At 66.2% G+C, this 57251-nt stretch carries 55 protein-coding genes (2 of these 55 running past the window's edge); 35 read left to right on the top strand and 20 right to left on the bottom strand.

The features are described from left to right. Both lnt and ACLQ3I_RS18920 read left to right on the top strand, forming a co-directional pair. A protein-coding gene (lnt, locus tag ACLQ3I_RS18925; RefSeq protein WP_425803940.1) for an apolipoprotein N-acyltransferase crosses the window boundary here: on the top strand, positions 1-61 show its end. The gene continues 1643 nt to the left of window position 1, outside the view; the window shows 61 of its 1704 coding nt (coding positions 1644-1704); its start codon lies beyond the left edge, outside the window; its stop codon occupies positions 59-61. 64 nt (positions 62-125) lie between these two features. Then, on the top strand, positions 126-890 hold the full coding sequence (locus ACLQ3I_RS18920; RefSeq protein ID WP_425804058.1) for a polyprenol monophosphomannose synthase: 765 nt from the start codon (positions 126-128) through the stop codon (positions 888-890). A gap of 88 nt (positions 891-978) precedes the next feature. On the opposite strand, the gene ACLQ3I_RS18915 is transcribed toward ACLQ3I_RS18920, so the two are convergent. Continuing rightward, complete coding sequence (locus tag ACLQ3I_RS18915) at positions 979-1323, bottom strand: RNA polymerase-binding protein RbpA (RefSeq protein WP_124707309.1); 345 nt, start codon at positions 1321-1323, stop codon at positions 979-981. A gap of 231 nt (positions 1324-1554) precedes the next feature. Between ACLQ3I_RS18915 and ACLQ3I_RS18910 the strand changes: the two genes are divergently transcribed. The 8 genes from ACLQ3I_RS18910 (at position 1555) to ACLQ3I_RS18875 (ending at position 8377) form a co-directional block, all read left to right on the top strand. Then, positions 1555-1836, top strand: a complete 282-nt coding sequence (locus ACLQ3I_RS18910; protein WP_425794403.1) for a hypothetical protein — start codon at positions 1555-1557, stop codon at positions 1834-1836. Beyond that, entirely contained in the window at positions 1833-2981 is a 1149-nt protein-coding gene (locus tag ACLQ3I_RS18905) for a DUF475 domain-containing protein (RefSeq protein WP_425794402.1), read from the top strand. The genes ACLQ3I_RS18910 and ACLQ3I_RS18905 overlap by 4 nt, the downstream gene beginning before the upstream one ends. Before the next feature lie 80 nt (positions 2982-3061). Then, complete coding sequence (locus ACLQ3I_RS18900) at positions 3062-3892, top strand: adenylate/guanylate cyclase domain-containing protein (RefSeq protein WP_425794400.1); 831 nt, start codon at positions 3062-3064, stop codon at positions 3890-3892. A 210-nt stretch (positions 3893-4102) separates the two neighbouring features. Then, entirely contained in the window at positions 4103-4324 is a 222-nt protein-coding gene (locus ACLQ3I_RS18895) for a DUF3263 domain-containing protein (protein WP_425794399.1), read from the top strand. A gap of 126 nt (positions 4325-4450) precedes the next feature. Beyond that, positions 4451-5452: an oxygenase MpaB family protein gene (locus ACLQ3I_RS18890; protein ID WP_425803938.1), complete on the top strand. Its 1002-nt coding sequence runs from the start codon at positions 4451-4453 to the stop codon at positions 5450-5452. Positions 5453-5461: 9 nt separating this feature from the next. Next, positions 5462-5731: a hypothetical protein gene (locus ACLQ3I_RS18885; RefSeq protein WP_425794396.1), complete on the top strand. Its 270-nt coding sequence runs from the start codon at positions 5462-5464 to the stop codon at positions 5729-5731. Then, positions 5701-6459: a VOC family protein gene (locus tag ACLQ3I_RS18880; protein WP_425803936.1), complete on the top strand. Its 759-nt coding sequence runs from the start codon at positions 5701-5703 to the stop codon at positions 6457-6459. The genes ACLQ3I_RS18885 and ACLQ3I_RS18880 overlap by 31 nt, the downstream gene beginning before the upstream one ends. A gap of 142 nt (positions 6460-6601) precedes the next feature. After that, entirely contained in the window at positions 6602-8377 is a 1776-nt protein-coding gene (locus tag ACLQ3I_RS18875; RefSeq protein ID WP_425803934.1) for an FAD-dependent oxidoreductase, read from the top strand. Between the two features lie 130 nt (positions 8378-8507). Here the strand turns inward: ACLQ3I_RS18875 and ACLQ3I_RS18870 are convergent, their stop codons facing one another. The 4 genes from ACLQ3I_RS18870 to ACLQ3I_RS18855 are packed head-to-tail and all read right to left on the bottom strand — an operon-like array spanning position 8508 to position 12737. Continuing rightward, positions 8508-9629 carry an FAD-dependent oxidoreductase gene (locus ACLQ3I_RS18870; protein ID WP_425803932.1) on the bottom strand — a complete coding sequence of 374 codons (1122 nt, stop codon included), beginning with the start codon at positions 9627-9629 and terminating at the stop codon, positions 8508-8510. Further along, on the bottom strand, positions 9622-10524 hold the full coding sequence (locus ACLQ3I_RS18865; protein ID WP_425794390.1) for a DUF1295 domain-containing protein: 903 nt from the start codon (positions 10522-10524) through the stop codon (positions 9622-9624). Before ACLQ3I_RS18865 ends, ACLQ3I_RS18870 begins: the two co-directional genes overlap by 8 nt. Before the next feature lie 17 nt (positions 10525-10541). Beyond that, positions 10542-11573 (bottom strand): LLM class F420-dependent oxidoreductase, encoded by a 1032-nt coding sequence (locus ACLQ3I_RS18860; protein WP_425803929.1) that lies wholly within the window; start codon positions 11571-11573, stop codon positions 10542-10544. Between the two features lie 45 nt (positions 11574-11618). Then, positions 11619-12737, bottom strand: coding sequence for an NAD(P)/FAD-dependent oxidoreductase (locus ACLQ3I_RS18855; protein ID WP_425794386.1), 1119 nt, complete (start codon positions 12735-12737; stop codon positions 11619-11621). 81 nt (positions 12738-12818) lie between these two features. Here ACLQ3I_RS18855 and ACLQ3I_RS18850 point away from each other — a divergent pair, with 81 nt between their 5' ends. Genes ACLQ3I_RS18850 through ACLQ3I_RS18840 form a run of 3 tightly spaced genes read left to right on the top strand, consistent with a single transcriptional unit; the run spans position 12819 to position 15627 of the window. Continuing rightward, a complete protein-coding gene (locus tag ACLQ3I_RS18850; protein ID WP_425794384.1) occupies positions 12819-13184 on the top strand; it encodes a nitroreductase/quinone reductase family protein in 366 nt (121 codons plus the stop codon). A gap of 28 nt (positions 13185-13212) precedes the next feature. Next, a complete protein-coding gene (locus ACLQ3I_RS18845; protein WP_425803927.1) occupies positions 13213-13983 on the top strand; it encodes a cyclase family protein in 771 nt (256 codons plus the stop codon). Between the two features lie 21 nt (positions 13984-14004). Further along, the gene (locus tag ACLQ3I_RS18840) at positions 14005-15627 is read left to right on the top strand and encodes a thiamine pyrophosphate-binding protein (RefSeq protein WP_425803924.1); all 1623 of its coding nucleotides are present in this window, start codon (positions 14005-14007) and stop codon (positions 15625-15627) included. Here ACLQ3I_RS18840 and ACLQ3I_RS18835 read toward each other — a convergent pair. From ACLQ3I_RS18835 to ACLQ3I_RS18820, 4 genes are all read right to left on the bottom strand, one after another. Further along, positions 15614-16891, bottom strand: coding sequence for an esterase/lipase family protein (locus ACLQ3I_RS18835; RefSeq protein WP_425803921.1), 1278 nt, complete (start codon positions 16889-16891; stop codon positions 15614-15616). The two genes, ACLQ3I_RS18840 and ACLQ3I_RS18835, sit on opposite strands and share 14 nt — an antisense overlap. Positions 16892-16945: 54 nt before the next feature. Continuing rightward, a complete protein-coding gene (locus tag ACLQ3I_RS18830) occupies positions 16946-19537 on the bottom strand; it encodes a LuxR C-terminal-related transcriptional regulator (protein ID WP_425804056.1) in 2592 nt (863 codons plus the stop codon). A gap of 86 nt (positions 19538-19623) precedes the next feature. Next, positions 19624-20733 (bottom strand): catalase family protein, encoded by a 1110-nt coding sequence (locus ACLQ3I_RS18825; RefSeq protein WP_425803919.1) that lies wholly within the window; start codon positions 20731-20733, stop codon positions 19624-19626. 20 nt (positions 20734-20753) lie between these two features. After that, positions 20754-22625 carry a peroxidase family protein gene (locus ACLQ3I_RS18820; protein WP_425803916.1) on the bottom strand — a complete coding sequence of 624 codons (1872 nt, stop codon included), beginning with the start codon at positions 22623-22625 and terminating at the stop codon, positions 20754-20756. Between the two features lie 247 nt (positions 22626-22872). Between ACLQ3I_RS18820 and ACLQ3I_RS18815 the strand changes: the two genes are divergently transcribed. Continuing rightward, positions 22873-23607, top strand: coding sequence for a hypothetical protein (locus ACLQ3I_RS18815; RefSeq protein ID WP_425794377.1), 735 nt, complete (start codon positions 22873-22875; stop codon positions 23605-23607). A 36-nt stretch (positions 23608-23643) separates the two neighbouring features. Here the strand turns inward: ACLQ3I_RS18815 and ACLQ3I_RS18810 are convergent, their stop codons facing one another. Together ACLQ3I_RS18810 and ACLQ3I_RS18805 are read right to left on the bottom strand one after the other, a co-directional pair. After that, complete coding sequence (locus tag ACLQ3I_RS18810; RefSeq protein ID WP_425803913.1) at positions 23644-25173, bottom strand: catalase; 1530 nt, start codon at positions 25171-25173, stop codon at positions 23644-23646. Positions 25174-25377: 204 nt separating this feature from the next. Beyond that, entirely contained in the window at positions 25378-26340 is a 963-nt protein-coding gene (locus ACLQ3I_RS18805; RefSeq protein ID WP_425804054.1) for a TIGR03557 family F420-dependent LLM class oxidoreductase, read from the bottom strand. Positions 26341-26471: 131 nt separating this feature from the next. Here ACLQ3I_RS18805 and ACLQ3I_RS18800 point away from each other — a divergent pair, with 131 nt between their 5' ends. From ACLQ3I_RS18800 to ACLQ3I_RS18775, 6 genes are all read left to right on the top strand, one after another. Continuing rightward, positions 26472-27158 (top strand): HAD family hydrolase, encoded by a 687-nt coding sequence (locus ACLQ3I_RS18800; RefSeq protein ID WP_425803911.1) that lies wholly within the window; start codon positions 26472-26474, stop codon positions 27156-27158. Positions 27159-27269: 111 nt separating this feature from the next. Continuing rightward, positions 27270-27719 carry a helix-turn-helix transcriptional regulator gene (locus ACLQ3I_RS18795; protein WP_425803908.1) on the top strand — a complete coding sequence of 150 codons (450 nt, stop codon included), beginning with the start codon at positions 27270-27272 and terminating at the stop codon, positions 27717-27719. A gap of 5 nt (positions 27720-27724) precedes the next feature. Beyond that, positions 27725-28135 carry a VOC family protein gene (locus ACLQ3I_RS18790; protein ID WP_425794373.1) on the top strand — a complete coding sequence of 137 codons (411 nt, stop codon included), beginning with the start codon at positions 27725-27727 and terminating at the stop codon, positions 28133-28135. A gap of 163 nt (positions 28136-28298) precedes the next feature. Beyond that, positions 28299-30695 (top strand): ATP-binding cassette domain-containing protein, encoded by a 2397-nt coding sequence (locus tag ACLQ3I_RS18785; protein ID WP_425803906.1) that lies wholly within the window; start codon positions 28299-28301, stop codon positions 30693-30695. A 147-nt stretch (positions 30696-30842) separates the two neighbouring features. Beyond that, the gene (locus ACLQ3I_RS18780) at positions 30843-32261 is read left to right on the top strand and encodes a cytochrome P450 (RefSeq protein WP_425804051.1); all 1419 of its coding nucleotides are present in this window, start codon (positions 30843-30845) and stop codon (positions 32259-32261) included. A 31-nt stretch (positions 32262-32292) separates the two neighbouring features. Then, on the top strand, positions 32293-33570 hold the full coding sequence (locus ACLQ3I_RS18775; protein ID WP_425794370.1) for an acyl-CoA dehydrogenase family protein: 1278 nt from the start codon (positions 32293-32295) through the stop codon (positions 33568-33570). 255 nt (positions 33571-33825) lie between these two features. On the opposite strand, the gene ACLQ3I_RS18770 is transcribed toward ACLQ3I_RS18775, so the two are convergent. Next, positions 33826-34410 carry a universal stress protein gene (locus tag ACLQ3I_RS18770; protein ID WP_425803903.1) on the bottom strand — a complete coding sequence of 195 codons (585 nt, stop codon included), beginning with the start codon at positions 34408-34410 and terminating at the stop codon, positions 33826-33828. A 172-nt stretch (positions 34411-34582) separates the two neighbouring features. Here ACLQ3I_RS18770 and ACLQ3I_RS18765 point away from each other — a divergent pair, with 172 nt between their 5' ends. From ACLQ3I_RS18765 to ACLQ3I_RS18750, 4 genes are all read left to right on the top strand, one after another. Then, the gene (locus tag ACLQ3I_RS18765; protein ID WP_425803900.1) at positions 34583-35740 is read left to right on the top strand and encodes a sensor histidine kinase; all 1158 of its coding nucleotides are present in this window, start codon (positions 34583-34585) and stop codon (positions 35738-35740) included. Further along, a complete protein-coding gene (locus tag ACLQ3I_RS18760; protein ID WP_425794366.1) occupies positions 35740-36432 on the top strand; it encodes a response regulator in 693 nt (230 codons plus the stop codon). The genes ACLQ3I_RS18765 and ACLQ3I_RS18760 overlap by 1 nt, the downstream gene beginning before the upstream one ends. Positions 36433-36823: 391 nt before the next feature. After that, positions 36824-37186, top strand: a complete 363-nt coding sequence (locus tag ACLQ3I_RS18755) for a hypothetical protein (RefSeq protein WP_425803897.1) — start codon at positions 36824-36826, stop codon at positions 37184-37186. Positions 37187-37199: 13 nt separating this feature from the next. Beyond that, entirely contained in the window at positions 37200-37670 is a 471-nt protein-coding gene (locus ACLQ3I_RS18750) for a MaoC family dehydratase (protein ID WP_425803894.1), read from the top strand. Here ACLQ3I_RS18750 and ACLQ3I_RS18745 read toward each other — a convergent pair. After that, the gene (locus tag ACLQ3I_RS18745; RefSeq protein ID WP_425794363.1) at positions 37655-38494 is read right to left on the bottom strand and encodes an alpha/beta fold hydrolase; all 840 of its coding nucleotides are present in this window, start codon (positions 38492-38494) and stop codon (positions 37655-37657) included. The genes ACLQ3I_RS18750 and ACLQ3I_RS18745 overlap by 16 nt on opposite strands. 69 nt (positions 38495-38563) lie before the next feature. On the opposite strand from ACLQ3I_RS18745, the gene ACLQ3I_RS18740 reads away from it, so the two are divergent. Then, complete coding sequence (locus tag ACLQ3I_RS18740) at positions 38564-39202, top strand: TetR/AcrR family transcriptional regulator (protein ID WP_425794362.1); 639 nt, start codon at positions 38564-38566, stop codon at positions 39200-39202. Here the strand turns inward: ACLQ3I_RS18740 and ACLQ3I_RS18735 are convergent. Beyond that, entirely contained in the window at positions 39196-39654 is a 459-nt protein-coding gene (locus ACLQ3I_RS18735; protein WP_425803891.1) for an SRPBCC family protein, read from the bottom strand. The genes ACLQ3I_RS18740 and ACLQ3I_RS18735 overlap by 7 nt on opposite strands. A 95-nt stretch (positions 39655-39749) precedes the next feature. Here ACLQ3I_RS18735 and ACLQ3I_RS18730 point away from each other — a divergent pair, with 95 nt between their 5' ends. The 4 genes from ACLQ3I_RS18730 (at position 39750) to ACLQ3I_RS18715 (ending at position 43721) form a co-directional block, all read left to right on the top strand. Further along, positions 39750-40511 (top strand): IclR family transcriptional regulator, encoded by a 762-nt coding sequence (locus ACLQ3I_RS18730; RefSeq protein WP_425794358.1) that lies wholly within the window; start codon positions 39750-39752, stop codon positions 40509-40511. Positions 40512-40610: 99 nt separating this feature from the next. Next, positions 40611-41564: a PDR/VanB family oxidoreductase gene (locus ACLQ3I_RS18725; protein WP_425794356.1), complete on the top strand. Its 954-nt coding sequence runs from the start codon at positions 40611-40613 to the stop codon at positions 41562-41564. A 20-nt stretch (positions 41565-41584) separates the two neighbouring features. Then, positions 41585-42799 carry a cytochrome P450 gene (locus ACLQ3I_RS18720; protein ID WP_425794355.1) on the top strand — a complete coding sequence of 405 codons (1215 nt, stop codon included), beginning with the start codon at positions 41585-41587 and terminating at the stop codon, positions 42797-42799. A gap of 67 nt (positions 42800-42866) precedes the next feature. Beyond that, positions 42867-43721 carry an SDR family oxidoreductase gene (locus ACLQ3I_RS18715; protein ID WP_425794521.1) on the top strand — a complete coding sequence of 285 codons (855 nt, stop codon included), beginning with the start codon at positions 42867-42869 and terminating at the stop codon, positions 43719-43721. A gap of 11 nt (positions 43722-43732) precedes the next feature. On the opposite strand, the gene ACLQ3I_RS18710 is transcribed toward ACLQ3I_RS18715, so the two are convergent. From ACLQ3I_RS18710 to ACLQ3I_RS18700, 3 genes are all read right to left on the bottom strand, one after another. Then, the gene (locus ACLQ3I_RS18710; protein WP_425804049.1) at positions 43733-44062 is read right to left on the bottom strand and encodes a rhodanese-like domain-containing protein; all 330 of its coding nucleotides are present in this window, start codon (positions 44060-44062) and stop codon (positions 43733-43735) included. Positions 44063-44164: 102 nt separating this feature from the next. Next, positions 44165-45589 carry an MFS transporter gene (locus tag ACLQ3I_RS18705; RefSeq protein ID WP_425803888.1) on the bottom strand — a complete coding sequence of 475 codons (1425 nt, stop codon included), beginning with the start codon at positions 45587-45589 and terminating at the stop codon, positions 44165-44167. 55 nt (positions 45590-45644) lie between these two features. After that, positions 45645-46760: an alpha/beta hydrolase gene (locus ACLQ3I_RS18700; protein WP_425794352.1), complete on the bottom strand. Its 1116-nt coding sequence runs from the start codon at positions 46758-46760 to the stop codon at positions 45645-45647. A 95-nt stretch (positions 46761-46855) separates the two neighbouring features. Here ACLQ3I_RS18700 and ACLQ3I_RS18695 point away from each other — a divergent pair, with 95 nt between their 5' ends. The 5 genes from ACLQ3I_RS18695 to ACLQ3I_RS18675 all read left to right on the top strand — a co-directional run bounded on the left by ACLQ3I_RS18695 (position 46856) and on the right by ACLQ3I_RS18675 (position 53335). After that, the gene (locus ACLQ3I_RS18695) at positions 46856-47140 is read left to right on the top strand and encodes an ArsR/SmtB family transcription factor (RefSeq protein ID WP_425794350.1); all 285 of its coding nucleotides are present in this window, start codon (positions 46856-46858) and stop codon (positions 47138-47140) included. Then, positions 47137-47544 (top strand): VOC family protein, encoded by a 408-nt coding sequence (locus ACLQ3I_RS18690; protein ID WP_425803886.1) that lies wholly within the window; start codon positions 47137-47139, stop codon positions 47542-47544. Before ACLQ3I_RS18695 ends, ACLQ3I_RS18690 begins: the two co-directional genes overlap by 4 nt. A gap of 204 nt (positions 47545-47748) precedes the next feature. After that, complete coding sequence (locus ACLQ3I_RS18685) at positions 47749-49209, top strand: DUF3375 domain-containing protein (RefSeq protein ID WP_425794347.1); 1461 nt, start codon at positions 47749-47751, stop codon at positions 49207-49209. Further along, positions 49206-49994, top strand: a complete 789-nt coding sequence (locus tag ACLQ3I_RS18680; RefSeq protein WP_425803884.1) for a DUF4194 domain-containing protein — start codon at positions 49206-49208, stop codon at positions 49992-49994. The genes ACLQ3I_RS18685 and ACLQ3I_RS18680 overlap by 4 nt, the downstream gene beginning before the upstream one ends. Further along, entirely contained in the window at positions 49991-53335 is a 3345-nt protein-coding gene (locus tag ACLQ3I_RS18675; RefSeq protein ID WP_425803882.1) for an ATP-binding protein, read from the top strand. Before ACLQ3I_RS18680 ends, ACLQ3I_RS18675 begins: the two co-directional genes overlap by 4 nt. A gap of 4 nt (positions 53336-53339) precedes the next feature. Here ACLQ3I_RS18675 and ACLQ3I_RS18670 read toward each other — a convergent pair whose 3' ends face one another. From ACLQ3I_RS18670 to ACLQ3I_RS18660, 3 genes are all read right to left on the bottom strand, one after another. After that, positions 53340-54050: a cutinase family protein gene (locus ACLQ3I_RS18670; RefSeq protein ID WP_425803879.1), complete on the bottom strand. Its 711-nt coding sequence runs from the start codon at positions 54048-54050 to the stop codon at positions 53340-53342. A gap of 11 nt (positions 54051-54061) precedes the next feature. Continuing rightward, a complete protein-coding gene (locus ACLQ3I_RS18665) occupies positions 54062-55357 on the bottom strand; it encodes a DUF2235 domain-containing protein (RefSeq protein ID WP_425803876.1) in 1296 nt (431 codons plus the stop codon). Between the two features lie 184 nt (positions 55358-55541). Then, positions 55542-56483, bottom strand: coding sequence for a LysR family transcriptional regulator (locus ACLQ3I_RS18660; protein ID WP_425803874.1), 942 nt, complete (start codon positions 56481-56483; stop codon positions 55542-55544). Positions 56484-56609: 126 nt separating this feature from the next. On the opposite strand from ACLQ3I_RS18660, the gene ACLQ3I_RS18655 reads away from it, so the two are divergent. Further along, on the top strand, positions 56610-57251 hold the 5' portion of the coding sequence (locus tag ACLQ3I_RS18655; protein WP_425803871.1) for an MFS transporter. 609 nt of this gene lie beyond the right edge of the window; the window shows 642 of its 1251 coding nt (coding positions 1-642); it begins with the start codon at positions 56610-56612; its stop codon lies off the right edge, out of view.

Here is a 57251-nt window from a genome sequence, read left to right as displayed (position 1 = left end):
AGTGGCAAAGGATCACGCGGGGCCCGACGATCAAGCGAAGGAGCTCGGTGGCATTGGGTAGTCCGACACCCGGGAATGAGCAACCGGGGAACAATCAGCCGGCGAGCACCGACCCGCACGACGAACTGCAGGCAGTCGTCGGAGCACAGGGGGAGCGCGCCCTGGTCGTGATCCCGACGTTCAACGAGCGCGAGAACCTGCCCACGATCGTCACCCGCCTGCAAGCGGCCCTTCCGGGTACGCATGTCCTCGTCGTCGACGACTCCAGCCCGGACGGCACCGGCGACGTGGCGGACAGTATCGCCGCGCAGGACCCGGCCCAGCGCGTCCACGTCCTGCACCGCACGGACAAGGACGGTCTGGGCAAGGCCTATCTGGCCGGATTCGCCTGGGGGCTCGCCCGCGAGTACGCGGTCATCATCGAGATGGATGCGGACGGCAGTCACGCGCCCGAGCAGCTCGGACGATTGCTCGAGGCGGTCAATGCCGGTGCCGACCTGGTGATCGGGTCACGCTACGTGTCCGGCGGGAAGCTGGTGAACTGGCCGAAACGTCGGGAGTTCCTGTCCCGTGGGGCCAACACGTATGCACGACTCGCGCTCGGCGCGAAGGTGCACGACATCACCGCCGGGTTCCGCGCGTATCGACGAACCGTCCTGGAGAAGATCGATCTCGGGTCGGTCGAATCGGCCGGCTACTGCTTCCAGATCGACTTGGCGTGGCGGGCAGTCCGGGCCGGGTTCGACGTCCGTGAGGTCCCGATCACCTTCACCGAACGCGAGGTCGGCGAATCCAAGATGAGCGGCGGCGTGATGACCGAGGCGTTCCTGATGGTGGCGCGATGGGGACTCGAGAGTCGGATGCAACGGTTCGGACTCCGTAAGAACTGACGTCGGGGCATCCCCCATACCGTGCAACCCTCGCAGACGCCAAACGGCCGGACGAGACGAGGTCTCATCCGGCCGTTGTCGACAGCAATCAGTTCGTGACGCCCTTGCGGCGCTGCTTGAGCAGGTCGAGACGCTCGTTCAGGAGCACCTCGAGCTCCTCCTCGGAGCGGCGTTCGAGCAGCATGTCCCAGTGGGTGCGCGGCGGCTTGGTCTTCTTCTCCTCGGGCTCGGCGCCCTCGAGCAGAGTGCCCTCCATGCCGTTCTTGCACGGCCACTTCGACGGCACCTCGGCGTCGTCGGCGAACGGAACGTCGAAGATCTCGCCGTTGTCGGTGCGGTACTGGACGATCCGTCGTGGTGCGAGGTCGTGATCGCGATCGGTCTCGTAGCTCACCGCACCGAGGCGGCTACCCCGAAGTACTCGATCTGCCATGGACAATTCCTCTCAAACATTTCGTCGGGCGCCGGCACGTTCAAGCGGGCCCATCGCTATCGGGCACCGGGAGTGCGTGCGGCACCTCGGCACTGAACAGATTCATTCTACGCGTCCATCGCGGCTCGCCGGGCGAGCCACGAGGGGCGACCTCCTGTGGCCCCAGGTACGGTCATAGCCGTGGACGACCCTCGCCGACGCCCGTACTCGTGCGCATGGTGTGGGCGGAGCATGGTCGACTCGGATCACGGCCGGCGACGCAAATACTGCAAGCAGTCCTGCCGCCAACGCGCCTACGAACAGAGAGCGCTCACGCAGGGCACTTCTATTCCCGTCGACGCGGTGATTCTGACGGCCGCGGAGGCCGACGCCTTCGGCGACCGGATGTTCGCGCTCCGATGCGCCGCCGAGGATCTGGTCACCGCGGTCTCCGAACGGGCGGACGTGGCCACTCTCCACTCACTCGGCGACGATCTGCTGTCACTGGCTCGTGAAGCCGAGCGACTACGGTGATCCTCCGGACCTTCGGACTGTCCGCTCTGGTCACCCTCGCGGCGCTGCTGGTCGCGTTCCTCTATCAGGGTTGGACCGGTCTGGCGCTGTGCGCGATCCTCGGCATCCTCGAGGTGTCGCTCTCCTTCGACAACGCGGTCATCAACGCGACCGTGCTCGAGCGGATGAGCCGGTTCTGGCAACAGATGTTCCTGACCGTCGGGGTGATCATCGCGGTCTTCGGGATGCGACTGTTGTTCCCGTTGGCGATCGTGTGGATCACCGGTGGCCTCAATCCCGTCGAGGCCCTTCGCCTGGCCATGAACCCGCCTGCAGATGACGCCGGGTATTTCCCCGACGGCAGCCCGAGTTACGAGACGATCCTGCTCGAGGCGCATCCCCAGATCGCGGCCTTCGGAGGCATGTTCCTCCTGCTGCTGTTCCTGAATTTCGTCCTGAGCAATCGCGACATCACCTGGTTGTCGTGGATCGAGAAGCCGTTGGGCCGGCTGGGCCGGCTCGATCAGCTGTCGATCGTTCTCGCCGCCATAACGCTCGTCGTCGTCGGGGAGTACCTGGTGCCCGACGACGGTCGGTCCACTGTGCTCATCTCCGGGTTGCTGGGCATGATCACCTACATTCTCGTCGACGGCCTGAGTTCGCTGTTCCAGAGTGAACAACCGGGCAGCGACGATCACCTGCCGTCCGCGGAGGCCACCATGGCCGAGGCGGGCTCGGTGCGACGACCGAGCCCGGTGACCGTGGCCGTCGGCAAGGCGGGTTTCTTCCTGTTCCTCTATCTCGAGGTGCTCGATGCGTCGTTCTCCTTCGACGGGGTGATCGGTGCCTTCGCGATCACGCCCGACCCGATCATCATCGCCCTCGGACTCGGTTTCATCGGTGCCATGTTCGTCAGGTCCATCACGATCTATCTGGTCCGTCAGGGCACGCTCGGTCAGTACCGCTACCTCGAGCACGGGGCACACTGGGCGATCGGCGCGCTCGCGGTGATCCTGCTGCTGAGCGTGCACATCCACATCAACGAGGTCATCACCGGCCTGGTGGGCGTCGCGTTCATCGGTGCGGCGCTGGCCAGCAGTATCGGGGCCAACCGCCGTGATCGACGCCGCAGGGAACACCGGGCGCAGACCCGGGTCGCGCATTGAATCGACCGTGATGGCGTCACGCGCCGGCCGGGACGTCCGCATCCGCGATGACCGTCGGGTACCCGGCTAGACTTGCCCTCGTGACCGGTACGGACGGAGACGCGGTGGCATCGGGGGAGCAGCAGGACGATCGACCCGCGGTCGCGCGCCCGACCCGGCGGGCCGCCGACGCTCTCGCGAGGTCCGATGCGAACGCCGGAGCGGTGCGTGCCGCTCGAGCCGCACGCAGCCTCATCCCGGACACCCGGTCCGCGCCACTTGGCGGCCGCGCGTCGGATCGTGTCGCCCGCCTGATCGGTGAATCCCGTCCGGACCGCCCCAGTGTGCTGCGGGAACTGGGCCTCGGCGCGGTCCAGGTGTGGCAGGCGCTCGTCTCGCGCCGCACTTTCCGCGACGACGACCCGGTGCCGGCCACGATCCTGTTCACCGACCTGGTCGGGTTCTCCACGTGGGCTCTCGATGCCGGCGACGACCAGGTCCTGCGACTGCTCGCCCAGGTGAACGACGTGACCGAATCCGTGATCACCGCTCGTGCCGGCAGCGTCGTCAAACAACTGGGCGACGGTTCGATGGCGGTCTTCCTCGACGGGACCGAGGCCATCGAGGCCGGTTACGAGGCCATCTGCGCGGTGAGCGCATTGACCATCGACGGTTATCGTCCACAGTTGCGGGCGGGCCTGCACACCGGGACACCGCGCGCCGTCGGCGACGACTTCCTCGGCGTGGACGTCAACATCGCGGCGCGGGTGGCCGACGCCGCCGGCCCCGGCGAACTCCTGGTCAGCGACGCCACCCTCGCATCCGCGGACGCCGAGAAGTACCACCGGCGCAGGCGCAGGTTCAAGGCGAAGGGCGTGCCTCGCGACCTGGAGGTCTTCGCCGTGGTACCCCGCTACGAGACCGAAGCCTGACGCCACGGCATCGCAGCGGGCAACGAGTTGGTCATCCCGAGGTCGGGGAGCATTCGATTTCAGGTCATGTCGACGTCTGCTCATGTGGTGACACTGGTCGGTGACCCGGCGCACAATGGGGTCATCTCTGTCGGGCGACCGCGTCGAGTCGGCGGCGCAGGTCGCCGCGGGTGGCAGTGTCCGGAAGACAAATCACGGGGTGTGATGAAGATGGACAACAAGCAGCAGCAGATGCTGGCGTTCGAAACGGATTGGTACCAACTCGGCGGTGGTTCGTCGCGTGTGATCACCGAGCGGTTCGGCCTGACCGATCGAGACTTCTTCAGCGAGGTCGATCGGATCGTCGCGTCAGATCCGCCTCCCTCGCTGACGCATTCGGAGTTGGGCAGGATGCGCAGCGTGATCCGCAGCCGACTGTGGATGGCCCGCTGAACCTGCCATTGGCCCCCGTGCCTGACGGAAGAGCTCGACAAGACGCTCGACTCCTGACCTCTCGGACGCTAATCTGACAACAGCAGTCCTCAGAATGCCTGTCGTCTGAATGCGTGGAGGTCCGACATGACGATCACACAGCCGTACCCGACCGAGTCCGCTGATGCGGTGATCTCGCACGCCGACGACGAGATCGAGCTCGTCCCGCCGGACTCGCTGACCGCCGAGCTCACCGGGCGGTTCACCTTCCTGCCGGTGAACGGCGCGGCCTTCGTGATGCAGGTGATGCACCCGACCATCGGTGACATCGTCGGGGAGTACTCGGTGTTCCGGACGGATCCGCTCGGCCGGGCCGTCCGCTCGATCGACTCCGTGCTGCGCTGGGTCTACGGTGGTACCGAGGCGATCGAAGAGGGCAAGCGACTGCGGCGGATGCACCAACCGCTCCAGATGCGGAATGCGCAGGGCGATCACATCAGTGCCCTGAATCCCGAGGCCTACCAGTGGGTCATCGCGACCGCCTTTCCCACCTCGTGCAGCGCCGCGCCACTGATCCTCGGGCGGGAGTTCACTGCGGCGGAGCGCGACGAGGTCTTCCGGGACAACCGGCGGATCGCGAAGATCGTGCAGGTACCGATGCGCGGCTATCCCGAATCGATCGAGGAGTTCGGGCCGTATTACGACGACATGGTCGAGAACACCTTGATCGCGCATCCGGTGGCCCTCGACCTGATCGCCCAGATGAAGGCGGCGCCGAGACTCGACGGTGCGGTCCCGCCAGCCGTGCTCCGGCTGGCCAACACGGTCGCGCGGGTCGCCGCCGTACCGGTCCAGAAGCTGAACTACCTGACCACCGTCGGCGTCATGGAGCCTCGCGTGCGCGAGATCCTCGGCTTGTCGTGGAGCGCCGACGAGCAGCGTGAATTGGAGCGGATCCACTCGGCCATCCGGTTGTCGTATCGGGTCCTTCCCGAGCGGCTCACCTACTTCCCGTTGGCCTACCACGCGCGCCGCCACCACGCCGCGCTGCAGGCGATGAAGCGCCGCGAGGGCGCCGGTGCCGCCTACCAAGTCGCAGACCGCGTAGGTGCCCCTGCCGCACCCCTGGGGCCGACCGCGAAGTTCTAAACTGAGCTGGTGCCGTTCTCCGACGATGACCTCGACGCTTTCTATCGGGACATCGAGGCGCGCACCGCCGCGTCACCTCCCCGGCGCCGCCGACGAATCGGTGTCGACCGGCGTGGTGTGCCCGCGTGCCCGACCCCGGAGAAAGACGCGTTCGCCGCGGAGATGCCCGCACGCGACAGCATTGCGCGGATTCGCCACCGGATCCCTCCCGACGTCACGCTGCGTTGTTATGAATGTGTCTGCGGCGCATGGCATATCACGAGCCGGTCACCGCGATGACCGGTCTCGTGCCGGCCGGCGCGATGATCGACCTGGCCACCGTCGACACGGTGGCCACTGCCGATGCATATGCGCGCCTGCTGGACAGCGTGGTGGCGACGTCGGTATCTGTGGGCAACGGGTCGGTGCGGTGGCATCCGGTGAACCCGAACGCCGAGAACGCACGGGCCACCGAGGGGGATGTGCATGACGATGATCCGGCCGGCACCCACCAGGTGTCGTTCGGCGTCACCGACAGCGTCTCGGCCAGGAGGCTGCTCGATCGTCGTGGACTGCCGCACGACGAGCCGGTCGGCGTCACCGACCACACCGGTCTCATCGAGATCGGCGACGTCGACGTCGAGGCCATCGATCATCTCGTCTTCACCGCGCCATGCCGGGATCACGCGCTGGCGATCTTCGGGGCCTGCCTGGACCTCGACTTCCGGCTCGATCGCGAGATCGGCAAGGGCGCACGCCAACTGTTCTTCCGGGCAGCGGATCTCGTGGTGGAGGTGGTGACCGGCCGCACGTCGGCGACCGGTGACCCACAGCCCTGCGCCCTGTGGGGTGTCGCCTGGCGATCGCGAGATGCCGCGGTGACACACCGTCGCCTCGGCGATCTCGGAGTGCCGACGAGCGAGGTCAGGATCGGACGAAAGCCGGGCACGCGGGTGTTCACCGTGCATGATCGCGCACTGGCCACCCGGACCGTGGTGATCGATACGGAGACGCGTCATGCGGAGTAGGCACGGATGTGTGGAAGTCGGTGGATGCCCCGCCCGTGCCGCCCCGAGCCCGACAGGGTCACCCGAGGTGGACAGGGCCGAGAGAGCCACGGTGTCGTCGCCGAGCACAGACCTGTGCGAGATCTGATGGAAGACTGGCCCCATGACAACTCCGTCCGCCGAAGCGGGGCCGCGTCCCGTCGTCGTCGTGGTGTCCGCCGATCATGCCGACACCCTCATGTCCGAGTTCGAGCGATACCGGCGTGACTACGACATCACCTGCGCGAGTTCGGCGATCGAGGCGATTGCGCTGCTCGGCCGGCTCCGCAGTGAGGGTCATCAGGTGGCTCTGATCGTCACGGAATCCGAACTCTCCGACATGAATCTCCTCGAGGCGCTCTCGGCGTTCCGCAGTATCGTTCCGACCGCCCGGCGTGTTGTCGGCATCCACTGGAGTCGGTTCCTACAGCACAGTGAGACGCTGCGGCCTGCCCTGCAGAAGGGCAAGTTCGACACGTTCCTCCTCATCCCGCGCGGACCGCGCGACGAGGAGTTCCACTATGCGATCACCGAGCTGCTCTCGGACTGGGGCGCGACCGTCGCGGCGCCGGAGGTCGAGGTGCTACGCATCATCAGCCCCGCGCTCACGCCACTGACCATGTCGATCCGGGACTTCCTCGAGCGGATGGGCATGCCGTACCGGACATATTCTCCCGACAGCTCCGCGGGACGATCCGCCCTCGCCCTCTGGTCCGCCGACGGCAACCGGATCCCCGCCGACGGCACCGTCGTCGAGGTGGCAGACGCGCCGGGCGGGGCCCACACGCCGGTACCCACCCCGCTCGTGCATTCGCTCCGAGGGACCGCCGACACGGTCATCGCGCCGGCCTCGGTGCGTGACGTCGCGGAGATGCTCTACGGCCGACCCTCCGACATCGAGCTCGAGACCATTGTCGACCTCGCGGTGGTCGGGGCGGGACCGGCCGGCCTCGCAGCCGCTGTGTACGCGGCGTCGGAGGGACTGAGCACCGTCGTCATCGAGTCGGAGGCCGTCGGCGGACAGGCGGGCACGAGTTCGATGATCCGCAACTACCTCGGCTTCCCCAGAGGTATCTCGGGCATGCGACTCGCCCAACGGGCGCGCACCCAGGCCGTTCGCTTCGGTGCGCGGTTCTTCACGGGGTGGCCGGTGGAGAGTCTCGTCGTCGAGGACTCGGCGGCGCCCTACCGCCTGCGGACCGAGGGCGGCGAGGTCTGTGCCCGCTCCGTCCTGATCAGCACCGGTGTCGCCTACCGCCGCCTCGGCATCGCCGATCTCGAGGATCTCGTCGGCCTCGGCGTCCATTACGGCGCGGCGATGAGCGCGGCCCGGGAGATGGACGGACACGATGTGTTCGTGGTCGGCGGCGGCAACTCGGCGGGCCAGGCAGCAATCCATCTCGCCAGATACGCACGGTCGGTCACGATCGTGGTCCGACGACCGGATCTCACCTCGACGATGTCGCAGTATCTGGTCGGCGAGATCGCCTTCAACCCGCGGATCACGGTGCGCGGCTCCAGTGAGGTCGTCGACGGCGGGAGTGCCGGCCATCTGGAATGGATCACGTTGCGCAACAGATCAACCGGAGCTCAGGAGCGATGCGCGGCCGCCGGCCTGTTCCTGCTCCTGGGCGCGTCGCCGCATTGCGACTGGCTGCCCGACGATGTGGAGCGCGACGACGATGGCTTCGTCCTGACCGGTCGGGATGTGTCGCACGATCGATGGACCGGCGACGTGCCACCGGCCAACCTCGCCACCAGCGAACCCGGCCTGTTCGCCGCCGGTGACATCAGGGCGGGATCGATGAAGCGGGTGGCCGCGGCCAGCGGCGAGGGGGCCAGCGTGGTACCGCTCGTGCACACCTGGCTGGAATCGTTGCGACAGATCCAGACCTCGTGATGAAGAATGCGCGCGGCCGAACTGCAGAAACGTTTCGGCGACGATGCGTCCGAGGTGCGCCGCTGAGTCCGCACGATGACGCGGACCAGTCCGATGTCGCAGATCTGGTCGCCGCGCCACGTGCGTGGGATCAGTCGCGGATCCCCCGATAGATCCCGCGTCGAACGATCCACGGCTGGAGCACCGAGTCGATCGACCACGCCGGGAACCGGAAGGGCCGGCCATTGGGCGCGAAGACCTCGAGTCCGTCGGGTTGGACACCGAGGACCGATCCCCAGCGTCGACTCCGCGGCCGGTAGCTGCGCAGCTGTCGCCCGGCGAACGAGGCCATCACGTTGTGCGCCACCAGCCGGTCGGCGCGGTTGCGTGCGGAGTTGCGTAGCGGGTCGGTGGCGGCGACGTCCCCCACCGCGAAGACGTCGTCGCGGCCGTGGACCCTCAGATCTGTGGTGACCCGAACGAAGCCGCGGTCGTCGACGAGATCGGCGGGGAGCCATTCGGTGTTGGGCCGGACCGCACCGATCGCCCAGATCACCGCATCGGCGCGCGTCGACTGCTGTCCGGTTGACCAGCTCACCGGTTCAGCGGTGATCCGATCGATGGCTTCTCCGCCGGGGATTGTCGCGCGGTGCCCGGGGTGCACCGCCACCCCGAGTCGATCGAGCCGACGACGCACGTGACGCCAGACGCGTGGATGATGCTGGGGGAGTGCACGATCGCCGGGAAAATACAGATCAATCGTTTTTCCCGGCCATACGCCCGCGACGTTGGCTGCCGCACTGACTGCGGCGGCTCCGCCACCGATCACCGCCACCGACGACGCAGACGACAGCCGCTCGTGCGTGGACGCAAGGTCTGCGTCGACCTGCTCAGCAGACTGCAGCGTCGGCTGTCGCCAGAATCCGTTGCGCACCCCGGTCGAGATGACAAGGGCGTCATAGCTCTCGACAACCGCGTCACCGTCGGCACGACGTACGGCGACGGTGCGTGCGGCCGTGTCGAGCCCGGTGAGGGTGCCGTGGACGACGCGCACACCGTCGAGCCCGCGGAATCTGCCGAACGGGATCCAGTAATCCCGGCGCCAGGTGTCCGGCCGGGCGATCCGGCTGCCGACCTCCTGACCGCTGACGAGACCTGGTTTCACCGAGATCCCGACGACGTCGTGGTGGCGAGCCAGATGGATCGCGGTGAGGATGCCGGTGTCACCGAGCCCGGCGACGACGATCCGCCGGGCAGTGGAGCCGTCAGCCATGTGACGCCGACCGCGGCGGTCGGGGCACGAACCGTGGCACCCGATCGATGACCGTCTGGTATCCGGGACGACGCTCGAGGCTGCGCTTCTCCATCATCGGGATACTCGCTCCCTCGAACAGCGCCAACATGACCACCGCCCCGGCGAACAGCCACCATGCGTCGGCCGGTGCTGCGGCGACACCGAACAGTGCCAGCGCGAACCAGAACGAGAACTCGCCGAAGTAGTTCGGATGCCGGGACCAGCCCCACACGCCGCGGTCCATGACCTCACCAGGGTGTCGGCGGTCGGCGAACACCCGCAGTTGCCGATCGGCGACGGATTCGAGCAGAACGGCGCCGAGGCCGACCACGAACGCCACGACGACGAGCCAGAACGGGCCGTCGGAGGGGCGGGTGACCGCCACGTACACCGGGAGCATGCCGACGAACACCTGAAGGGTGGGGATGACGTGGATCGCGAACAGGTCCGCCGGCCACGACCAGCGTCCCGCGTTCTCGCGGATCAGGCCGTAACGCCAGTCCTCGTGATGGAGACCCGGAAACGTGCTCACCCAGTTGGCCGTCAGCCGGATCGCCCACACCAGCACCACCATCGTCACCATCCACGATCGGGGATCATCGATGCCGAGATCGCCTCGCCACCACCAGAAGACCAGCATCAACGGGGGTATGACACTCCAGTAGGCGTCGTAGAAACTCGAGTTCTGGTAATGGCGACTGAACCCGAAGATCACCAGCGTCGCGAGGAGGTCGGCGATCAGCGTGTCCAGCCACAGCGCCGATGTGGCGGGGCCCCAGATCAGCCACACCGCCGCGACGGCGACAGCCACCACGTAGGCGATCGTGATACGGACGAGGCCGTGAGTCCGGCTGCTCGTTTCGAGGGTCGACATGATGCGGTGCTCCGCCGTCAGCTCAGGGTCGCGAGTTGTTCGACCTCGGCGACACTGCCGGGCGACACCAGCATCGTCGTCACCCCGGCGGCCTCCCAGCGGGCGACCTGCTCGCGGACGTGCGCGATGTCGCCGACGATCGCGGAATCCTCCACCACCTCGTCCGGGACGATGCGGGCCGCCTCATCCTTGCGTCCGGCGCGGAACAGGGCGGTGACCTCGTCGACCACCTCGGCATACCCCATTCGGCGGTACACCTCGGCGTGGAAGTTGGTGTCCTCGCTACCCATGCCGCCCATGTAGAGCGCCAGGAACGGCTTGATCGCCTCGTAGCTGGCAGACCGGTCGTCGGTGATCACGATCTGGGCGGTCGCGCAGATCTCGAAATCGTCGCGGCTCCGACGTGCCCCTTCCCGTGCGAAGCCCTCGTCGAGCCATTCGTTGTAGGTGTCGGCGAGGCGCGGCGTGTAGAAGAGCGGCAACCAGCCGTCGGCGATCTCGGCGGCCAGCGCGATGTTCTTCGGCCCCTCGGCACCGAGCATCACCGGGATGTCGGCGCGTAGCGGGTGCGTGATCGGCTTGAGCGGCTTGCCGAGTCCGGTGGTGTCATCGCCGGTGAGCGGCAACGGATAGTGCGGTCCAGCGCTGGTCACGGGCGCCTCGCGGGCCCATACCTGTCGCATGATGTCGATGTACTCGCGCGTCCGGGCCAGCGGCTTGGCGAATCGCTGCCCGTACCACCCCTCGACGACCTGTGGGCCGGAGACACCGAGGCCGACGATGTGCCGCCCACCGGAGAGGTGATCGAGGGTCAGGGCCGCCATCGCGCAGGCCGTTGGCGTCCGCGCGGACAGCTGGAGCACCGATGTGCCGAGGCGTACGCGTTCGGTCGCCGAGCCCCACCAGGCCAGCGGCGTGTAGGCATCCGACCCCCAGGCCTCGGCGGTGAACACGCTGTCGAAGCCGGCAGCTTCCGCGGCAGTCACCAGTTCGGCGTGGTTCTTTGCCGGCTGCGCACCCCAATATCCCAGCTGTAGACCGAGTTTCATATCGCTCCTGTCTTGATCGTCGCCGCCCGGAGGGGCCGGATGCCCTCAGCCTAGAGTGTCGTCTCCCAGCGTCTCGCAAACAGCACTGGCCAGGGCAAGGCAGGACGTCAGACCCGGCGACTCGATGCCGAACATGTTGACCAACCCGGGCATCCCGTGCTCGGCCGGGCCCTGCAGGAGGAAATCGGCGGCGGGCTCGCCGGGACCGCTCAGCTTCGGCCGAATGCCCGCGTACGCGGGCACCAGCGCGTCGTCGCGGAGCCCGGGCCAGTACCGACGGATCTCGGCGTAGAACCGGTCGGCGCGGTCGGGATCGACCCGATAGTCCACGCGGTCGGTCCACTCGACGTCCGGGCCGAAGCGCGCTGCACCTGCCATATCCAGGGTCAGGTGAACCCCGAGTCCGCCATCTGCGGGCACCGGGTAGACGAGTCGCCGGAAGGGGGCCGAGCCCGTGGACAGCGCGTAGTAATTCCCCTTCGCCAGCCGGCGTGCCGGGATCCGGTCGGTCGGGAACCCGTCGAGCGATCCGGCGAGGTCCCATGCTCCGAGACCCGCACAGTTGACCAGCGCCCGGCACCGGAGAGACCCGGCATCGGCGACCTCGAGTGTCATCGGTGAACCTTCCCGAACCGACCCCGCGACCACGCGGCTGCCGAGCGCGACGCCTGCTCCGGCCGCCTCCGCGTCGGCCCGCAGCGACCGCATCAGGGCGTGGCTGTCGACGATGCCTGTCGACGGCGACAACAGCCCTGCGACGCCTGCGAGGTGCGGCTCGAGTGCGTGCAGCCCCGACGCATCGAGCTTCTGCAGATCCGTGACACCGTTGGCCGCCGCATGCGCCGCGATCTCGTCGAGCCGACCGATCTGGTCAGTTGCCGTTGCGACGATGATCTTGCCCAGACGGCGATGCGGCACCCCACGGTCGGCGCAGTATCGGTATAGGAGCTCTCGTCCGCTGACGCAGGCGGTCGCCTTGCGACTGCCCGTCGGATAGTAGATGCCGGCGTGGATGACCTCGGAATTGCGGGAACTCGTCTGCGTGCCAACGGCATTCTCGGACTCGAGCACGAGCACCTCATGACCGGTGCGCGCCAGGTCGCGGGCCACGGCAAGGCCGATGACACCGGCGCCGACGACGACAGCATCGACAGTCTCCACCACGATGTCGAGGGTAGTGAGCCCGACCGGCACTGAGAAGACTAGATTGGGCCACACCTGCCATCGTCGCTCGAGGGGATCTCTGTGAACCGGTTTCAGCAGACAGCATCGATCGTCAACAAGCTCGTGACCCCGGTGCTGCGGCTCCCGGGTCTCAGCTCGCTCCTGGGCCGGTCGATGATGGTCCTCCGGTACACCGGGCGCACATCGGGCAAGACCTTCGAGCTCCCGGTGGGCTATCGCCGCGACGGCGACCACATCGTCGTCGGGGTGGCGATGCCGGACAAGAAGAGCTGGTGGCGCAACTTCACCGGTGCGGGAGGCCGCGTCACCATGGTGACCGACGGTGTGACCCGCACGGGACACGCGATCAGTCGACGCGACGACGAGGGCCAGGTCCTGGTCCGGATCGCCGTGGACACCGACAGCGCCGTGGACACCGACCACTGAGACCACACGAACTCCCGGAGGATCTCCGATGACCGCCATCGACACACTTCTCAGCTCCCTCGCCGACGGCTCGGTGTCGGTCGTCGACCTCACGGCGCCGCTGAGCCCGACCACGCCGGTCCTGCAGCTGCCGCCGCCCTTCGCCAACACGATCTCGATGTCCCTGGAGACCGTGAGCAACTTCGACGACAACGGACCGTTCTGGGGCTGGCACAACATTCACACCGGTGAACACACGGGTACCCATGTCGATGCCCCCAGCCACTGGGCGACCGGCCGCGACGGTAGCTCCGTGGACCAGATCCCACCGGGTCGTCTCGTGGGCCCGGCCGTGCTCCTCGACTTCACCGACGAGGTGACCGCCGATCCGGACTTCCTCTTGGAGCCAGAGCATCTCGACGCCCACGTGGCCGAGAACGGACCGCTGCCGGACGGTGCCTGGCTCCTGTTCCGAACCGGATGGAGTCGGTTCAACACCGACGCCGACCGGTTTCTCAACGCCGACGACGACGGCCCGCACAGCCCGGGTGTCTCGGTGGCGGCCGCGCAGTGGCTGGCGTCGTCGCCCATCACCGGATACGGCGTGGAGACCGTGGGCATCGACGCCGGACAGGCCGCGGCGATGGACCCGATCTTCCCGGCCCATCACCACCTGCTCGGCGCTGACAAGTACGGACTGACGCAGCTCCAGAATCTCGGTGCCGTTCCTCGTTCCGGCGCGATGCTGGTCGTCTCACCATTGCCGATCGTGGGCGGAACCGGCTCGCCGGCAAGGGTTCTCGCCCTCGTCCCGGCCTGATCGGTCGACACCATGGTGTGCGTGGCGGACGTCGTCGCCCAGACCCTCGCCGACCTGGGCGTCGGGACCTGCTTCGGGGTGGTCGGTAGCGGCAACTTCGTCCTGACCAATGCCCTTCGGGAACGCGGTGTGCCGTTCGTGGCCACGCGTCATGAAGGCGGCGCCGCGTCGATGGCCGACGGGTACGGCCGCGTTGCCGACGTCCCGGCGCTGGTGTCGGTGCACCAGGGCTGTGGCCTGACGAACGCGATGACCGGCATCGCCGAGGCGGCCAAGAGCCGCACCCCGATGCTGGTGCTCGCCGCGGACACGGCGGCGGGTGCGGTGCTCTCGAACTTCACCATCGATCAGGACGCTCTGGTGCGTAGTGTCGGTGCCGTCGCCGACCGTGTCCACGGACCAGGTTCTGCGGTGGCCGACGTGACACGGGCTTATCGCACTGCCGTACAGGGCAGGCGTACCGTCGTCCTGAGTCTTCCACTCGACATCCAGGCCGCCGAGCTCGACGCGCCGGATGCCGTCGCCATCGTAGGCACTTCTGATCCGGTTCGGCCGTCCGCGGATTCCGTTGCGGCACTGCAGGAGGCGATCGAGGCGGCGGAGCGGCCGGTGTTCGTGGCCGGGCGTGGGGGCCGTGCTGCCGGAGCCCGGATCGCCGAGCTCGCGGCGCGTACCGGTGCACTCGTCGCGACCTCCGCCGTCGCCAACGGTTTGTTCCGTGGCGACGATTTCGATCTCGGCATCTCCGGCGGCTTCTCCACGCCACTCACCGCCGAGCTGATCCGTTCCGCGGATCTGATCGTGGGGTGGGGCTGCGCACTCAACATGTGGACGATGCGGCACGGAACACTCATCGGCGCCGGGACGGCCGTCGTCCAGGTCGACGACGATCAGAGCGCGCTGGGAACGCATCGTCCGATCACCATGGGAATCCACGGGGATTGCGGCGCGACCGCCGATGATCTGCTCGACACGGTGGTGCAGGAGCGCACCGGATACCGGACTGTGGAGGTCGCAGGACGCCTGGCGACCGCCCGACGCTGGAACGACGTGACAACACCGGATCTCTCGACGGCCGACCACATCGATCCGCGGGTGTTCAGCGACCTACTCGATCGCGCGCTACCGTTCGAGCGCGTCGTCGCGGTCGACTCCGGCAACTTCATGGGTTATCCCAGTGCCTACCTACAGGTCCCCGACGAGAACGGTTTCGTGTTCACCCAGGCCTTCCAGTCCATCGGGCTCGGCCTGTCCAGCGGGATCGGCGCCATGCTCGCACGGCCGGACCGGCTCGCTGTGGTTGCGGCAGGCGATGGCGGATTCCTGATGGGCATCGCGGAGCTGGAGACCGCTGTCCGGCTCGGTCGACCGATGCTGATCGCCGTGTACGACGACGCCGCCTACGGGGCCGAAGTGCACCATTTCGGCCCCGACGTCGACCTCGGTGCGGTGACCTTCCCGGAGACCGACATCGCCGCAGTTGCCCGCGGATTCGGCGCCTCCGCCGTGACGGTCAGAAGCCGCGCCGACATGGCAGACGTTGTCACGTGGCTCGATTCACCCTCGGGCGTGCTGGTCATCGATGCGAAGATCGCGTCCGACGGCGGGGCCTGGTGGCTGGTCGAAGCCTTCACCGGACATTGATTCGGAATGCGTCGGAACGGCTCTCGAGGGCACGTCGCGGGCGCAGTTCGGAACGAAGCCACGCATAGATGCCGTCGTGGTTCAACAGCGTGAAATGATGCGCGCTCCCGATATGGAAGCCGTCCGATGATCGCAAACCGATTGTGCGGTAACGGCTCTGTCCGCGTCCGCTGCCGGCGAGGACCAGTCCATCGCCGAACAGTCGGCCCAGCGGGTGATCGGCGCTCCGGGTCACCGACGCGGTCGCGAACAGATGGCGGACGTTCGGCAGTAGAGGCGCGTCACCGGGCAGCGGCTGCCGGAGCACATCGCGCTCGACGTCGCGCCACCCCTCCTCGGTGAGCGTTCCGTGAAAGAGGTCGCGGACCCCCGCGCTACGCCTACGGAGCAGATTGCCGAACGGATTCGTCACGGGCAATCCGCCGAGGGCCGCGGTGGCCGCATGCACGCCCCTCGCCATCGGCGCGCCGAGATGCGGCGTACCGAGATACACCGTATGCCTCAGCAGGGCTGCCCAATACAGATCTTCTCGGGTGGCTCGCTCGCAGGCGCTCCGGATGATGAGCCCGCCCATGGAATGACCGATCAGCGACAGATCGGTCACCGGTACCGGCCACAGCAGAACGAGGGCCCACAGGACATCGGCGAGCAGACGGCCGTTGTCGCTCACGTGGCGACCCGAGTTGTAGCGGATTCGGATCTCGGTGCTGCCGATGTCGTCGCTCAATCGTCGGCCGTAGGTGGGACCGCCGCCGATCTCCCAGGCGTATTCGGATTCCATCAGGCCGTGGAGGAACACCGTGAGGTGTCCACCGGCAGTGGGAAACGCGGCCCGCAGTGCTTCGGCGGTCGGCGGGATCTCCCGGCCATCGACACGAATCGTCATCCCGGCTGCCAATGGTGAAGCTTCCTCGGACAATTCGTCGCCGATCAAGCCGTTGAGGATGCCGAGGGCGACGGCTCCACCGGAGGTCTCGGAGGGGGCGCGTCCGGCCGTCGGAACCTCTGCGACGATACCGGCCAGTTTCCCGACGAGATCGGCGGACCCTCCGGCGGTGCTGTAGGCCGCGAGTGCGAACGCGTTGTGGACCATGCGGGCGGGGTCGGCTCGACGTCCGAACGCTATACGCAACCCGCCGAACACGCCGTCGGCAATGGACGCATGTACCTTGGCGACACCGGTGGTCGCCCGGCGGAGCTCGGTCCCTGCCAGCCCGGCGAGGGCGCTGAGCTCAGCCTGGCGACGATCGACGAAAGGAGCCACCGGCTCAGTGTACATCTGTGCACCGAGGTGCCGATGGGCTGCGTATCGTCGCTGCTATTGGTCCCAGACGATCTTGGCCAGTGCGTCCCGATCGGCGACGTCCAGCTTGATGGACGCTCGGTAGATGTGCCCCTCCACGGTCCGCACCGACACCGTGAGGCGTTCGGCGATCTCGCGGTTGGTCAGCCCTTGGGCCACCAATGCCGTGATCTCCCGTTCCCGCGCGGTGACCGGCAAGGGTCGGGCGGCCAGTCGGATCGCGGGACTGGTCGCCCCGTCGCAGATCTTCGAGAGGCGCAGCGCACGCGCGCTCGACTCCGCGCGTTTCCCGCGACGCCCGGCGTGCTCGTGCAACGCCACCGCCTGGGCCGCGGCATCGGCGGCCGAGAGGAGCAGGCCGGCATGCTCGAAATCTCGACTCACCTCGTCGAGTGCCGCCGCGTCCGCGTCGGCGACCGCCACGGCGTGCCGTGCGTAAAGGCGCGCCACGACTCCTTGTAGCCCGGGTGCGACGGCGGCCAGACGGTCCGCGACGGTGCGGTCACCGAATCTCGCGGCGTGATGCAGGGCCTCGGCTTCCAGGGCGAACTGCCCACTGTCGTGGGCGACATCGGCTGCGGTACGCGCGAGTTCGACCGCTGAGCGATCGCTCCCGCCGGCGGCGGCAACCCAGGCGCGGGCGATGATGCGTTGCGGCTCATGCAGCGCCACATGCGATCCCACGTGCTCCTCGGCGTCGTCGAGCACGCGCTCGGCCGCCGCCACATCGTTGAGGGCAGCGTAGGCACGGGCCAGCAGCAGTCGCGCGGGGAGCCGCCAGGGCAGCGACGTCTCGGCGTTGAGGGCGGCGAGAGCCTGCTCGATCGACGAGATCGCGTCGCGGAAGCACCCGCGGTAGGTCGCCACCAGACCGGACATGATCTTGGCGATGGCCCATCCGAGGAACTGTCCCGATGACGAGAACTCGGTGTACCCGGCCACCCGCTGTTCGGCGGTGACGAGGTCGCCGACCATCGTCAGCGCGAGGGCGTCGCAGTACCGCACCATGACGCGGATCATCCCGTCGGTGGCCTTCTGTTCGGCTCGGCACCGCTCTGCGATCGGTTCGTAGTCGTGACCGCGACCGGCGACCGGCATGGCCAGACCGGCGGCGAACGCCGCGAAGTCGATGGCCTGCTTCGGCACGTCCGGCTGGGCCAGCACCCGTTCGGCCTCCTCGATACCGTCGGCGATCCGGTTCTCGTGCACCGCCATTGCGGCGCCGGCGGCGTCCACGACCAACATGATCGCGGGATAGTCGACCCTGTCCCGCATCAGTTCGAGCAGCCGATGGCTCTGCACGACGTCGCCGATCGACCAGAACAACAAACTCATGCGGGGCACGCCCCACTGCACGAGTTGCAGCTCGTCCAGATCGTCGGGGTCGAAGCCGGCCAGGATGTCGTCGGCCTCCACCGGGCGACCCTGCCAGAGGAGTGCCCGCGACAGTAGTTCACCCGCGGCGAGTCCGCCGTCACGCTCGAATGCCGCTCGGGCCAGGCGTTCTCCCAACGGGAGATTGGCCAGGAAGACTGCGTCTTTGGCGGCCGAGATCAGCAGGCCCGGGTCGATCTCCTGGTCGCTGTCGACGCACAGCCGGGCCAGCCGGATGCGGTCGGCTGCCGACCCGAACTCCCGATCGCGCAGTTGAGAGACGATGCGTGAGCGCAGCTTCCGGCCGGCCATCGTGCCGATCCGGCGGCGGATGACGTCACCGTAGAGTGGGTGGACGAACCGTACGTTGGTGGTCCGGCCGTCCCGCGTGACGCGGATCAGATTCTGCACCTCGGCGGCGTCCAGCGCGTCGGCCCCGACCAGCTCGATGAGCGTGTCGATGTCGAGGGGCTCGCACAACGCCAGCAGCTTGAGCGCCTCCATCACCGCCTCACCCGCGCGATCGAGGCGATCGTCGAGCAATGCGACGAGGCCCGAGGGCACCGCGGTCGGGCCACGGAGCTGCCAGACCCCGTTGGTCTCGGACAAGGTGCCAGCGTCCACGGCGCCTTCGACCATATTCCGCAGGAACAACGGGTTACCTCCGGAGGACTCCCAGATCACATCCGCACTCAGACCCTCGAGTGTCCCGCCGAGCACCCGTTCGACCAACGTGGTGCATTCGTCCTTGCCGAGCGGCTGCAGTTCGATCCGCGTCAGATAGCCGTCCTTCCACAGGGACGTCACCGCATCGGGAACCGGCTCGCCGCTGCGCACCGTCGCGACGATGCGGGCCGATCGCTCGATGGCGATCTGGTGGAGCAATGTGGCCGAGAGCTGGTCGAGCAGATGTGCATCGTCGACACCGACGATGGTGCCGGGTTCGGCCAGGAGAGCTTCCCGTGCCGACACGAGGGCCGCGATCGGGTCTCGTGATGCGATCGGTTGCACCCAGGGCGCGAACGCGCCGAGTGGGATCGCGTGCGACGATTCCGTGCAGGCAGCCCACTGAACAGGCACGCCCAGGGCTCCGGCCACGGTCCGCGCCAACGTTGTCTTACCCACGCCTGCGGCGCCCACGAGCACCACACCGCGGCCATCGGAACTCGTCAGCGCGGTTCGAAGGGCATGGTCTTCGGTCGGTCGACCGAGCAGCTGCCAGCGGCCTCCCATGGGGGCCGAGTATAGATCGGACGACCGGTCAGGTGTGACTGTTCGGCGCAGTCCCTCGTCCTCGTCGGGCATACCGCTGAGGGTGCTCATTCGGGCAGATCGCCCGCGTCGGCGGGTTCACTCATCGGCGCGTTGTTGACCTGGTGGCGAAACTGACTCGACGCGTCATAGACCTTCCGCTTCAGCCGGTTGATCGACCCCAGCGGCCGGTGCGCGTCGAGCCCGCGCCAGGAATTGAACGACAACACGTCATCGCCGTAGGCCCGTCGCTCGGGTGTGTAGGGGTCCTGCTGGGCGAATCGAATGGTCGCGACCGTCCGGTGTGGCGACACGTCCTCCGGCCAGTCGAAGGTCGCATCCTCGATCCACCGGCGGTCGCTGCTTGCGCAGAGTTGGACCCGCAGTTCGTATTCGGCGCCGTGGCAGGAGAAGAAGTCGACCACCATGTCCTGGAACGCGTTGACTCCGGTGCCGTCGTCCACGGGCATCCCCGCCAGCGCATGCACCTCCGGCGACGACGGGACGAACGCCATCCGGGCCACGTACTCGCCGTAGCGAAGGGGAGCCGACGAATAGAAGGTGTCGCCCAGGATGTGGGTGTTCGGTCGGACGAAGACGGCAAGACTCTCCGGGAGCGGCCGGCCGATGGGGCATAGCAGACGCTTGTCGACGCCTGCCAGGAGTTCGCTGCCGATCTTGAGTGCTGGGTCCGGGAGACGAGCCAGAGCCCAGGCGGTGGGCATGCCCCGTTTGTAGTACGCCTCGGCATCGGCGAACAGGAAGTCCCGGTGGGTCACCATGATGAAGTCCTGGGTCATCGCGGTGTCGTCCGGGAGTGCCCGCTCGCCCCCCACACCGAGGACCTTGATGCCGAGACCGCGCACACCTCGCATCTGATCACTGCGAATGGCGCCCGACGTGCTCGACAGTCTCGTGATGATGTCGAAACTCCGGCCGCCATGAGCGAAGAGTCCCTGTGCCAGTTCATCGTCCAGCTCGTCGTGGACCTCGAGTGTGCCGCGAAGTATTCCGTGGCTCTTGGCATGGGCATCGCGCAGACCGCGTTTGGTCTTGCGATACGCGCGTTCGTTGTTCCCACGCAGGCTGCCGACGATCTTGTCGATGTAGGTGTCCTCGTCGGGTTTCGGGCGCTCCAGGTCGGGGTCGTAGGGCACGTACGTCGTCGTGCTGGTCATCGTGCTGCTGTCCTCTCGGGTCATCGGCCCGGCCAGGGTGCGAACGGATTGTCGACACCTGCGAGAGCCGGTGCCAGGGTGGGGAAGTGGCGCAACAGGACCGAACGCATCGAATTGTCGCGCACCCAGGCCATGCCCACCTCGGTGTAGATCTCCTGACGAAAGTCGGTGGTGAAGAATCGGTCGCTGGACAACCGTCGTGACGCCATCAGCACGAACACCCGAAAGGCGGTGTCACTGAAGCCGAATCCGGGGGGCTTACGTTCCGCGTGCAGGCCGACCATCAGGTCGAGGTTGTCGATGTCGCCATAGATGTCCTCGAGTTCCTCGGCCCACGCGGCGTTGTCGGTCAGAGCTGCGAACGAGGCGATGCGAGGGAGGCGAAACAGACGGCGGAACTCGTTGTAGCGCGGCACCCCTCGTTCCCGATCTCGCAAGATGTCGACGGTCGCCAGGTCGATCGGCCGTCCATCCGGCCGGGCGAGCTGCTGCAGCGCGGCAGGGTAGTTGTGCAGGGTCAGCTCGCCCGCTTTCGCACGGCCGAAGGAATAGAGGAGATCCGGCATCGACGTCTCCGCCAGACGATCGCGGACGTGCTCGGCGAGCAATTCGTCCAGTGCGTGAACCGCTTGCGGCCGGTTGCCGTCGATGTCGCGGATCTTCACCTCGTCGGGGAGCAGTGAGTGCATCCGGTAGACGGCGACGAACTCCTCGGTCAACGAGTAGGGGACGCCGTGGTGGTCGGTCGTGCTGCCGGGGATGCCGCACAGCACCTCGCTCTCGGCCACCCGGCCGAACCTGCGGGCGAACCGCTCGCCGAGCAGGCCGAACCAGTTGCCGCGCATGGCGGAAACCGTGGTCGGGTGCGAGATGATCGCCGGAGTCCAGTCGATGGTGTGGATCTTGGCCATCAACGCCGTGTTGACCAGCCGCGCGGTGTCGTAGAGCTGCTGATCGGTCATGAACGGGTAGGCGGCGGCCAGCCGTCGGCAGATCGCGTTGTGTTCGCGCAGGAACAACGAATGCAGCAGGGCCAGGCCGACCCAGAAGTTCGCGACCGGCCCGTCGGGATCGAGCAGGGTGTCGGCCTCGGCGGGCGGGAGTCCGTTGTCCGCCAGGAGGATCTGACCCCGATCGCCTGACCGGATCGCGTCCGCATAGTCCTGTCGACTTCCGTAGATCTGTGAGCCGTCCCACCAGTGGGTGTCGCGGTTCGCAAAGGTCGGTGGGGCATCGGGATCCGCACCGGGCGCGAGCGCCGACCGGTGGACGCTCATGGGACGGTGCTCTTCGGGCCAGTCATCCGAGGCGGGCAGGGGGATCTCCCGGCGCGGCGCCTGCTCGTCGTCCGGGTGACTGAACCAGTCGTGCACCTCGAACTGAATCCATGCCGCGGCAAGGAGGTTCAGCGAGTCAACCGGCCGGAACTCGTCGCGGGTGAACAGGCGCTGACTGATCTCCCGCGGATTCGGATCCAGGAGTCGCGCTTTGTCTGGAGACGAGTTCGCCGGGGGCACGTTGCGCCCGAATCTGCTCGACGCCGCCCCCATCAGCGGTGCGTCGAGGTCGTTGTGGGTCCCGCCGGGCAGGCGGGCCCGCAGCGCTCGGGAATCCCAGTGCGGTGGCCGCTCGTCGGGATCTCGACCGCTGTCGTACAGGTTCAGGGCACGCAGTTGGCTGCGGAGGCCGACGAGGACTGCCAGACCGACCGGGCGCCACAGGGTCGGCCATCCGACTGCCCGATCCACCACTTCGGCGGCATGGGCCAGATTTCGGGTGATCGGACCTCGCCGGTCCGGTGACGGTTCTCGATCAGCACCACTCGACGCCATCAACAGCGCCAACCACACCCACCGGGGCACGCCCACCTCCGCTTCGCGTCGCGATGACATCCGGACACCCGGAATGTTCTGCGACCAGTATGTGGTCCGATCACGAACTCGGCATGAGTAATCGACTACTCGTTGCCGACGACAGAGCGACCCGGGGGAGCGGCGCGACCACTGGAGAGGCGGGCGTTTCGGTACCTGAAATGAGGTAGTCGCCTACTCGCGTCGGCCACGATCAGGGCAGACAGGATGGTCACGTGCCCGGGTCGATCATCACCCGTCGCGCTTCTGGCAGAGAAAGGCGGCAGGTGTGATCGCACCGATCGACATCAAGGTGAACCTCGACGACCCATCCCGGGCACTATCCGCGCTGGACCTGACACATCAACAGGGCCGGCATCGCGAGATCTGGTTCGCCGAGGTCCGCCCAGGGGTCACAGAGTCGCCGTTTCCGCTGCTCAGCAACCACCTGATCATCCGTATCCGCAGCGGCGATGTCGATGATCTGACCGTGAAGCTCCGGCCGTGCCGTCAGGGTCAGCTCGCCAAACCCTGGACTCATCCGTTCGACACCGACGCAGTGAGCTACCGCCTGGGTTGGGACTGGAGCGGAACACACCGCGTGCTCGCGGCATCGGCGGTCTGCGGACGGCCGCCGGGATCACTCGCCGCCGAGATGGCCGTCGGAACGGACCCGTTGTCGGTGCTCGACCCTGCACAGCGTCAATTCGTCGTCACCTGTACGCCGGTCGGGGTACCCATCGACCACCTGCGTGCCTTGGGGCCCATCTCCTCGACCACCTGGTCGGACATCACCATCGACCGATGCACGGTGGACATCGAGAGGTGGACCGTCGGCGATGTGGATCTCCTCGAGCTGTGTGAACAAATCAGCCCGCACGACGGCGAGAGCCTCGAAGAGTTCGAGGCTCGCGCCGCCGCGCGACAACAGTCCTTGGAACGCTCGATCCGCGCCCGCGGCCTTCAGCCGGCCGACACCGAGGTGAAGACCGAACGGGTGCTCGCCAGCCTCACCGGTGAGTGATACGTGGCGACGCGCAGGCCCTGGCGGGCCTCACGATCAGCCCGCCCGCACCTTCTCCTGCATCGATGTCCGCGCCGGATTGCCCTGCTCGTCGACCTTCGGGTCCGGCTCGTCGCGCTTCTCGGTGACGCCCGACTTGATCCGCGCACCGATGTCGGGGTCGACTCGCGACCAGTACTCGAACGCCCGCTCCAAGACCGGTTCGGAGACGCCGTTGAGCAGGTGCCCGACCACGTTGTCGACGAACCGCTCGCGGGCAGCGTCGTCGAATACCTCACGGACCATCGTGCCCGCCTGACCCCAGTCGTCGTCCTCCGGGTGGTCGACGTAAGCGCTGCGGACGATGTCACCATCAGCCGCCCACTGCGGTTCGGACTGGCCTGCGTACACCGCCGCCGGGCCACCCTTCGAGTTCGGCGCGTACACCGGGTCGGTCACCGGGTCGATCCGCATGTGACCGTCCTTGGTGTAGCTGTGCACCTCGTTGCGCGGAGCGTTCACCGGGATCTGCTTGTAGTTGCCACCCAAACGCGCACGGTGGGCATCGGCGTAGGCAAAGACCCGACCGAGCAGCATGCGGTCGGGACTGAACCCGATGCCGGGGACCACGTTGTTGGGTTCGAACGCCGCCTGCTCGATCTGGGCGTGATTGTCGGTCGGGTTGGTGTGCAGGGTCATCTTCCCGACCTCGTGCAGCGGATAGTCGCCATGTGGCCACACCTTGGTCAGGTCGAACGGATTGAACCGATAGCCGACCGCGTCGTCGTACGGCATGAGCTGCACCTTCAGCGTCCAACTCGGGTGATTGCCGCGCTCGATCGACTCGAAGAGATCGCGCGTGTGGAAGTCGGTGTCGGCGGCCGCCATCTGGTCGGCTTCGTGCTGGGTGAAGCATTCGACGCCCTGATCGGTGATGAAGTGGTACTTCACCCAGTGCTTGACTCCTTGGGCGTTGACCCAGAGGTACGTGTGCGAGGTGTAACCGTTCATGTGCCGCCACGTCTTCGGGATCCCGCGGTCACCCATCAGCCACGTTACCTGGTGGGCACTCTCTGGTGAGAGGGTCCAGAAGTCCCACTGCATGTCGTGATCACGAAGATTGTTGTCGGCACGACGTTTCTGCGAACGGATGAAGTGCTGGAACTTCATCGGGTCCTTGACGAAGAAGACCGGCGTGTTGTTGCCGACCATGTCGTAGATGCCCTCGGAGGTGTAGAACTTCAGGGCGAACCCACGAGGGTCGCGCCAGGTGTCCGGACTGCCCCGTTCGCCGGCGACGGTGGAGAACCGCGCCACCATCTCCGTCTTGGTGCCGGGCTGGAACAGTGCGGCACTGGTGAACTCGGAGATGTCGTGGGTGGTCTCGAACGTGCCGAAGGCGCCACTGCCCTTGGCATGTGGCTGTCGTTCCGGAATCCTCTCCCGGTTGAACTGCGCCATCTGCTCGATCAGATAGTGATCGTGCAGGACGATGGGACCGCCTGCCCCGACGGTGAGCGAATGCTCATCGCTCCCGGCCGGCGCCCCTGAATCATGCGTCGTGTACACGGAATTTTTGTCGGACATTTCGCCTCCGAAAAGGTCGATCCGTTGTGGGCTGTGGCACCCGAACTGCTTCAGGTCCTGCGGTGAGCCTACGCCAGCTCCGCGTCAGGCGAAGCCGAATCGCGCCGTCTACGTCGTGACGGAAAGTATAAGTCATTGTTGCACAGCACTATTCGAGAAGTAGGAATCAGGCGACCATCTTGGGGCCGCCATCACCGCGGGTTTCTACCCGGCGGCGGTGCGGAGCTTCTCGAGCAGGGGGCCAGCTGCCTGCGCCAGGAACGCGTCCTGCGACTCTCCACCGATCTGGATGAGTGCGATATCGGTGAAACCGGCTTCCCAATACGGCCGGACGGCGTCGACGATCGCATCGAGATCGGGCCCGCACGGGATCGCATCCGCAACGTTCGCAGGGGTCACGAATTGCGTTGCCGCAGCGAATCCGGCAGTGGTGGGAAGATCGGCGTTGACCTCCCAGCCGCCACTGAACCATCTGAACTGGTCGTGGGCGCGGGTGACCGCAGCATCACGGTCGGGGTCCCAGCAGATGGGGATCTGCCCGATCGCCCGGCTGTCCACACCGACTGTGTCGGTGGATCCGTATCCGTTCCATTGCTCGACGATGCCGGCGTCGGGTTCGACGGCGATAAGATGGTCGGCCAGCGGGCGGAACTCGCCGATTCCACGTTCCCCGGACACGGCGACGCCGATCGGCACCCGGTCGTCCGGAAGATCCCAGATCCTCGCCGAATCGACCTGGAAATGCTCTCCACGAAAATCCACGAGTCCGCCGTCATGCAGGTCCCGAATGATCTCAAGGGCCTCGACCAGCATGGATTGTCGATCGACGATGCCCGGCCACCCCATGCCGACGACGTGTTCGTTCAGGTTTTCCCCGCTTCCGAGCCCCAGGGTGAAGCGTCCGTCGGCGAGAATCTGCAGAGTGGCGGACTTCTGCGCGATGATCGCCGGGTGATAGCGGATGGTCGGGCACGTCACGTAGGTCATCAATCCGACTCTCTCGGTCGCGTGGGCGACCGCGCCGAGCACACTCCACGCGTACGGCGCGTGGCCCTGAGACGACAACCAGGGAAAGAAGTGATCGCTCGACACCTCAAAATCGAATCCGACGCGCTCCGCGTCGATCGCATACCGAACGAGGTCCTTGGGTCCTGCCTGCTCGGTCATCAAGGTGTATCCGAATTGTGTTGCCGAAGGCGTAGCGGTCACGGTCTCGCTCCTTTGCTTGGGCGGTTGTCCGGGATTCCTGAGACGCTGGACGACGAGTACGTGATCGGCGGCCAAACCAGGAGGCTCACATGGACGGTTCGGACACTGCTTCACCGATCGGCACCGGTGCCGCGGTCGACACCGTGCTACTCGATGTCGACGGTACCCTCGTCGATTCGACATATCTGCATGCTCTGGCATGGATGCGGGCCTTCGCCGCCCACGACCTCGTGCCGCCCTGGTGGCGGGTGCATCGCACCATCGGCATGGGCGGCGACCTCCTGGTTGGGGAGGTCTGCGGTGACGATGTGGAGCGCCGCCTCGGCAGCGCTCTGCGCGCGGAATGGGCGGACAGATACCGCGAGTTGCTGCCCGAGGTCCGGCCACTTCCGGGTGCCCGACAACTGGTCCACGCGCTCACCGACCGTGGCCTCAAGGTGGCCTTGGCCTCATCGGGCGCCGCCGAGTTCACCGATGCCGCGATCGATTCCCTTGGGATGACCCGCGGCGAATTCGCGGCGGTGACGTCGGCCGAGGACGTGGACAACTCGAAGCCCGAGCCCGACATCCTCGCCACCGCACTCGAACTCGCGGACGGGCATCACGCAGTGGTCGTGGGGGACACGATCTGGGACATCGAGTCGGCGCGTCGTCTGCAGGCGGCTTGCGTGGCGGTCCGCACCGGGGGGTTCTCCGAGTCAGAGCTGGCCGATGCCGGCGCGACGCTGGTCGTCGATTCGATTCATACCCTCGCTGAACAGGGTTGGATACCTTGACAACTCGCATCGCCCCCACAGCCGATCTCGCGACTCGGGCGATCGTCCGCGGCACCTCATGCAGACCGAGTGTGCTGGGCATTCGCACTCCGACGTGGCACGATCGTATACGTGACCAGCACGTCTTCTGACGATCAGCGCCTACGTGACCTCGCCCGACTCCGCCGGGTCCGGGATCGCATCAATCGGGAGTATGCGCAGCCGCTGGACGTGGAGTCCCTTGCCCGCGGAGCGCATATGTCCGCCGGTCACCTCAGCCGCGAGTTCCGCCGGGTGTACGGGGAGTCGCCCTATTCGTATCTGATGACCCGGCGGATCGAGCGTGCGATGGCGCTGCTGCGCCGAGGCGACCTCAGTGTCACCGAGATCTGTTTCGCGGTCGGATGTTCGTCCCTCGGTACCTTCAGTACGCGGTTCACCGAACTGGTGGGGATGTCGCCGAGCGCTTACAAGCGTCACGACGGCGACATCACCGACGGCATACCGGCGTGCCTGGCGAAACAGGTCACGAGACCGATCAGGAATCGAGAAGCACAGGCCACCGAGTCGCGCTTACGGTGATCTCCATGAACATCACCATTCAGTACACCTTCTTGCCGCAGACCGATCCGGACGCGACGTTGGCCTTCTATCGGGACGTCCTCGGCTTCGAACTCCGTAAGGATGTCGGTTACGAGGGGATGCGGTGGCTCACCGTCGGGCCTCCGAATCAGCCGGGCACGTCGATCGTGCTCCATCCGCCTGCCGCGGATCCGGGCATCAGCGACGAGGAGCGCCGGACGATCCTGGAACTGATCGCCAAGGGCAGCTACGGCGCGATCACGTTGGCCACCGACGACCTCGACGGGCTGTTCGAGCGACTCGAGGCCAGCGGCGCCGAGGTCCTCCAGGAACCGACGGATCAGCCATATGGTGTGCGCGACTGCGCATTCCGAGATCCGTCCGGTAATCTGATCAGGATCAACCAACTCAGCTGATCGGCGGGAATCCCCATGTGCAGGTTCCGCGAGGGACGCCTGACCGACGACGAGTTCGGGACACTCGTCCCGACATATCCGACAAATCCGTCTGGCATGGTTGGATCGACGCCGAGCCCGTCACCCGGAGATGTGCAGACCGCAGCGACCAGATGGAGGCACGATGAGCACGGCCACGAAGGCGAAGAACAGGTCGCCTGAGGAACATGTCGCCGACACCCACGACCTGATCCGGGTGCACGGCGCGCGTGAGAACAACCTCAAAGATGTCAGTCTCGACATCCCCAAGCGCAGGCTCACCGTGTTCACCGGAGTGTCCGGTTCGGGGAAGAGTTCGTTGGTGTTCAGTACGATCGCCGCCGAGTCACAGCGGATGATCAACGAGACCTACAGCGCGTTCGTGCAGGGGTTCATGCCGAACCTCGGCCGTCCCGATGTCGATGTCCTCGAGGGATTGACGACGGCGATCATCGTCGACCAGGAGCGGATGGGCGCCAATCCGCGCTCCACGGTCGGTACCGCCACCGATGCCAACGCGATGTTGCGCATCCTGTTCAGCAGGCTCGGCAAGCCGTACATCGGTTCGCCGCAGGCATTCTCGTTCAACGTGGCGTCCATCAGCGGTGCGGGCGCGGTGAGTATCGAGAAGGCCGGTCGTACGGTCAAGGAGCGCCGCAGCTTCTCGATCACCGGCGGCATGTGCCCGCGATGCGAGGGCCGCGGTGCGGTCTCCGACTTCGACCTGACGGCGCTCTACGACGAGTCCAAGTCGCTCAACGAGGGCGCCCTCACCATCCCCGGCTACAGCATGGAGGGCTGGTATGGCCGGATCTACCGGGGGTGCGGATGGTTCGATCCCGACAAGCCGATCAAGAAGTTCACCAAGCGTGAACTCGATGATCTGCTCTACAAGGAGTCGACGAAGATCAAGGTCGAGGGCATCAACCTCACCTACCTGGGCCTCATCCCGCAGATCCAGAAGTCGTTCCTGTCCAAGGATCGCGAGGCGATGCAACCGCACATCCGGGCCTTCGTGGATCGCGCGATCACGTTCACGACCTGTCCTGAGTGCGACGGCACACGCCTCGCAGAGAGCGCACGGTCGTCGAAGATCAAGGGCAAGAACATCGCCGACCTCTGCGCGATGCAGATCAGCGACCTCGCCGACTGGGTCCGAGACCTCGACGAGCCATCGGTGGGACCGTTGCTGACCAGTCTGCGGGAGACCCTCGACTCGTTCGTGGACATCGGGCTCGGCTACCTGTCCCTCGAGCGTCCGGCCGGCACCCTGTCCGGCGGCGAAGCCCAACGCACGAAGCTGATACGACACCTCGGTTCGTCGCTCACCGACGTCACGTATGTGTTCGACGAGCCCACGATCGGCCTTCACCCGCATGACATCGACCGGATGAACGACCTGCTGCGGCAACTCCGGGACAAGGGCAACACCGTACTGGTCGTCGAGCACAAACCGGAGGTGATCACCATTGCCGATCACGTCGTCGATCTCGGCCCTCGGGCCGGCCGGGACGGCGGCGAGGTGGTCTTCGAGGGCACCGTGGTGGACCTGCGGAAGAGCGACACACTCACCGGCAGACATCTCGACGATCGGGCCACGCTGAAGGAGTCCGTGCGTACCTCGACCGGAGCCATGGAGATCCGCGCGGCGTCGACCCACAATCTGCAGGACGTGGACGTCGACATCCCCCTCGGCGTACTCGTCGTGGTAACCGGCGTCGCCGGCTCGGGGAAGAGTTCCCTGATCGACGGCTCGGTGGCGAAACGCGACGACGTCGTGTCGATCGACCAGGCGGCCATCAAAGGCTCGCGCCGCAGCAACCCCGCCACCTACACGGGTCTGCTCGATCCGATCCGGAAGGCCTTCGCCAAGGCGAATGGCGTGAAACCTGCACTGTTCAGCGCAAATTCGGAAGGGGCATGCCCCAACTGCAAAGGGGCGGGGGTCATCTACTCCGATCTCGCGATGATGGCCGGTGTCGCCACCCCGTGTGAGGTCTGCGAGGGCAAGCGCTTTTCCGCAGATGTGCTCGAGTACACCTTCGGCGGTCGGGACATCAGTGACGTCCTCACGATGTCGGTGGCCCAGGCCGAGGAGTTCTTCGGTTCCGGCGACGGAAAAGTTCCTGCCGCACATAAGATCCTGGTCAGGTTGCGGGACGTGGGGCTCGGCTACCTCACCATCGGGCAGCCCCTCACCACATTGTCCGGCGGCGAACGTCAACGGCTGAAGCTCGCGTCGCAGATGGGAGACAAGGGCGATGTCTACGTGCTCGACGAGCCGACCACCGGACTTCACCTCGCCGACGTCGAGCAATTGCTTGAACTCCTCGACCGGCTGGTCGACTCGGGGAAGTCGGTCATCGCGATCGAGCACCATCAGGCCGTGATGGCGCACGCCGACTGGATCATCGACCTGGGGCCCGGCGCCGGGCACGATGGCGGGCGCGTCGTGTTCGAGGGGACACCGACCGACCTCGTCGATCATCGGTCGACACTCACCGGCCGTCATCTCGCCGACTACGTGGGAGCGCATTCCTGACCCGGTGCACGGAAAAGAGACTTTCGGAGACATCGGGTCGCGAGCGGTCCTGGACTCCGGTTGGAACAGATGCAACAATCCGTTCCAAGAGTGCACGGGCAGCCCATCGTCCGTGTCGACGTCGATCAGACGAGGGAGTGGACGTCGGTGCAATCCGCGAAGAAGACTTTTCAGGCCGGCCTCGGCGCGCTGTCCAAGGCATACCCGAGCAAGCCCAGAGTGTTGGCCGAGCCACCCGCCGGGTCGGACCTCAAGCCGGTGATGGGCGACGCAGGCATGCCGTTCCTGGGGAACACCCTGGAAGCGCTGGCCGACCCGCTGGGCAGCGCCATGGCCCGCTACGACAGGTTCGGCCCGGTCTCCTGGTCGGGTTCATTGAACATGAACATCGTCACGCTGGTCGGGCCGGAGGCGATCGAATGCGCCTGGATGAACCGGCAGAAGGCCTTCTCCAGCGAAGAGGGCTGGGAACCCATGATCGGCCCGTTCTTCCGCCGGGGCATCATGCTGATGGATTTCGACGAGCACATGCATCACCGCCGAATCCTGCAGCAGGCGTTCACGCGTCCGCGGCTCAACGGCTACCTCGACATCATGACGCCCCACATCGAGAAGACGCTGTCCAACTGGCAGGTCGGCACGGGCTTCCCGATGTACTCCCGCACCAAGGACCTGACCTTGTCGCTCGCCACCGAGGTCTTCGTCGGTGCGTCGCTCACCGAGGGCGAGGCGCACCGACTCGAGAGTGCGTTCGAGGCGGCCGTCCGCGGCGGGCAGGCACTCGTGCGTGCCGACGTGCGGGACTGGACCTGGGCGCGGGGTCTGCGCGGGCGCGAGGACCTGCAGCACTACTTCCGATCGGAGATTGCCGCTCGGCGGGCCGGCGACGGCGACGACCTGTTCAGCGTCCTCTGCCACAGCGAGGACGAGGACGGTAACACCTTCAGCGACGAGGACGTCGTCAATCACATGATCTTCGTGATGATGGCCGCGCATGACACCAGCACCATCGCGTTGTCCATGCTGACGTATTTCCTGGGCCAGCACCCAGAGTGGCAGGAGCGGTTGCGAGAAGAATCCCTCGCCCTGGGCAAGTCGACGCTCGGCTACGACGACATCGATTCGTTGCCGAGCCTCGACCTCGCGTTCAAGGAGACACTGCGGATCAATGCCCCGGTGGGCATGCTCTTCCGGAAGACCATCGCGGACACCGACATCCTCGGTCACTACGTACCCAAAGACACGCTCGTCGCCATCCACCCCTGGGCCTCGATGCTGCGTGAGGAATGGTGGCCGAACCCCACGCACTGGGACCCTGACCGGTTCTCACCTGATCGTCGTGAGGACAAGGTGCACCGTTTCGCGTGGGCGCCGTTCGGCGGCGGCGCACACAAGTGCATCGGCCTCTACTTCGGTGGGATGGAGGTCAAGTCGATCATGCACCAGATGCTGCAGCGTTTCGAATGGTCGGTGCCCGCCGACTATCGGCTCGACCTCACCTACGGAACGGGCCCGACACCCGCTGACGGCCTGCCGATCGACATGCGACGGCGCGTGAGTCCCTGACCCACCGCAGTCCATCCCGGAGGATTCACGCATGGATTTCGCGCTGCCCGAATCATTGACCGACTACCTGGCCGAACTCGATGCGTTCATCGACGACGAGATAGTCCCCTTGGAGCAGGCCGACGACAACGTCCGGTTCTTCGATCATCGACGTGAGGACTCCAGAACCGATTGGGAACGGGACGGACTCCCGAGCGCCGACTGGGAAGCGCTGCTCGGTGAAGTGCGTCGACGCGCCGACGCCGCGGGGCATTTTCGCTACCCGTTCCCCCCGGAGTTCGGCGGACGCGACGGTTCCAACCTGGCCATGGCCGTCATCCGGGAGCATCTCGCGGGCAAGGGGCTCGGCCTGCACTGCGACCTCCAGAACGAACACAGCATCGTGGGTAACAACATCGGCCTGCTGCTGATGCTGGAGTACGGCTCACCCGAGCAGCGCGCGGAGTGGGTGGAAGATCTGGCGGCCGGCCAGAAGTTCTTCGCTTTCGGCATCACCGAACCCGACCACGGTTCGGACGCCACGCACATGGAGACCACCGCGGTCCGCGACGGCGACACCTGGGTGATCCGCGGCGAGAAGACGTGGAACACCGGCATCCACGCCGCCCATCGGGACATCGTCTTCGCCCGCACCAGCGGCGACGCCGGCGACGCCCGTGGCATCACGGCATTTCTGGTGGATCCGAAGTCCGAGGGCTTCACGGTCGAGGAGTACCTGTGGACCTTCAACATGCCCACCGACCACGCACACATCAGCCTGCACGACGTCCGTGTGCCGCACTCGGCAGTCCTCGGCGAGGAGGGCCGCGGACTGCAGATCGTGCAGCACTTCTTCAACGAGAACCGGATTCGTCAAGCGGCCTCGAGCCTCGGCGCCGCGCAATATTGCATCAACCGGGCGGTCGCGTATGCCAACGAACGCTCGCCTTTCGGCCGGAAACTGTCCACAAACCAGGCGATCCAGTTTCCCCTCGTCGACCTCCACACGCGTGCTGCGATGCTTCGGGCCCTCGTTCGGGAAACGGCGTGGAAGATGGACACCCAGGGTCCGTTCGCGGCCTCCCAGGAGGTCTCCATGTGCAACTATCAGGCCAACCGGTTGTGTTGCGACGCAGCAGATCAGGCCATGCAGACCTTCGGCGGACGTGGTTACTCACGCCATGAACCGTTCGAACACATCTACCGCCATCACCGCCGGTACCGCATCACCGAGGGGGCCGACGAGATCCAGATGCGCCGGGTCGCCGGATACCTGTTCGGTTTCATGTCGGCAGGCGCGCCCAAAGGGGTCGGCCCGACTCAGGCCTGACGCGACGAGGACGGAGTCTGCTCGCCCAGCTGTGAGCGCACCCAGGCGAGCGCGTGGTCGACGACCGCCTCCCATCCCGGCTCGGCGCACGTCCAGTGCGAGCGGCTGGCAGGTGACAGGTACAGGTCTGCAGGACTACATCATCGGCCGGCGCCTCGACCAGGCGCGCTACTCACTACTCGACAGCCACATCTGACGATCGCTGCGGTCGCCCGACGACACGGATCAACCGGTGAGCGGGTGGGTTCGGAACGTTCACGCACCGACGACCCGACCGATGGGGTTCGGTGCGAGCGTTCGCGCACGGCCGCGGACGCGCCGGGACCCCATCAATCGGAGGTGGGCATCTCCGGAGGTCACGAACAACGCGATGTCGTCCGGAAGCGCCCTCGCGATCCGACGTACTTGACCCGTCGGCTGCTCATCTCGCATTCCCACCACCAGGTGCGCCGCCCCGAACTCTCGTGCGGCCCGGGAGAGGACTCTTACCGGATCACCCTCGATCGCGACCGCGGTTTCCGGCTCCAGCGAATGTGCGTGCAGCGCTTCGACGCCGCGGCGGAGCTGTTCGTCGATGGACGCCCGATCCGATAGTAGATACGCCTCCGATTTCAGGGCGTCGTGCAGGAATGACGTCGATCGCGGCGGGCGGACCGGGTTGATCGCGCAGACCAGCGCTATGCGTACATCTGCGTCGGCCGCACGCAACACGGACTCCAATGCCCGGGCCGACACCGGGGAGCCGGTGTAGCCCACGACGATCCTGCCGCCGGCCGGCAGCCGGTCGATCGATGCTGCCGTGCGCGCCTGGTGCGGGTGGAAGATCTCAGTTATGGTCACGGCTCTCACCTCTTGTCGTCACGGACCTGCCTCTGACCTCTGTATTCGACGGTAGGGATTCGAGTCCGGGGGATCCGCATGACGCAGACGGACCTGTCCTCCATCCGTGGGTGGAGTCACGGTTCCAACCGGAGACAGATGACTGCACGGCCACTCGGCCTATCCTTTTGTTGTGTCGGTGACGTCAGTGGTCGCGGTGGTCCGCCGCCGCGTCGAACTCGCGGGTGATGGCTACCCGCCGCTCTATCCGGCCGTGACCCTCGCGGCCTCGGCCGGGCTGACCATCGGCGCAGTCGTGCAACGACTGCCACTGGAACCCCCGTGGTGGGCACTCCTCGGAGCCGCGATCGCCACACTGTCGCTCGTCGTGGACCTGTGGATCCCGAGCAAGGTGGTCTGCGCCGTCCTTGCTGCGGTTGCCGTCGCGGTGATGTTGATGGACCCGGTACCGGTGGACGTGGCCCCGCTGCTCCTCGCCCTGACGACCGCGATAGCCGCGGCCATGGAGTCACTGCGCCGCGGACTGGCCGTGGCGGCACTGTCGGTGGCTGTCGTCCTGGTCGGCAGCCAGGCCGGGCACCTGCAGTCTCCGGCGGTCTATGTCCTCGCGATCCTGTGCGGATGGCTCGTCGGTTATATGATTCTTTATCAGAAGCTGCTGTCCCAGAATGAATTACGTGACCAGCGGGCCCGGTCGGAACGAGCCGCCAACGAGGAGCGCCGCCGGATCGCCCGCGAGGTCCACGACGTCATCGCGCATTCGCTGTCGATCACGATGTTGAACGTCACGGGCGCGCGCCGCGCGCTTCAGCAGGGTGCCGATGACGAGGCGCTCGAGGCACTCGAAGATGCCGAGCGACTCGGACGCCAGGCCATGACCGAGATTCGCTACATCGTGAAAGTCCTGGGTTCGTCGGACGATTCGGCGGCCCCGACGCCCAGTGCCCGCGACATCGATCGACTGGTCGACGATTACCGAAAGGCGGGCGTCGCAGTGAGCTTCGACGTGGACGTGGACCTCGAGGCGATCCCGGCTCCTCTCGGGGCGGCGCTCTATCGGATCACCCAGGAGTCTCTGACCAACGTGGTGAAGCATTCGCGCACCCCCACCGCGACAGTCACCTTGACCGCGGATTCGGACATCGTCCTGTGTGTCCGCAATCCGCATTCACCGGTGACGGGTCGCGCGTCATCGGACGGTTCGGGCATCGACGGCATGAAGCAGCGGGCGCAGTTGCTCGGCGGAGTCGTCGACGCCGGCGGTCACCAGAAGGCATGGGTGGTCCGTGCGGCGTTTCCCGGCGCCGCCGCCGTCCGGTGGGCCGGCTGATGACGTCAACGCGATCGGTTCCGGTGAGCCCGTTCGGTATCCGCGTACTCCTCGTCGACGACCAGGAACTCGTGCGGACCGGACTGCGTCGTATCCTGCGGGCCCGCGACGGATTCGACATCGTCGGTGAATGCGGCGACGGCAACGAGGTGATCGAGAAGGTTGCCTCGTGCGCGCCGGACGTCATCCTGATGGATCTGCGGATGCGTCATGTCGACGGCATCACCGCCACCGCCACCGTGCGGACGCTACGCGAGCCTCCGCCGGTGCTCGTGTTGACCACCTTCGACGACGATGAACTGCTGTCGGGCGCTCTGCGCGCGGGTGCTGCCGGTTTCATCCTCAAGGATTCACCTGCCGAGGCGTTGATCTGGGCGGTGCGGGCGGTGGTCCGCGACGGCGCGTTTCTCGACCCGGCCGTGACCGAACGGGTGCTCCGCGGATTCCGTCGGGCGGTACCCGAGCCGCGTGAACCCGCCGACAGCGGATTGACCGACCGTGAACTCGATGTCCTGCGCCTGATGGCGCGCGGACTCACCAACGCCGAGATCGGCGCCCGCCTGTTCATCTCCGAGGTGACCGTGAAGAGCCACGTGAATCACATCTTCACAAAACTCGACCTGCGGGACCGGGCGGCGGCGATCATCTACGCCTTCGAGAACTCGCTTGTGACGCCCTTCGGCAACCAGTGACCGCGGCGGCGAGCGAGGCAGGCCGTCATGCCGACGTGATCATCGGAATGGGTCCGCTCCGCTAGCGGGGACCGACGAGTGCAGGCAGAGCAGGGGACGGCCGTTCCCCGCCAGCGCACCCTCGCGTGGCATTTGGTGAGTCTTCGGATCCAGCTCGGCGCGGGTCTCGACGGACTCGAGACCGTGCTCGGTGTTGCGAACCCAGGGTGCGACGTGCACGACGATCCGCGATGACCGGCCCGCGGCCGTCACCTTCGCCGATCTCGTCGAGTGGCCTGCCCCGGCGGGGCCCGGGCGACAGCACAGACGTCGAGCGTTCGTCTGTCCCGAGGATTGGCAAGCTGTCGTCGGTTCGCTAGCGTGAAGCATGGCAAGAGAGCTGGTAGAGGGCATGACCTTCACGACGCCGGACGTTGTCGTCGTCGACGGCGAGCTCTTGGCAGGCTTCGCCGACGCCCTCGGCTCGGACTCGGACGACTTCGGCTTACCGGTGGTGTTCCGTGTCACGACCGAGTTGGCCCATCAGGCAATGCATTCCGGGACCGTGCCCAGTGACGGCATCGTCCACACATCCGAATCACTACTGCTGCGCCGCGAGCCCCGGCTCGGTGACCACCTGAGCGGGCTGTTGACGGTGGAGGAAATCCATCGACGTGGGGGCGCCACGCAGCTCCTCGTCCGCAGCGACATCCTGGCGGAGGGTGACACGTCGCCGATCGCCGTGACGACGTCCACCCTCACCTTCAGGAGCTAGGCGGCGACCGACGATGCCCCAGGTTCCCGCTCCCGTCGAGCCGGTCGACCCCGGAGAACAGCTCTGGGACGTGACCGAAGAGATCACCATGGACCGCGTCCGCCGCTACGCGCGAGTGTCCGGAGACAACAACGCCATTCACATCGACGCCGACGCCGCCGAGGCGGCGGGTTTGTCCGCGCCGGTGGCACACGGCCTGCTCATACTGGGAATCGTGGTCCGCCATGCCGACGATTGGGTGCGCAACCGCGGCGGCCGGATCACGGGCTGCGACACGCGATTCGTCCGTCCGGTGTACCTCGTCGACCACTCGGTCACGCTCTTCGTGACCGCGCACCTCGTCGGGACCGGCCACATCGCCGCCACCGCATCCGTCCTGTCCGACGACGGATCGACACACCGAGCGATCCTCCGCCCGATCCGGATCTCGTACTCGGACGGTCGCCCGGACGATGTCGGAGCGACCGATCACACCCGCCGCTGATCCGTGGTGAGGGTGGATCGGCTCCAGAAGTCGACGATTGCCGACGCCGTCGCCACGGGTTGTTCGAGCGCGGGTATCACTCGCGCGCCGTGCACTGTGACCTCTTGAGCGTCAGTCATTCTCGATGCCATCGCACCAGCCTCGGCCGGCGTCCACTCACCCCGGTCGTCGGTACTCACGAACAGTGTCGGACACGTGGTGCGCAATGCCGCCCATTCGAGATCGGTGCGATTCATGATCCCCGAGCGGATTGCCGCGATCATCGAACGACCGGATGTACGCAACGAATCGTTCAGGAGCCCGAGGGCTTCGGCATCGTGGGCGCGGGTGGCGTCGGTGAAGATCGCCGTCTCGATCGCGGCGCGCACGGGCCCCCGTGGGCCGACGAGGCGATAGAGCGGTAGCAGCATCCCGACCTGCCGGCGTAACGCGGGGTCGATGGGAAATGTCGGGGCACTGATCGCAACGAGGCTGCGGACCATCGAGGGCTGCGTGGCCGCGAGATGGAGACCGACGTGACCACCCCAGGCGCAGCCGACCCAGTCGACACCGGTTTGATCAAATCTCGTACACAGGTCCGTCACGAGTGCTGCGGCGGCATCCGCGCAGGCGGCGATGTCGACAGCGCGATCGAGTCGGTCGCTGCGCCCGGACGACGGCCCGTCGACGAGAACCAGCGTTCGGTGTTCGGCGAGCGTCGGTACCACCCGCTGCCACGATCGGGCGTCGACGAACATGCTGTGCCAGAGCACGGTCACCGGCCCTTCGCCGAAGATGGTGGCATGCAGCTGTCCGAGATCGGTTCTCACGGTGTGATCACGCATCAGGTCTCCTCGGTAGGGATTTCAATTCCCATTACACAGCGTAATCTCAATTATGTCTAGACTGTGTTCGTGGCACGCACCTACAACTCCGAGCTCCGTGCCCGACGCGCGCTGGAGAACCGTGGCCGGGCACTCGCGGCTGCCACCGAGATGTTCTGCGGCCGTGGCTGGGTCTCCACCACGATGGCCGACGTCGCCAGCGCCGCGGGCGTCACGCGGCAGACCGTCTATCAGCAGTTCCCCAACAAGTTGGCCCTGCTCGACGCGTGCATCGACCACGCGCTGTCCGCAGGAGAGGGGATCCCGGTCCGCGAGCTCGCGGAGTATCGGGCGATGGGGAACGGACGGCCCGACGAGCGTCTCGCCGCGGGCGCTCGATGGCTGTGTGCCGCGCACATCAGGTCGGCGGCCATTCAGAACGTGCTGGACGACGCTGCGGTGACCGATCCCGCTGCCGCGCAGCGTCTCCGAGTGCGTGAGGCCAACCGTTGGGACGAGGTGCAATGGGCACTGACCGTGATCACCGGTGAACGTCCCGACGACGTGATCGTCGACGCTGTCTGGTTGTTGGCTGCCCGACGCAATTGGCTCCGGCTGATCGGCGAACGCGGCTGGACGCCCGGACAATGGACCGAATGGTTCATCGACCACGCCCGGGTCGATTTGTCGGGTGGCGGGTCGACTGCCCCCGGTTCGTCGACTCAGTAGCCTCCGACTATCGACGCCGCCGAACGCAGATCGGCACGTAATGCGCACGGCGACAGTATTTTCAGTGCCAAGGTGGGCGGTAGCAGGATCAGTGGGACGGTGAGGTACGCGCGAGCTCGCACATCGGTGCGGCCATCCGGCAGCGCCTCGGCCGCAAGGCTCAGACTCGCGTCGACGAACCACCATCGACCGATCTCCCGCCAGCGCATGGGGTCCGCATACTCGGCGACCTCGAGAAGAGGCCGAACCCACGGCACGAAGGTGATGTCCGTCCACGACGTACCGGTGTCTCCGGGACGATTGCCCACCGGTGACAGATCCTCGATCCGACGCAGACTGGATTGCCAGTGCGGACGGTTCTCGGGATCGACCAGATAATCGAATGTCGTCGCCGGCGGCGCTGCGAAAGGCACCGTCACATCTGCTATCAACACGCGGCGGGTCGGTGACATCTGGGCTCCTGATCGGTCCCGCCAGTGTAGTAGGGGGGCGAGCGTGGTGCGCTCGATCCCACGACGCCGCCGGCCGCGCATGACAGGATCGAGCCATGTCGCGCGTGGCCACCGGAGAGTCCGTCATCGCCCGTGCCGTCCGCATCGTGGAGGCCTTCGGTCTCGATGAACCCTCGCTCACGATCGGCGAGATCGCGCGACGAGCGGAGCTGCACGTGGCGACCGCGTCACGCATGGTCGAGGAGCTGGTACGGGCCGGCTGGCTCGAGCGCTCCGGCCGGGAGGTCCGAATCGGGATACGGTTGTGGGAGTTGTCGACTCGCGCATCACCCGTGATGGGACTGCGCGCGGCCGCGTTGCCGTTCATGGAGGATCTCCACCAGGTCATCGGGAACGACACACAGCTGGCGGTTCTCGAAGGGACCGAGGTGTTGTTCCTGGAGCGCCTGTGGTCGCCGGGGCCGGTCGTGAACTACTCCCGGATCGCCGGCCGATTGCCGGTGCATGCGTCATCGTCGGGCCTCGTCTTGCTCGCGCATGCTGCGCCTGACATCCAGCAGTCGGTGATGGACACGCCCATGAAGGTGTACACCGACCAGACGATCCACTCAGCTGCGGAGCTGCGCACGATGCTCGCCCACATCCGCCGCGAGGGTTACGCACTCTGCGCAGGACATATCTACCCGGACACCACCGGCATCGCTGCGCCGGTCCGTGACGGTCGAGGCACCGTGGTCGCCGCCCTCGGGATCATCGCACCCAACGACACCTCTGCGTACAGCAAGATCCCGGCGGTCCAGGCGGCAGCGCGCGGGATATCGAGGGTGATGACCCACGTCCGTTCGCCTCACCAGTGATCCAGACCACGATTATTCTCTCACTCATTGAGAAAGCCCTGGGGCGGCACCAGACCAGAGCGCGACCCTTGATCCACGCGTCACATGAGGAGAGTGGACATGGTTCAGGAGGGACACCCGGCACACGTGTTGCGGGTCCGCACAAAAGAGGTCGTGGCAGATGGTGTCGTCGTCCTCACGCTCGAGCATCCCGACGGTCGACGACTTCCGGACTGGGCTCCGGGCGCCCACATCGACCTGACGTTGCCGGGCGGCCTCACCCGCCAATACTCACTCTGTGGGGATCGCTGGGACGCGCACACCTATCGGGTCGCGATCCGACGCGAGGCCAACGGCTCGGGCGGGTCGGCGTACATCCACGACACGCTGCAGGTGGGTGCACAGGTTCAGATCGGCGGACCACGCAACAACTTCGCGATGGCACCCGCAGCGCGCTATCTGTTCGTCGCGGGCGGGATCGGTATCACACCGATCGTCCCGATGATCGTGCAAGCCGAGATGCTGGGTGCGGCATGGCATCTGCTCTATCTGGGACGCAGCCGATCGGCGATGCCGTTCCTCGACGCTCTCGCCGTGCACGCGGAACGTGTCACGGTGTGTGCGCGTGACGAGAGCGCCAGGCTCGACGTGATCGGCCACCTGGGCGACCTGGAGGCCGGCACGCAGGTCTATGCGTGCGGCCCGCGGCCACTGCTGGACGACCTGGCGGCCTCGACGTCCCACTGGGCGCCCGGGCGGCTGCGCATCGAACGCTTCTCCGCGACGACGGTGGCGCCCGCACGTACCGCGCCATTTGAACTACACCTCGCGCGCTCGCGACGCACGGTGACGGTCCGGCCGGAGCGCAGCGTCCTCGACACACTCTCCGATGTCGGGATCACCGTTCTCTCGTCGTGCCGGGAGGGGCTTTGTGGCACATGCGAAACCGCCGTGATCGCCGGCGAACCGGACCATCGCGATTCTCTGCTCGACGATGACGAACGTGCGGTCGGCGACTGCATGTTCGTCTGCGTATCCCGCTCGCGTTCCGATCACCTGGTCATCGACCTGTGATCCCCACCCAAGGACGAATCATGACGACCACGATCTCCCCGCGCACCGCGATCCCGGTCTCGGACCTCGACCCGTTCGCGCTCAATGTGCTCTCCGACCCGCTGCCGAGTCAGCAGGAGTTGCGCGACATCGGACCGGTTGTCCTCCTCGAGAGGTACGGCGTCTACGGAATGGCCCGATACGAGCAGGTGCATGCTGCCCTGACCGACTGGCAGTCCTTCCAGTCGGCCGCCGGGGTGGGACTGACCAATTTCCGTCACGAGAAACCGTGGCGCCCGCCCAGCGTGCTCCTCGAGGCCGATCCTCCCCATCACGACGCCCCGCGGGCGGTCCTGAGCAAGATCCTCGGTCCGCGCGCGTTGCGCCGGTTACGCGATGACTGGATGGCCGATGCCGACGATCTGGTCGAGTCCGTCTTGTCACGGTCGACCGAGTTCGATGCGGCGATCGAACTCGCCCAGGCCTTTCCGCTCCGCGTCTTCCCGGACGCGGTGGGCATCTCGACCACCGGGCGAGAGAATCTGCTCCCATACGGCAACCACGCGTTCAACGCCTTCGGTCCGTCGAACAGCCTGGTGGCCGACGGCGCGCCCCGCGTCGCCGGATTGTCCGCGTGGGTGAGTACGCAGTGCACACGAGAGGCACTGACCGACAACGGTTTCGGTGCACAGATCTGGGCGGCGAGCGACCGCGGCGACATCACCGTGGAACAAGCCCCGCTGGTGGTGCGGTCATTGCTGACCGCGGGCGTGGACACCACCGTCAACGGTCTCGCCGCAGTCCTCTACGCGTTCGCCACCAACCCGGCGCAATGGCAGCAACTTCGCACCGATCCGGCATCGATACGCAATGCTTTCGACGAGGCCGTGCGTTGGGAGTCGCCGGTGCAGACGTTCTTCCGCACCACGACACGTGCCGTGGACTTCGCCGGCGTCACCATCCCGGACGGGTCGAAGATCCTGATGTTCCTCGGGGCCGCGAACCGCGATCCGCGACGTTGGGAACGCCCCGATGCGTTCGATCTCGATCGTGATCCGTCCGGTCACGTCGGATACGGGATGGGACTCCATCAGTGCGTCGGCCAGCACGTCGCACGATTGGAGTCCGAGGCCCTCCTCACGGCACTCGTCCGCCGAGTCGAGAGCATCGAGCTCGCCGGTCCGGCTCGTCGTCACCTCAACAACACATTGAGATCGTGGGCGTCGGTGCCGATCCGGGTCAGGCGGGCACGCTGAGCGCACCTCGGGACGCGGCCCCGCCAGATCCCAAGATTAGAACGTGTTCTAGTCTTGGGTCGTGACGATGACAGGGAAATCTGTACTCATAACCGGTGGCGGCAGCGGAATCGGCGAGGGCATCGCCACCGTTCTGGTCGGCCTCGGTGCCAAGGTGACGATCGTCGGCCGGACCGCCGACCGACTGACAGCAGTGCAAGAACGGCTCAACCTGGATGCACCGGCGGGCGCCGGCGCGCACGCGCACGCCGCCGATGTCACCGACGAGGACCAGGTCGTCGCTGCCGTGGCTGCCGCGACCGAGTTCGGCGGCGGCCTCGACGGAGTGGTGGCCTGCGCGGGCGGCAGCGAGACCATCGGCCCGCTGACGCAGATGGACAGCGAGGCCTGGAAACGTACCGTCGATCTGAACGTCAACGGGACAATGTTCACTCTGAAGCACTCGGCACGGGAGTTGGTGCGCGCCGGTGGGGGATCGTTTGTCGCGATCTCCTCGATCGCGGCCAGCAATACGCACCGCTGGTTCGGCGCATACGGGGTGACCAAGTCCGCGGTCGATCACATGGTCGCGCTCGCGGCCGACGAACTCGGACCGAGCCGGGTACGGGTCAACGGCATCCGGCCGGGTCTGATCCGGACGGATCTGGTGACCGCCGTGCTGGATGATCCGCAGCTGACCGAGGACTATCGAGTGTCCACACCGATACCCCGGATCGGCGAGGTCCAGGACATCGGCCACCTGGCGGCATTCCTGTTGGGCGAGGACTCCACCTGGATCACCGGCCAGGTGATCAACGTGGACGGTGGCCAGATGCTGCGCCGTGGACCCGATTTCAGCTCTATGCTCGAGCCGCTGTTCGGGGCCGACGGACTCCGGGGTGTCGTCGCGACCGACGAGAATCCCGCGGCGCCGGAGGTCTGATCGGCGGCACGTCACCGAGGTGCGTGCTTCGCCCCCTGCACTGATCCTCCGGCGGCTCGCCAGTCGATGAGTCCCTTCGTCATGTTCCTCGCCTCGAAACCCAACTCGATCAACATGTTCGCGGCACCGCCTGAACGCAGGCCACCGGTGCAGAAGGTGATCAGGAGTCGGTCGTCGGGCAATTCCACGCAGCGATCGGGCAGTTCTTCGAGCGGAATGTGGACTGACCCGGGAATGTGGTTGCGGTTCCACTCGAAATGACGGCGCACATCGACGATCAGTGCGCCGTCGGCCACCATGCCGATCGCTTCCGCCGCGGTGACCGCTGGGGCGTGGCGCAGCTAGTGACGAATACCCATGGGTGGAAACCTCTTTCGAGACCTCGGTCGGAATTGTCCAGAAGTCGCCGTGAACGACGGTATCAGCCAGCCTGAAGGTGACGATCAGGGGTTGTCCAGATGACCGATGCCGTCGCTGTCCGCCCGCACGCTCGGGGGAGCGGTCGCCCGGTCGTAACAGCCTGCGGCGGCGCGGAGGGGGACGCCCCCCTCACGGTGCTCACTGTTGCGGATCCCGAGGGCCGAAACCATGCCGCCGGCGATGAACAGCACGGCCGTGATGAGCACGGTGCGATGAAAGCCGGCGGTGTCGAGCACTCCGCCCACGATGATGCCGGTGCACGCGACTGCCACCAGCCCGGACACCCGTGAGATCGCGTTGTTGATCGCCGAACCGATGCCACTCTGCTCCCGGCTCACGGCCGCGAGCACCGCAGACGTCAATGGCGTGACGGTCACCGACAACCCGAGACCGAAGAGCACGAGCCCTGGCAACATCTGCCACCAGAAGTTGAAATCGTCGTCGGTGGTGAGCATCAGCAGGTAGCCGCACCCGGCGAGGATCGGACCGCATGCCATGAACAGGCGTGGACCGTATCGCGCCGACAGAGCGCCCACGGGGCGCGCGATGAAGAACGACAGGACCGGGACGGGCAATGTCGCGAGTCCGGCAGCAAGCGCCGAGAAACCCGCGACCTCCTGCAGGAAGAGCGCGGTGATCAGCGAACCCATCGACAGGCCGGCGTACATGAAGGTCGTCGCGAGGTTGCCGACGCCGAAGTTGCGCACCCGGAACATCCGGAGCGGGATCATCGGATTGTCGGTGTGCAGTTCCCGCCAGCCGAGTCCCGCCAGACACAGCACGCCGACGATGAGCGACACCGCCACAGCGGGATTCGACAATCCCAGACGTTGCTCCTCGATCAGCGCATACACCGTCCCGGCGAGACCGGCGGCGGTCAGCACCGCACCGGGCACGTCGATCCTGGTTCGTGTCGGTGGCCGCGGCGCTTCGACGAGACGCATCGACAGCACCAAGGTGACGACCACGGGCAGAACGTTCACGGCAAAGATCCAACGCCAGTTCAGTGCGTCCACGAGGACGCCGCCGAGCAGCGGCCCGACCACGAATGCGGTGCCGGTCCACGCCGTCCAGGTGCCGATCGCCTTGGGCTGATCGTCGGGAGAGAACGCCGAATTGATCAGGGCCAGCGAACTGGGGACCAGCAATGCCGCGCCGGCGCCTTGGACGCCACGGCCGATGATCAGGATCAGGTCGGTGGGAGCGAGCGCACACACCACCGACGACACTCCGAAGATCACCAATCCGGCTCGCAGAACAGGTAACCGGCCGAACGCGTCCGAGATGGAGCCGGCGACCAGGATCAGCGCACCCAACGTCAGCAGGTACGCATCCACGACCCATTGCTGGGTGGTCAGACCGCCGCCGAGGTCGCCGGAGATCGCCGGGAGTGCCAGATTGACCACGGACCCGTCGAGAAACGCGACGAAGGACGCAAGAATCGCCACGGCCACAACAGGTCCCATGGAGGATCGAGCTGTCGGCACGCCGGCGTCGGTCACGTCAGTGGGTCTGTTCCGCGTCGGGGTCGGGGGTGACGTAGCCGCCTGCCAGTTCGTGGAGGGCGCGGAACACGCGACGCGACGATTCCGCCCACGGCATGAGGATGGGGAACACGTGGAACATCCCGCGTTCCTCCATCGCATGCACCCTCACTCCGGCGGCCTGCAGTTCCTGGGCGAACTCCCGGATTCCGTCCCGGAACATCTCGTCGGCACCCCAGCAGACGAAGGTCGGGGGAAACCACTCGGGATCGGGCGCCGCGTGCACCGCCGAGACACGTTCGTCGTTCGGCTGCACGCCATGCAGGTATGGCGTGACCGGGACGTTCCACGGGAGGATGTCGTATTGGGCGTTCTCGGTGATCGACGGATGGTCCAGATCGAGGTCGACCTCCGGTGAGAAAAGAGCCAGCGCCGCGGGCTTGGGCTTCGACTGGCTGTGCAGGTAGGACACCAGCGACGTTGCCAATCCGCCGCCTCCGGAGTCGCCTGCGATCGCGAGGTGCTTCGGGTCGACCCCACGATCGAGCAGGCCTTGGTAGACGTCGGCGGCGTCCAGCACACCTGCGGGGAAGGGGAATTCGGGCGCCATCCGGTAGTCGGCGATGAAGACCTCGTATCCCGTGATCCCGACGAGAGACGCAGCGAATGCGGCGTACATGATCGGCGACGTGCCGATGTAGCCACCGCCGTGCAAGTAGAGGATGGTGGCGCCGATCGTCTCCTTGTCGTCGGCATCGTCGACGAAGGCATCTGAGCTGGCCTTCGCGCGACACCAGATCCCCGGCACGCCTCCGATCGTGTCGTCGGTGATCTCCACCCCGTCGATGGCGCCGACGAACGGCGGGATCACGGCCAGGCAGATGTCGTCGAGGATCTTCTCCATCGAGCGGAACTCCTCGATCGGGAGTCCCATCGAATAGCCCATGAACGACCTCACGACCTGGCGCGTGACCGACTGGCCCACGTTGTCGAGCAGCCCGCCCGGTCCGTCCCACGGCCGCCGGAACGGCACCCGCGCCAGTCCGTTGAGCATGCTCTCGGCAAGTCCCATCACGGTCAGGGCGGTCACCGGTCCGGACGCCGTCTGCACCTCCGGACGATCAGCCATCACCATGACGCCCATGCTAGTGGCCGCACGTGGTCGGCTGCCGTGGACAACATGCCGCTTGCGCTTGATAGGCAAGTAGATACTTGCCTATAGTGACGGGCATGGTCGACGTGTTCCGAGCTCTCGACGACGAGACCAGGCGTCTCATCCTCGACGAACTCGCCGCGAGCGACGGCCAAACGCTGTTCGAGATCTGTGCACTGCTGACCACGCGACACGCTCGCGGGCTCACCCGGCAGGCGATCTCACAACATCTCGCGGTGCTGGAATCCGCGGGGTTGGTCGCCACCGAGCGGCGCGGAAGGGCCAAGTTCCACTACTTCACCCCGGAGCCACTCGCGCAGATCACGCGTCGGTGGCCCACCACAGAGAGGCATGATCGATGAGAATCAACCTGACCAGCGTGTTCGTCGACGACCAGCGAGCCGCCCTGGCCTTCTACACCGACGTGCTCGGCTTCACGAAGCATCACGACATCCCGCTGGGTGGCGGCGACTCGTGGCTCACGGTGGTGTCACCCGAATCCCCGGACGGACCCGAGCTGCTGCTGGAACCGTGCGGTCACCCCGCCGTCCAACCGTATCGGAACGCATTGGCGGAGGACGGAATCCCGCTCATCCAGTTCGCCGTCGACGATGTCGAGGCCGAACATGCGCGACTCACCGCCAAGGGAGTGGTGTTCACCCAGCCACCGACCGACATCGGGACCGCCGTCATCGCAGTCTTCGACGACACCTGCGGGAACCTGGTGCAACTGGTGGCGGAGAAACGCAGCGCGAACGACATGTGATCGCCACCCGACTCGCACCGGCCCGCGTAGCGACGATCCAGGTGGTGAGCCGTCGCCGTCCACAGCCCACCCCATCCGCTGACGGCGCGACCTGCAACGACTTCCCGATGCATCGGGTCGACCGCCCCGCAGCATCAGCGAGGGCGGTCGGACGTGGCACACTACCTCGGGTCCACCAGTCCCTGTGAAACCCGTGAGGCGGCGATGGAGAGTGCTGAGCAGCCGACACTGGCTGACGCGTGGGATGCCAATCGAGGGATCCAGAGGTCCGCAGGGGTCCGGCTCTTCGCGGCGAACAACTCGGCTCTCTACGTGACGTTGATGGAACGTCACCTGGATTTCGGCACGCGATTGTCGGAGACCGATCTGGCCGTGCGACTCGAACGCGACATGGCCACTCTCGGCGTCGCCGACCAACCGAGCGGCCTCGAGCTGGTCAAACTATGGGCCAGGCAGGGGTGGCTGCACCGGGTGACGGACACGAGTGTCCGGACGGCCCAAAACCTCTGTTTTCTGACCTCGGAGGCACGCTCTGTGGTCGATTACGTCCGGCGCCTGAGGCGCGAGGACAGCGTCGCCACCGGCGGCTCGATCAGCGGCGTCGCGGCCGGGTTGCATCGCGTTGCCGGCCAGGTGACCAACGATCCGCGTCAGATACGGGAGGAGATCGAGCATCAGATCTCCGAACTCGACGCCGAACTCGCCGACCTCGACGCGGGGCGACGGCCGGAGCCCGACCTACGTGTCGCCGAGGACGAGGCGCGGGCGATCGCCTATCAGATGGAACAGATCATCTCCGATATCGGGCAGTACGGCAGCATGCTGGATCGGATCACGACGGCGCTGCTGGACGACCCGCACGACTCGGACCTGGCATACCGGGATCGTCAGCGACAGATGTTCGACGACTACGAAGCCCTGCTCGAGTCCTCCCAGAGTGCGTCTTACCACGCCTTCACCCATATGATCCAGGATCCGCAGCAGCGAGCTCGGCTCGTCGCCGACATCGCCACGGTGACACGGCAACTCCCCGGCATCGACCGCGGCCTCCGATCGGTGATGGACGACTTCTTCGGCCTCGTCACCCAGCAGATGGCAGAGGTCGGACGGACGCGCCAGCGCTGTGCCCGACGCATCCGCAGATTCGTCGCCGCGGGAACACTCGAGCAGAGCCGGGGGATAGCGCGCCAACTCAACGACGCACTGGCCACGGCAAACGACCTGCTGAAGACCTCACTCGCGGATCGCCGCATCGGTTACGAGTTGCCCTTGGCGACACCATCGATCACGTCCGCAGGCCGCCTGACCTTCGAGATCCGCGACCCCGCCCCTCCCGCCGCGGCGCTGCCGGCGATCGGAAGCGCCGATCTCACGACGTTCGCGTCGCTGTCCGGTCAGGTCGACACGGTCGAACTCACGGAAGTCGTCAACGCAGCGGTCGACGCCGGTCCGATCGCCTTGTCGGATGTGATTGCACGCATCGACGAGCCCTACCTCGCCCACGTCATCGTGCTGTGGTCCTGGGCTCTGAAGCAGTCCGGCACCGGCAACCCCGAGTCGGCCTTCGTCCGATTCCGATCGCTCGAAGGCGAGGATCGCATCATCGAGGTCCCGGCGCTGATGTTCACCGAACCGATTCCGACCGCGGAGGTCGACGCACTATGACCAGCAACCTCGACGTCACGGACGGGCACAGTGGCGGGGGAGTACCCGACGAGTTCGCCGGCTACGACGATCTCCCGGCCGTGCAGCGCGGCGGTCGCGACGACAGCCCAGGGGCACCACGTTTCGACGGCGACGTCAGCGCTCTGCCCGATCGTGCATGCTGGGCCCTCCAGAATCTTCTGACCCGCCGCTTCGTCAGTGGCGATCGTCAGCCCCAACTGTGGGCTTGGGTTGCCGAATACCAGGACCAACTCAGGATCCGGCTATCGGAGCTTGACCTGCGCCTGCGCATCGTCGATGAACTCGAGGTCGCCTTCGTGGAGCAGGCCGGGTATGAGTCACGTTGGGGCAGAAGGATACTCAAACGCGAGGCGATCCACACCTACGATGCGATCCTGGCCCTGCACCTGGCCAAGTACCTACGCGCATCTCGCGACGAGCGAGTGCTGATCACGCGGGAAGAGATCCATGAGTTGTTCGCCGGTGTCACCAACACCATCGACCGCGATCTGGCACTGTTCGACAAACGTATCGAGCACGCCATCGACAAGATGGACGAGTTGGAGTTCTTGCGGAGACATCGGGATGACCCGGACACGTTCACGGTCAGCCCGGTCATCTCGGCGGTGATGACCGCATCGGTGATCACCGACCTGCAAAAGCAGTTCGAGCAGTTCATCGGATCCGGGGAGACCGGCGACGACGCGCCTGCCGCCGAAGCGATCGAGTCGGCCGGAGCTGGTGCCGACGACAACGACGATGACGACGAAGGAGATGATTGGTGAGCGGACCGGTCGACCAATATCACCTGTCCCGACTGCAACTGATCAACTGGGGAGTCTTCGACGGCTACCATTCGATCCCGTTCAGTACCTCCGGATCACTGATCACCGGATCGTCGGGGAGCGGCAAATCCTCACTGCTGGATGCGATATCGCTGGCCTTCCTCCCAGATCACCGGCGCAACTTCAATGCCTCCGGCGACGCGACCGCCGCGGGATCGTCGAGCGGCAAACGCACCGTCGGAAAGTACGTGCGCGGCGCCTGGGGTGAACGCCGGGACGGGACCAACGCCCATCGCGAGATCATGTATCTACGCGGGACCGGGCCTGCCTGGGCCGCCATCGCCGTCACATATACGTCGAGCTCCGGATCCTCGATCACCGGCCTTGTGCTGAAGTGGCTGGCGGCCGGCAAGATGACCGACGCACACAGTTCGTACTTCGTCCACGACGGCGACGTCGACATCGTCGACGTGTGCAACTCGTGGGCCGGCAACAACTACAACTCGGGCAAGTTCCGCGAAGAGGGCTGGCGAGGTGGGCCGGGCGAAGGCAAGTACCTGGCGACCCTGTACTCCCTGATCGGTATTCGCGGCTCCGACGCAGCCCAGCAGCTCCTCGGTAAGGCCAAATCGCTCAAGAGTGTCGGTGGCCTGGCCCAGTTCGTGCGGGATTTCATGCTGGACGAACCCACCAGCACCGCCGGGATCAAAGATGCGCTCGAGCAGATCGATCCGCTCGTCGAGGCGCGGGAACTCCTCGATGTGGCACGACGCAAGCGCACGATTCTGGGCAGCATCGAAACTCTCCAGGAGAGGTATGCGGCCGAGGCCGCCACGTTCACGGTCCTCGACACCATCGACACCGCCGCGGTGCGCGCCTACCTGAACAACCTGCGTCTGCGCACTGCCGAACCGGAGGTGGCCGACCTCGATGATCACATCGCTCGCCTCGACGCCGATCTCGCCGCACTGACCGGCCAGCACGACCAGCTCCGACAGGATCACAGTCACCTGTTGTCGCGGATCGCCACCTCGACAGGCGATCTCGCCCCGTTGCAGGAGCAGCTCGCGACCGCGCAGAAGGTCAGCAACGAGGCCTCCATGCGACGCACGACCTACGAGAACAAGATCTCGGGCCTCGGCGTCGGTATCCCCGACGATGCCGAGGAGTTCTGGTCACTGCGCGAGAGCCTCATGGAAGAGGCCACCCAGATCGACGGTCAGCTCGACGCGGGTAAGGCGCATTTCGCCGAGACCCTGGCCCGCGAAGTCGCGGCGCGCACCCAGCGTGACGCCGCGCAGGAGGAGTTGAGTCGTGTGGAGCAGGCAGGTTCGGCGCTCCCACGTGCCGAACACGAGATGCGCCGGGCCATCGCCAACTCCCTGCAAATCGACGAATCAGAGCTGCGCTATGTGGCCGAGATGGTGGAGTTGCATCCCGATGAGGAGCGGTGGCGGTCCGCGGTGGAGAAGGTACTCCGCAACGCGGGCCTACGACTTCTGGTTCCCGACAAGCATTTCCGGGCCGCACTGCGTTTTGTGAACAGCCACGACATGCGCGGCCGGATTCAGCTGCATCACGCCGAGAACCGTGCAGCACCCACCGCAGAACCCGGGACCTTGGGCGCGAAACTACGTGCAGTCGATCCGGATCACCCGTGCTCGGCGGAGGCGCTGTCCATCTTGACCCGGTTGGGGAATTACGTTTGCGTCGATTCGCCGGCCGACTTCGCCGATCACGCCAAGGCCGTGACCGACCAGGGGTTGCGAAAGGATTCGGCGAAACTCGCGATCAAAGACGATCGTCAAGCCCTGCGGCCGTCGCAACACATCTTCGTCGGCAACGTCGAATCGAAGATTGCCGCCCTGCGGGACGAATTCGATCACGAGCTTCGCGCCTATGACTCGGCGCGGGAAGCCAGCGCCGAACTCGACCACGACCGGACTACTCGACAGCAACGTCGCGACGACTGCCGCCGGGTGTGTGAACAGTTCACCCAGTGGAGCGAGATCGATACCGATTCCGCCGACGATCGAGTCGACCAGCTCACCGAGCAGTACGAACTGTTGATGGAGGAACACCCCGACATCGAGGCGCTCCAGCGCAAAGCCGAGGACATCTGGGAGCAGGTGCGATCGGCGATCTCGCAGGCCGCCCTGGTGCGGGACAAGATCGCCACGCACGACCGCCGCCGCACCCAGCTCCTCGACCTCGTCGATCGACTCAAACCCGAACATGTTTCCGCACAGGCGGAGAAGACCCTCGACGGATTCCGAGAGGAATCTCCGGCCGCGCTCGATGTGCTTGCACCCGAGGCCTTTCGGCAGGAATTGATGAAGTCGGTGGTGAAGGATCGCGATCGGATGCGGTCGGACGCCCGCCGTTCACGTGACGAACTCGGGCGCATCCTCGACAGCTACGACGAGGAGTTCCCCGACGCGATCCCGAACGACAGCGACGACTTCGACGAGCGCTTACACGACTATGTCGCGTTGAGCCGCCGGATCGATGAACGCGAACTCCCTGCCGCATACGAGCGCATGCGACGTCTGATCACCGAACAGGCGCCCGGGGCGATCCTCAACCTGCACATGACCGCCGACGCCGAGGAACGTCGCATCGTCGACCAGATCGAGCGGGTCAACACCGGTCTGGCCGCCGTGGCCTTCAATCGGGGCACGCGCCTTCGGCTCCACCCCGGACGGAAGAACCTTGCGGCCGTCGCGGACCTCACCGAGAAGGCACGACAGATCTCGCAGCGGACCACAGCTGTCAGCTTCGGCGACGACCAAGCCATCCTCGAGCAGTACGCCGACATCCTGCTGCTGCGAGAACGTCTGGGTGGTAACACGCCCGAGGATCGGCAGTGGACCCGCGACGCCCTCGACGTGCGTAACCGCTTCGACTTCTACTGCGAAGAACACGACGCTGTCACCGGGGAGACGATCCGCACCTACAGCAATGCCGGCGACAATTCCGGCGGCGAACAGGAGAAGCTGATGGCCTTCTGTCTTGCGGGCGCCCTCAGCTTCAACCTCGCGAGTCCACAGGGCGACGACAACCGACCCATCTTCGCTCAGCTCATGCTCGACGAGGCCTTCTCCAAATCGGATCCACAATTCGCGCAGCAGGCACTCTCGGCGTTCCGCAAGTTCGGTTTCCAGCTGATCATCGTCGCAACAGTGCAGAACACCAGCACCATTCAGCCCTATATCGACAACGTGATCATGGTGTCCAAGACCGAGGGGGCCGGCGCACGGCCGGTCGCCACCGCCATGTCGACGTCGATCCAGGCCTTCTCGGACCTGCGCAGGTCCACCGGGGGACAACTACCGGTGTGAGCGCCTACACGCGAGCGGCGACATATCGCGCGGCGTCGAAGGTCATGCCGTTCACCGTGTAGAGAACGTGCAGACCGTTGGGCTGTCCGACGGGGGCGCCGTTGCAGATGGTGTCGCCCGGGATGCAGTAGCGGACCGTCCGGGTCGCGAGCCGCGGATCGATCTTGATCGGGGGCGCCCCGACGTCACGGAGAAAACGATCCGACGGCGGGCCGAACATGACGATGGCCACGACCTTGCTCGCGGCCGCCGCGGGCAAGGGCGGCGGGATCTTGGACGTGTACTGCGCATATCGCGGCGGCAGCGAGATGCCTGCATTGGTTGCGTAGCCCGCCACCACGGCGCCCTGCGAATAGCCGCCGAGGACAATCTTGGTTCCCGGGCACCTCGAGGCCATGTACTTGACGCGTGCCTGCGCGTTGTTCACGCCGTTCACGACGGTCTGGGCGAACGCCAATCGGTTGTTGAAGTTGCTGCTCGCCGGATAATTCACCCCGTAAACGGCCACCGATTTGCCGGCCAGTTGGGTCCGGAGGGCCGCGTCGAAGGCAAGACCGGTCAACCCGACGGGCGGCGCGGGTTCGGCGGTGCCGCGCGCGAACACGACCTCCACGCCGGGGCACGCCTGCGCCTCCGCTCGCGGGGCCTGCGCCGTCAGGGTCGCGGCGCCGACCATGGCCACGCCGAGGAGAACCAGTAGCGAGCGTTTGATCATGCTCTTGGATGCTACGGCGTTCTGACCGGCACGTCTGCGTGTTCGCCGCACCCCGTGACCCGACTGCCAGGTGTCACGTCGCGCGCCGGCGCGGGATTCTGTCCGATTACCTCGAAATCTGATGTGGCGATTGGCAAGAGGTCGAGGTTCTCCCCGAGTTCGGGGATGGCCACGACACGATCCTCCAGGGCGCCCGATCCGATCAACTCGGCCCACCAGGAGATGTTCTTCGCCTGCTTCGCGCGTCGCGCTTGCCCCTTCCAGCGCGTAAGCGCCGGCCTCGCGAGGTACATCGGGGTGGCCGGGTCCTTCGCGACCTCGAGCAACCGCGATTGGCCCTTGTGCCGCTGTACCTGTGCACCATGCCGCCTGACACCCAAGCAGAGTCTGAGCACGTTGACGAATCGATAGGCCCACGTCAACGAGTTGTGGGGGGCATAGCAGACGTCCTCGACGGTCGGTCTCTCGGTCCGCGCGCCAGGAAGGCGGTCACGATCGAATCGGAGTCCCTGCCCCGCGGCCTCGGAGACCATCCACGCGAGCGTGAGATCCGACGGCGCCGACCGATCGAGACCGCCACCGATGTCCGAATGGACACCTTCGAACCAGACCTGCTGCAGATCGGTGGCGGGGTCGGCCTTCTTCTCCCACACGCACGGCTCGAACGTCAGGCGTCGCTCGTCGATGGCCAGCGCCTGGCGTGCGCAGTCGACCTGGTCACTGAGCTCGACATCGTGGAAGGCGTAATTGGATCGGGTCACCCCCGGGATTCCCAGGGCGCCGACGGTGTCGAAGACCCCGATGAACGTGATGCGGGGGCGCCCGTCCGGTGTTGCGAATCCATACGTGTACTTGTGAATGGCTCGCTGCTGGGCCTCCCGACTGGCGCCCTGAGCCCGGTACGCCTCCAGCGCATCATCCAGAAGGTTCGACGACGACGCGGGCGGGCACGCGAGGTTGTCGCCCGTGAGCAATCCGACCCTCGCGATCATGCCGACCAGACTGCGCGCGGTGTAAGCACCGCGGCTGAATCCGAAGACATAGATCTCATCACCCGGCTCGTAATTCAAGGCGAGGAACCGATAGGCGTCGATCAGGTTGATGTCCAGGCCGCGTCCCAGCGCGCCGCCCAGCAAGCGGTCATACCAGGTTCCGCCGGTACCGACGCCACTGCAGTAATGCACCAACTGGATCGTGTCGTCGTCTGGTCGGGTCGTGATGGCTCGCGCGATCTTCTCGATGTTGGAGATCCGCGGGTCCTTCGACGATTTCCACGTGCCGTCGCAGCACACCACCAGACGTTTCACCGGATATCTCCTCGTTCATTGCATCCCTTGTCGGACAAGATCACCATGACAACGCGGCTGAGTTCGGGCACGAGTAGCGCGCTACCCGAGTGCGGTGCGGTTGACTACTCAGATGCCGATACGCACTGTTCACGGCCACAGCGCGGGACCCTGTCGGTGGCGATCGTCGATGCGGTAGGCGCGCTCAGAGGGTTTCCTTCCATCGAGGCGGCACCCAGGCGTTGTGGACCGGGTTGTCGGCGTGAGCTGTCTGCAGATGGGCGACAAGCGCATCCAGCGACTCGTTGGGGTTGTCGCGCGCCCATACGATCGACATCGGATAGACGGGTGTCGGGTCGACGATGGGGATTCGTCGGAGGTCATAGTGTGCCGGCCAGAGATAGCGTGAACCTTCGCCGACGAAAGTGGAGAGATCTGGTGAGTCGGCGATCTCGGCGAGGAGCACTTCACCGCCGAAGTTCGGCCCGAGCACGTCGATCCGGAGTCCGAACGTGGTGGCGAGCTCGGAGTAGTACGCACCCCAGTCGGTCGTCGAGGGCAGGCCGGGCATCCAGACCCGATGCCGTTCCAGCTCGGCCAGTACGATGACGTCGTTGTCGGCCAATGGATGCCGGGGTCCGACGAGTAACTGGTGGGCATCGTCGATGACATGAGCCGAGCGGAGCGTTCGTGGCAATCGCTTCGTGTTCCACACGGTCCGGAACGTGGCGTCGACGGTTCCATTGGCGACGGCCGCGAAGGCCGCGTCGGTGTCGATGTCGGGAAGGGCGACCACGTCGAGCGTGATGTCGGGGTGCTGCCGATAGAAGGCGTGCACCCGAACGGCCGGTGCGATGCGTCGGTTGATGACGTCGACACGCAGGGGACGGCGCTGCGGTGTGACCGACGCCAGCGCACGGTCCTCGGCCCGCAGCAACTCACGAGCGTGGGGGAGCAGGGCTTGCCCGTCGACGCTGAGGCCGACGCCGCGGGCGTTACGCGTGAGCAGTTGTACTCCCAGGCCGCGTTCGAGGGCCGCCATGCGTTTCGACACCGCCTGCTGAGTGATGGAGAGACGGTCGGCGGCCGCCTGGAACTGTCCGGCATCGACGATCGCGACGAAGGTGCGTACCCCGTCAAGGTCCATGCGACCCACGGTAATGAACAACCAATGGTTGTGCCGCGCCGATCGCCCGGTTGTTTGTGTGTCCGTCTGCATCGGCGTTTCATCGGTCGTGATTCGGACCCGGTTGGCAAGCGGAAGGGGGTCGGCATGGGGATCCGGCGCGCTCTCGGGCGACAGTTCGAGTGCTTGTGGGCGGCCTATGCGGTCAGCACCTTCGGCACCTGGATCGGATTCGGCGCGCTGTCGGTTGTCGCGATCACTGTGTTGGACGCCGGCCCGGCGGAGGTTGCCGCGTTGTCCGCGGCGGGCCTCGCGGTGGGCGCGGTGGTCGCCGTGCCCGTGGGCCCGTGGGTGGAGTTCCGTCGCAAGCGGCCCGTGATGATCGCCGCGGACCTGATCCGGCTGTGCGCATTCGCATCGCTGCCGATCGCATACGCGTTCGGGGTGTTGACGATCGGCCAGCTGATCGCGGTCTCCGTGGTCGCGACGGCGTCGAGGATCGCGTCCGACGCGGCGAGCGGGCCCCTGGTCAAGACGCTCGTACATAGAGACGACCTGCTGACCGCGAACAGCCGATTCGAGTCGACGAGATGGTCGGCGACCGTCGTCGGTCCCACGTTGGGCGGTGCGCTGATAGGACTGTTCGGTCCGTTCGTGACGATCTGCGTCGACGCGATGAGCTATCTGCTCTCCGCACTGGGGGTCGCTGCCATGGGCTCGTCGGAGCCGCAGCGGAAAAGGGCGACCCCGGCACGGTTGACCGATCTCGCCGACGGCTGGCGCATCATC

The sequence above is a fragment of the Gordonia sp. DT101 genome (assembly GCF_049844895.1).
In the GTDB taxonomy this organism is placed as follows: Bacteria; Actinomycetota; Actinomycetes; order Mycobacteriales; family Mycobacteriaceae; genus Gordonia.
This window is presented reverse-complemented; position numbering and strand designations above follow the sequence as displayed.

Bases quoted from the DNA above. Each gene is read 5' to 3' on its own strand.
- ACLQ3I_RS18915 (WP_124707309.1), bottom strand. From the start codon at position 1,323: ATGGCAGATCGAGTACTTCGGGGTAGCCGCCTCGGTGCGGTGAGCTAC.
- ACLQ3I_RS18910 (WP_425794403.1), top strand. From the start codon at position 1,555: ATGGTCGACTCGGATCACGGCCGGCGACGCAAATACTGCAAGCAGTCC.
- ACLQ3I_RS18895 (WP_425794399.1), top strand. From the start codon at position 4,103: ATGGACAACAAGCAGCAGCAGATGCTGGCGTTCGAAACGGATTGGTAC.
- ACLQ3I_RS18890 (WP_425803938.1), top strand. From the start codon at position 4,451: ATGACGATCACACAGCCGTACCCGACCGAGTCCGCTGATGCGGTGATC.
- ACLQ3I_RS18880 (WP_425803936.1), top strand. From the start codon at position 5,701: ATGGCATATCACGAGCCGGTCACCGCGATGACCGGTCTCGTGCCGGCC.
- ACLQ3I_RS18875 (WP_425803934.1), top strand. From the start codon at position 6,602: ATGACAACTCCGTCCGCCGAAGCGGGGCCGCGTCCCGTCGTCGTCGTG.
- ACLQ3I_RS18870 (WP_425803932.1), bottom strand. From the start codon at position 9,629: ATGGCTGACGGCTCCACTGCCCGGCGGATCGTCGTCGCCGGGCTCGGT.
- ACLQ3I_RS18865 (WP_425794390.1), bottom strand. From the start codon at position 10,524: ATGTCGACCCTCGAAACGAGCAGCCGGACTCACGGCCTCGTCCGTATC.
- ACLQ3I_RS18860 (WP_425803929.1), bottom strand. From the start codon at position 11,573: ATGAAACTCGGTCTACAGCTGGGATATTGGGGTGCGCAGCCGGCAAAG.
- ACLQ3I_RS18845 (WP_425803927.1), top strand. From the start codon at position 13,213: ATGACCGCCATCGACACACTTCTCAGCTCCCTCGCCGACGGCTCGGTG.
- ACLQ3I_RS18830 (WP_425804056.1), bottom strand. From the start codon at position 19,537: ATGGGAGGCCGCTGGCAGCTGCTCGGTCGACCGACCGAAGACCATGCC.
- ACLQ3I_RS18825 (WP_425803919.1), bottom strand. From the start codon at position 20,733: ATGACCAGCACGACGACGTACGTGCCCTACGACCCCGACCTGGAGCGC.
- ACLQ3I_RS18820 (WP_425803916.1), bottom strand. From the start codon at position 22,625: ATGTCATCGCGACGCGAAGCGGAGGTGGGCGTGCCCCGGTGGGTGTGG.
- ACLQ3I_RS18810 (WP_425803913.1), bottom strand. From the start codon at position 25,173: ATGTCCGACAAAAATTCCGTGTACACGACGCATGATTCAGGGGCGCCG.
- ACLQ3I_RS18805 (WP_425804054.1), bottom strand. From the start codon at position 26,340: ATGACCGAGCAGGCAGGACCCAAGGACCTCGTTCGGTATGCGATCGAC.
- ACLQ3I_RS18800 (WP_425803911.1), top strand. From the start codon at position 26,472: ATGGACGGTTCGGACACTGCTTCACCGATCGGCACCGGTGCCGCGGTC.
- ACLQ3I_RS18790 (WP_425794373.1), top strand. From the start codon at position 27,725: ATGAACATCACCATTCAGTACACCTTCTTGCCGCAGACCGATCCGGAC.
- ACLQ3I_RS18785 (WP_425803906.1), top strand. From the start codon at position 28,299: ATGAGCACGGCCACGAAGGCGAAGAACAGGTCGCCTGAGGAACATGTC.
- ACLQ3I_RS18775 (WP_425794370.1), top strand. From the start codon at position 32,293: ATGGATTTCGCGCTGCCCGAATCATTGACCGACTACCTGGCCGAACTC.
- ACLQ3I_RS18760 (WP_425794366.1), top strand. From the start codon at position 35,740: ATGACGTCAACGCGATCGGTTCCGGTGAGCCCGTTCGGTATCCGCGTA.
- ACLQ3I_RS18755 (WP_425803897.1), top strand. From the start codon at position 36,824: ATGACCTTCACGACGCCGGACGTTGTCGTCGTCGACGGCGAGCTCTTG.
- ACLQ3I_RS18750 (WP_425803894.1), top strand. From the start codon at position 37,200: ATGCCCCAGGTTCCCGCTCCCGTCGAGCCGGTCGACCCCGGAGAACAG.
- ACLQ3I_RS18745 (WP_425794363.1), bottom strand. From the start codon at position 38,494: ATGCGTGATCACACCGTGAGAACCGATCTCGGACAGCTGCATGCCACC.
- ACLQ3I_RS18735 (WP_425803891.1), bottom strand. From the start codon at position 39,654: ATGTCACCGACCCGCCGCGTGTTGATAGCAGATGTGACGGTGCCTTTC.
- ACLQ3I_RS18730 (WP_425794358.1), top strand. From the start codon at position 39,750: ATGTCGCGCGTGGCCACCGGAGAGTCCGTCATCGCCCGTGCCGTCCGC.
- ACLQ3I_RS18725 (WP_425794356.1), top strand. From the start codon at position 40,611: ATGGTTCAGGAGGGACACCCGGCACACGTGTTGCGGGTCCGCACAAAA.
- ACLQ3I_RS18720 (WP_425794355.1), top strand. From the start codon at position 41,585: ATGACGACCACGATCTCCCCGCGCACCGCGATCCCGGTCTCGGACCTC.
- ACLQ3I_RS18715 (WP_425794521.1), top strand. From the start codon at position 42,867: ATGACAGGGAAATCTGTACTCATAACCGGTGGCGGCAGCGGAATCGGC.
- ACLQ3I_RS18700 (WP_425794352.1), bottom strand. From the start codon at position 46,760: ATGGTGATGGCTGATCGTCCGGAGGTGCAGACGGCGTCCGGACCGGTG.
- ACLQ3I_RS18695 (WP_425794350.1), top strand. From the start codon at position 46,856: ATGGTCGACGTGTTCCGAGCTCTCGACGACGAGACCAGGCGTCTCATC.
- ACLQ3I_RS18690 (WP_425803886.1), top strand. From the start codon at position 47,137: ATGAGAATCAACCTGACCAGCGTGTTCGTCGACGACCAGCGAGCCGCC.
- ACLQ3I_RS18685 (WP_425794347.1), top strand. From the start codon at position 47,749: ATGGAGAGTGCTGAGCAGCCGACACTGGCTGACGCGTGGGATGCCAAT.
- ACLQ3I_RS18680 (WP_425803884.1), top strand. From the start codon at position 49,206: ATGACCAGCAACCTCGACGTCACGGACGGGCACAGTGGCGGGGGAGTA.
- ACLQ3I_RS18670 (WP_425803879.1), bottom strand. From the start codon at position 54,050: ATGATCAAACGCTCGCTACTGGTTCTCCTCGGCGTGGCCATGGTCGGC.
- ACLQ3I_RS18660 (WP_425803874.1), bottom strand. From the start codon at position 56,483: ATGGACCTTGACGGGGTACGCACCTTCGTCGCGATCGTCGATGCCGGA.